58 protein-coding genes and 4 tRNA genes (2 of these 62 running past the window's edge) are annotated in these 55,311 nt (G+C 67.5%); 51 read left to right on the top strand and 11 right to left on the bottom strand.

What is annotated here, in order from left to right:
- From AC0L6G_RS05095 to AC0L6G_RS05040, 12 genes are all read left to right on the top strand, one after another.
- Positions 1 to 98: the final stretch of a DUF2948 family protein gene (locus tag AC0L6G_RS05095; protein ID WP_473252943.1), read on the top strand. 388 nt of this gene lie to the left of the window's left edge; 98 of the gene's 486 nt are visible here — the last part of the coding sequence; its start codon lies beyond the left edge, outside the window; it ends in the stop codon at positions 96 to 98.
- Positions 95 to 562, top strand: coding sequence for a UPF0262 family protein (locus tag AC0L6G_RS05090; protein ID WP_291539137.1), 468 nt, complete (start codon positions 95 to 97; stop codon positions 560 to 562). Before AC0L6G_RS05095 ends, AC0L6G_RS05090 begins: the two co-directional genes overlap by 4 nt.
- Positions 563 to 665: 103 nt before the next feature.
- Positions 666 to 884 carry a translation initiation factor IF-1 gene (gene infA, locus AC0L6G_RS05085; protein ID WP_008261544.1) on the top strand — a complete coding sequence of 73 codons (219 nt, stop codon included), beginning with the start codon at positions 666 to 668 and terminating at the stop codon, positions 882 to 884.
- Positions 885 to 1,466, top strand: a complete 582-nt coding sequence (locus AC0L6G_RS05080) for a Maf family protein (protein ID WP_293826449.1) — start codon at positions 885 to 887, stop codon at positions 1,464 to 1,466.
- Positions 1,463 to 2,494, top strand: coding sequence for a ribonuclease E/G (locus AC0L6G_RS05075; protein WP_293826452.1), 1,032 nt, complete (start codon positions 1,463 to 1,465; stop codon positions 2,492 to 2,494). The genes AC0L6G_RS05080 and AC0L6G_RS05075 overlap by 4 nt, the downstream gene beginning before the upstream one ends.
- Before the next feature lie 3 nt (positions 2,495 to 2,497).
- Positions 2,498 to 2,698 (top strand): DNA gyrase inhibitor YacG, encoded by a 201-nt coding sequence (locus tag AC0L6G_RS05070; protein WP_293826455.1) that lies wholly within the window; start codon positions 2,498 to 2,500, stop codon positions 2,696 to 2,698.
- Positions 2,699 to 2,725: 27 nt separating this feature from the next.
- A tRNA-Phe gene (locus tag AC0L6G_RS05065) sits at positions 2,726 to 2,801 on the top strand.
- 535 nt (positions 2,802 to 3,336) lie between these two features.
- On the top strand, positions 3,337 to 4,209 hold the full coding sequence (locus AC0L6G_RS05060) for a MotA/TolQ/ExbB proton channel family protein (protein WP_291539100.1): 873 nt from the start codon (positions 3,337 to 3,339) through the stop codon (positions 4,207 to 4,209).
- 5 nt (positions 4,210 to 4,214) lie between these two features.
- Entirely contained in the window at positions 4,215 to 4,649 is a 435-nt protein-coding gene (locus AC0L6G_RS05055; protein WP_291539096.1) for an ExbD/TolR family protein, read from the top strand.
- An 11-nt stretch (positions 4,650 to 4,660) separates the two neighbouring features.
- On the top strand, positions 4,661 to 5,380 hold the full coding sequence (locus tag AC0L6G_RS05050) for an energy transducer TonB (protein ID WP_473252942.1): 720 nt from the start codon (positions 4,661 to 4,663) through the stop codon (positions 5,378 to 5,380).
- Between the two features lie 152 nt (positions 5,381 to 5,532).
- Positions 5,533 to 5,609, top strand: a tRNA-His gene (locus AC0L6G_RS05045).
- Positions 5,610 to 5,706: 97 nt separating this feature from the next.
- Positions 5,707 to 6,693 (top strand): aldo/keto reductase, encoded by a 987-nt coding sequence (locus tag AC0L6G_RS05040; protein ID WP_473252941.1) that lies wholly within the window; start codon positions 5,707 to 5,709, stop codon positions 6,691 to 6,693.
- Positions 6,694 to 6,766: 73 nt separating this feature from the next.
- Here AC0L6G_RS05040 and AC0L6G_RS05035 read toward each other — a convergent pair whose 3' ends face one another.
- Complete coding sequence (locus AC0L6G_RS05035) at positions 6,767 to 7,189, bottom strand: DUF2147 domain-containing protein (protein WP_293826461.1); 423 nt, start codon at positions 7,187 to 7,189, stop codon at positions 6,767 to 6,769.
- Between the two features lie 250 nt (positions 7,190 to 7,439).
- Here AC0L6G_RS05035 and AC0L6G_RS05030 point away from each other — a divergent pair, with 250 nt between their 5' ends.
- A complete protein-coding gene (locus AC0L6G_RS05030; protein WP_473252939.1) occupies positions 7,440 to 8,801 on the top strand; it encodes a serine hydrolase in 1,362 nt (453 codons plus the stop codon).
- Positions 8,802 to 8,804: 3 nt separating this feature from the next.
- Here the strand turns inward: AC0L6G_RS05030 and ligA are convergent, their stop codons facing one another.
- Positions 8,805 to 11,150, bottom strand: a complete 2,346-nt coding sequence (ligA, locus tag AC0L6G_RS05025; RefSeq protein WP_473252938.1) for an NAD-dependent DNA ligase LigA — start codon at positions 11,148 to 11,150, stop codon at positions 8,805 to 8,807.
- A gap of 93 nt (positions 11,151 to 11,243) precedes the next feature.
- Here ligA and AC0L6G_RS05020 point away from each other — a divergent pair, with 93 nt between their 5' ends.
- Positions 11,244 to 12,200, top strand: a complete 957-nt coding sequence (locus AC0L6G_RS05020; RefSeq protein WP_293826467.1) for a M28 family peptidase — start codon at positions 11,244 to 11,246, stop codon at positions 12,198 to 12,200.
- A complete protein-coding gene (locus AC0L6G_RS05015) occupies positions 12,197 to 12,697 on the top strand; it encodes a hypothetical protein (RefSeq protein WP_293826469.1) in 501 nt (166 codons plus the stop codon). The genes AC0L6G_RS05020 and AC0L6G_RS05015 overlap by 4 nt, the downstream gene beginning before the upstream one ends.
- On the opposite strand, the gene AC0L6G_RS05010 is transcribed toward AC0L6G_RS05015, so the two are convergent.
- Positions 12,698 to 12,841: a hypothetical protein gene (locus tag AC0L6G_RS05010; RefSeq protein WP_293826471.1), complete on the bottom strand. Its 144-nt coding sequence runs from the start codon at positions 12,839 to 12,841 to the stop codon at positions 12,698 to 12,700.
- 145 nt (positions 12,842 to 12,986) lie between these two features.
- On the opposite strand from AC0L6G_RS05010, the gene AC0L6G_RS05005 reads away from it, so the two are divergent.
- Positions 12,987 to 13,649, top strand: coding sequence for a sugar transferase (locus AC0L6G_RS05005; RefSeq protein WP_473252937.1), 663 nt, complete (start codon positions 12,987 to 12,989; stop codon positions 13,647 to 13,649).
- Here the strand turns inward: AC0L6G_RS05005 and rpiA are convergent.
- Positions 13,646 to 14,329, bottom strand: coding sequence for a ribose-5-phosphate isomerase RpiA (gene rpiA / locus AC0L6G_RS05000; protein ID WP_293826476.1), 684 nt, complete (start codon positions 14,327 to 14,329; stop codon positions 13,646 to 13,648). The genes AC0L6G_RS05005 and rpiA overlap by 4 nt on opposite strands.
- On the bottom strand, positions 14,326 to 15,690 hold the full coding sequence (glmU, locus tag AC0L6G_RS04995; protein ID WP_293826478.1) for a bifunctional UDP-N-acetylglucosamine diphosphorylase/glucosamine-1-phosphate N-acetyltransferase GlmU: 1,365 nt from the start codon (positions 15,688 to 15,690) through the stop codon (positions 14,326 to 14,328). Before glmU ends, rpiA begins: the two co-directional genes overlap by 4 nt.
- 58 nt (positions 15,691 to 15,748) lie before the next feature.
- On the opposite strand from glmU, the gene AC0L6G_RS04990 reads away from it, so the two are divergent.
- From AC0L6G_RS04990 to AC0L6G_RS04955, 8 genes are all read left to right on the top strand, one after another.
- Positions 15,749 to 16,468 (top strand): HAD-IA family hydrolase, encoded by a 720-nt coding sequence (locus AC0L6G_RS04990; protein WP_293826480.1) that lies wholly within the window; start codon positions 15,749 to 15,751, stop codon positions 16,466 to 16,468.
- Positions 16,469 to 16,567: 99 nt separating this feature from the next.
- Positions 16,568 to 17,857 carry a dicarboxylate/amino acid:cation symporter gene (locus AC0L6G_RS04985; RefSeq protein ID WP_293826483.1) on the top strand — a complete coding sequence of 430 codons (1,290 nt, stop codon included), beginning with the start codon at positions 16,568 to 16,570 and terminating at the stop codon, positions 17,855 to 17,857.
- Between the two features lie 56 nt (positions 17,858 to 17,913).
- A tRNA-Val gene (locus AC0L6G_RS04980) sits at positions 17,914 to 17,988 on the top strand.
- A gap of 87 nt (positions 17,989 to 18,075) precedes the next feature.
- The gene (locus AC0L6G_RS04975; protein ID WP_291539060.1) at positions 18,076 to 18,231 is read left to right on the top strand and encodes a hypothetical protein; all 156 of its coding nucleotides are present in this window, start codon (positions 18,076 to 18,078) and stop codon (positions 18,229 to 18,231) included.
- A gap of 260 nt (positions 18,232 to 18,491) precedes the next feature.
- Positions 18,492 to 18,632 (top strand): hypothetical protein, encoded by a 141-nt coding sequence (locus tag AC0L6G_RS04970; protein ID WP_291539057.1) that lies wholly within the window; start codon positions 18,492 to 18,494, stop codon positions 18,630 to 18,632.
- 65 nt (positions 18,633 to 18,697) lie between these two features.
- A complete protein-coding gene (locus AC0L6G_RS04965) occupies positions 18,698 to 20,068 on the top strand; it encodes a class II 3-deoxy-7-phosphoheptulonate synthase (RefSeq protein ID WP_291539054.1) in 1,371 nt (456 codons plus the stop codon).
- Positions 20,069 to 20,238: 170 nt separating this feature from the next.
- Entirely contained in the window at positions 20,239 to 20,814 is a 576-nt protein-coding gene (locus AC0L6G_RS04960; RefSeq protein ID WP_293826485.1) for a prephenate dehydratase domain-containing protein, read from the top strand.
- Between the two features lie 282 nt (positions 20,815 to 21,096).
- Entirely contained in the window at positions 21,097 to 21,855 is a 759-nt protein-coding gene (locus tag AC0L6G_RS04955) for a chorismate mutase (RefSeq protein ID WP_293826487.1), read from the top strand.
- 48 nt (positions 21,856 to 21,903) lie between these two features.
- On the opposite strand, the gene panC is transcribed toward AC0L6G_RS04955, so the two are convergent.
- The gene (gene panC / locus AC0L6G_RS04950) at positions 21,904 to 22,776 is read right to left on the bottom strand and encodes a pantoate--beta-alanine ligase (protein ID WP_293826490.1); all 873 of its coding nucleotides are present in this window, start codon (positions 22,774 to 22,776) and stop codon (positions 21,904 to 21,906) included.
- A gap of 75 nt (positions 22,777 to 22,851) precedes the next feature.
- Between panC and AC0L6G_RS04945 the strand changes: the two genes are divergently transcribed.
- The 12 genes from AC0L6G_RS04945 to AC0L6G_RS04890 all read left to right on the top strand — a co-directional run bounded on the left by AC0L6G_RS04945 (position 22,852) and on the right by AC0L6G_RS04890 (position 33,793).
- Complete coding sequence (locus AC0L6G_RS04945) at positions 22,852 to 23,520, top strand: SPOR domain-containing protein (RefSeq protein ID WP_293826492.1); 669 nt, start codon at positions 22,852 to 22,854, stop codon at positions 23,518 to 23,520.
- Positions 23,521 to 23,646: 126 nt separating this feature from the next.
- The gene (locus tag AC0L6G_RS04940) at positions 23,647 to 24,483 is read left to right on the top strand and encodes a division plane positioning ATPase MipZ (protein WP_291539037.1); all 837 of its coding nucleotides are present in this window, start codon (positions 23,647 to 23,649) and stop codon (positions 24,481 to 24,483) included.
- Between the two features lie 7 nt (positions 24,484 to 24,490).
- On the top strand, positions 24,491 to 24,919 hold the full coding sequence (locus AC0L6G_RS04935) for a J domain-containing protein (protein WP_293826495.1): 429 nt from the start codon (positions 24,491 to 24,493) through the stop codon (positions 24,917 to 24,919).
- Between the two features lie 781 nt (positions 24,920 to 25,700).
- Positions 25,701 to 27,209: a serine--tRNA ligase gene (gene serS / locus AC0L6G_RS04930; protein ID WP_293826497.1), complete on the top strand. Its 1,509-nt coding sequence runs from the start codon at positions 25,701 to 25,703 to the stop codon at positions 27,207 to 27,209.
- A 138-nt stretch (positions 27,210 to 27,347) separates the two neighbouring features.
- A complete protein-coding gene (gene surE, locus AC0L6G_RS04925; RefSeq protein WP_293826499.1) occupies positions 27,348 to 28,139 on the top strand; it encodes a 5'/3'-nucleotidase SurE in 792 nt (263 codons plus the stop codon).
- Positions 28,136 to 28,780 carry a protein-L-isoaspartate(D-aspartate) O-methyltransferase gene (locus AC0L6G_RS04920; protein WP_293826501.1) on the top strand — a complete coding sequence of 215 codons (645 nt, stop codon included), beginning with the start codon at positions 28,136 to 28,138 and terminating at the stop codon, positions 28,778 to 28,780. The genes surE and AC0L6G_RS04920 overlap by 4 nt, the downstream gene beginning before the upstream one ends.
- Positions 28,781 to 28,818: 38 nt before the next feature.
- Positions 28,819 to 29,217, top strand: coding sequence for an OmpA family protein (locus tag AC0L6G_RS04915; RefSeq protein ID WP_293826503.1), 399 nt, complete (start codon positions 28,819 to 28,821; stop codon positions 29,215 to 29,217).
- A 111-nt stretch (positions 29,218 to 29,328) separates the two neighbouring features.
- Positions 29,329 to 30,390, top strand: a complete 1,062-nt coding sequence (locus AC0L6G_RS04910) for a peptidoglycan DD-metalloendopeptidase family protein (protein WP_293826505.1) — start codon at positions 29,329 to 29,331, stop codon at positions 30,388 to 30,390.
- A gap of 104 nt (positions 30,391 to 30,494) precedes the next feature.
- A complete protein-coding gene (gene yajC / locus AC0L6G_RS04905; protein ID WP_291540320.1) occupies positions 30,495 to 30,812 on the top strand; it encodes a preprotein translocase subunit YajC in 318 nt (105 codons plus the stop codon).
- Between the two features lie 36 nt (positions 30,813 to 30,848).
- Entirely contained in the window at positions 30,849 to 32,441 is a 1,593-nt protein-coding gene (gene secD, locus AC0L6G_RS04900) for a protein translocase subunit SecD (RefSeq protein WP_293826507.1), read from the top strand.
- Entirely contained in the window at positions 32,441 to 33,430 is a 990-nt protein-coding gene (gene secF / locus AC0L6G_RS04895) for a protein translocase subunit SecF (protein WP_293826509.1), read from the top strand. Before secD ends, secF begins: the two co-directional genes overlap by 1 nt.
- Positions 33,431 to 33,517: 87 nt before the next feature.
- Positions 33,518 to 33,793, top strand: coding sequence for a hypothetical protein (locus tag AC0L6G_RS04890; RefSeq protein ID WP_293826511.1), 276 nt, complete (start codon positions 33,518 to 33,520; stop codon positions 33,791 to 33,793).
- 7 nt (positions 33,794 to 33,800) lie between these two features.
- Here AC0L6G_RS04890 and AC0L6G_RS04885 read toward each other — a convergent pair whose 3' ends face one another.
- The gene (locus AC0L6G_RS04885; protein WP_473252936.1) at positions 33,801 to 34,802 is read right to left on the bottom strand and encodes an alpha/beta fold hydrolase; all 1,002 of its coding nucleotides are present in this window, start codon (positions 34,800 to 34,802) and stop codon (positions 33,801 to 33,803) included.
- A gap of 198 nt (positions 34,803 to 35,000) precedes the next feature.
- Complete coding sequence (locus tag AC0L6G_RS04880) at positions 35,001 to 36,206, bottom strand: pyridoxal phosphate-dependent aminotransferase (RefSeq protein WP_293826515.1); 1,206 nt, start codon at positions 36,204 to 36,206, stop codon at positions 35,001 to 35,003.
- A gap of 122 nt (positions 36,207 to 36,328) precedes the next feature.
- Here AC0L6G_RS04880 and AC0L6G_RS04875 point away from each other — a divergent pair, with 122 nt between their 5' ends.
- From AC0L6G_RS04875 to AC0L6G_RS04840, 8 genes are all read left to right on the top strand, one after another.
- The gene (locus AC0L6G_RS04875; protein ID WP_293826517.1) at positions 36,329 to 37,042 is read left to right on the top strand and encodes a TVP38/TMEM64 family protein; all 714 of its coding nucleotides are present in this window, start codon (positions 36,329 to 36,331) and stop codon (positions 37,040 to 37,042) included.
- A 278-nt stretch (positions 37,043 to 37,320) separates the two neighbouring features.
- Complete coding sequence (locus AC0L6G_RS04870; protein ID WP_017504801.1) at positions 37,321 to 38,361, top strand: rod shape-determining protein; 1,041 nt, start codon at positions 37,321 to 37,323, stop codon at positions 38,359 to 38,361.
- 160 nt (positions 38,362 to 38,521) lie between these two features.
- Positions 38,522 to 39,691: a rod shape-determining protein MreC gene (gene mreC, locus AC0L6G_RS04865; protein ID WP_293826524.1), complete on the top strand. Its 1,170-nt coding sequence runs from the start codon at positions 38,522 to 38,524 to the stop codon at positions 39,689 to 39,691.
- The gene (locus AC0L6G_RS04860; RefSeq protein WP_293826527.1) at positions 39,688 to 40,206 is read left to right on the top strand and encodes a hypothetical protein; all 519 of its coding nucleotides are present in this window, start codon (positions 39,688 to 39,690) and stop codon (positions 40,204 to 40,206) included. Before mreC ends, AC0L6G_RS04860 begins: the two co-directional genes overlap by 4 nt.
- Complete coding sequence (gene mrdA / locus AC0L6G_RS04855) at positions 40,203 to 42,233, top strand: penicillin-binding protein 2 (protein ID WP_473252935.1); 2,031 nt, start codon at positions 40,203 to 40,205, stop codon at positions 42,231 to 42,233. The genes AC0L6G_RS04860 and mrdA overlap by 4 nt, the downstream gene beginning before the upstream one ends.
- Positions 42,230 to 43,384: a rod shape-determining protein RodA gene (gene rodA / locus AC0L6G_RS04850; protein ID WP_291539359.1), complete on the top strand. Its 1,155-nt coding sequence runs from the start codon at positions 42,230 to 42,232 to the stop codon at positions 43,382 to 43,384. Before mrdA ends, rodA begins: the two co-directional genes overlap by 4 nt.
- A gap of 149 nt (positions 43,385 to 43,533) precedes the next feature.
- A complete protein-coding gene (locus AC0L6G_RS04845; protein ID WP_473252934.1) occupies positions 43,534 to 44,715 on the top strand; it encodes an acyl-CoA dehydrogenase family protein in 1,182 nt (393 codons plus the stop codon).
- Positions 44,716 to 44,719: 4 nt separating this feature from the next.
- Positions 44,720 to 45,838, top strand: coding sequence for an acyl-CoA dehydrogenase family protein (locus AC0L6G_RS04840; RefSeq protein ID WP_293827097.1), 1,119 nt, complete (start codon positions 44,720 to 44,722; stop codon positions 45,836 to 45,838).
- Between the two features lie 8 nt (positions 45,839 to 45,846).
- Here AC0L6G_RS04840 and AC0L6G_RS04835 read toward each other — a convergent pair whose 3' ends face one another.
- Positions 45,847 to 47,166, bottom strand: coding sequence for an Hsp70 family protein (locus AC0L6G_RS04835; protein WP_473252933.1), 1,320 nt, complete (start codon positions 47,164 to 47,166; stop codon positions 45,847 to 45,849).
- 145 nt (positions 47,167 to 47,311) lie between these two features.
- Here AC0L6G_RS04835 and AC0L6G_RS04830 point away from each other — a divergent pair, with 145 nt between their 5' ends.
- Entirely contained in the window at positions 47,312 to 47,860 is a 549-nt protein-coding gene (locus AC0L6G_RS04830) for a VOC family protein (protein WP_291539369.1), read from the top strand.
- Between the two features lie 18 nt (positions 47,861 to 47,878).
- On the opposite strand, the gene AC0L6G_RS04825 is transcribed toward AC0L6G_RS04830, so the two are convergent.
- Positions 47,879 to 47,965: transfer RNA gene (locus AC0L6G_RS04825), tRNA-Ser, on the bottom strand.
- Between the two features lie 61 nt (positions 47,966 to 48,026).
- Between AC0L6G_RS04825 and AC0L6G_RS04820 the strand changes: the two genes are divergently transcribed.
- The 6 genes from AC0L6G_RS04820 (at position 48,027) to AC0L6G_RS04795 (ending at position 54,066) form a co-directional block, all read left to right on the top strand.
- Complete coding sequence (locus tag AC0L6G_RS04820) at positions 48,027 to 49,001, top strand: septal ring lytic transglycosylase RlpA family protein (protein WP_473252932.1); 975 nt, start codon at positions 48,027 to 48,029, stop codon at positions 48,999 to 49,001.
- A 38-nt stretch (positions 49,002 to 49,039) separates the two neighbouring features.
- A complete protein-coding gene (tmk, locus tag AC0L6G_RS04815; RefSeq protein ID WP_293827101.1) occupies positions 49,040 to 49,672 on the top strand; it encodes a dTMP kinase in 633 nt (210 codons plus the stop codon).
- A complete protein-coding gene (locus tag AC0L6G_RS04810) occupies positions 49,669 to 50,655 on the top strand; it encodes a DNA polymerase III subunit delta' (RefSeq protein ID WP_293827103.1) in 987 nt (328 codons plus the stop codon). The genes tmk and AC0L6G_RS04810 overlap by 4 nt, the downstream gene beginning before the upstream one ends.
- A complete protein-coding gene (locus AC0L6G_RS04805) occupies positions 50,655 to 51,437 on the top strand; it encodes a TatD family hydrolase (RefSeq protein ID WP_293827105.1) in 783 nt (260 codons plus the stop codon). Before AC0L6G_RS04810 ends, AC0L6G_RS04805 begins: the two co-directional genes overlap by 1 nt.
- Complete coding sequence (locus AC0L6G_RS04800; protein WP_293827107.1) at positions 51,434 to 52,228, top strand: MBL fold metallo-hydrolase; 795 nt, start codon at positions 51,434 to 51,436, stop codon at positions 52,226 to 52,228. Before AC0L6G_RS04805 ends, AC0L6G_RS04800 begins: the two co-directional genes overlap by 4 nt.
- Positions 52,229 to 52,545: 317 nt before the next feature.
- The gene (locus AC0L6G_RS04795) at positions 52,546 to 54,066 is read left to right on the top strand and encodes an integrase arm-type DNA-binding domain-containing protein (protein ID WP_291539384.1); all 1,521 of its coding nucleotides are present in this window, start codon (positions 52,546 to 52,548) and stop codon (positions 54,064 to 54,066) included.
- Positions 54,067 to 54,081: 15 nt separating this feature from the next.
- Here the strand turns inward: AC0L6G_RS04795 and AC0L6G_RS04790 are convergent, their stop codons facing one another.
- Positions 54,082 to 55,311, bottom strand: partial view of an ATP-dependent nuclease gene (locus AC0L6G_RS04790; RefSeq protein WP_291539386.1) — the 3' portion only. Its footprint extends 588 nt past the window's final position; 1,230 of the gene's 1,818 nt are visible here — the last part of the coding sequence; the start codon falls outside the window, past its right edge; it ends in the stop codon at positions 54,082 to 54,084.

Genomic DNA, 55,311 nt, shown 5'->3' with positions numbered 1-55,311 from the left:
TGGATGCGGTGGTCACGGACATCTCCGAGCGCTGGCCCGCGCGCACGGAGCCGACCCATCTGGACGAGCCCGAACTGGACGAAGGAAATGCGGCATGAGCGGTCCGCACAGGCTGGCCTCCGTTGAACTGGACGCCGCGACCCTGCCTGCGGCGACGGCCGAAATCGAGCACGAGCGGCGCGTCGCCATCTTCGATCTGGTGGAGAAGAACAGTTTCGAGCCTTTGGGCGCGCCTGGCGGGCCCTACAGGCTGAAGCTGTCGCTTCAGGACAATCGGTTGGTGTTCGACATCGACGGCCAGGGCTTCACCCGCACCTACGCCATCAGCCTGACGCCGCTGAAGGGCGTGCTGAAAGACTATCTGCTGATCTGCGACAGCTATTACGAGGCGCTTCGCGGCTCTTCGCCCAGTCAGATCGAATCGGTCGACATGGGCCGGCGCGGCCTGCACAACGAAGGGGCCGAGCAGCTGGAATCTCGGCTGGAAGGCAAGATCGCGGTCGATCACGAAACCGCGCGGCGGCTGTTTACGCTGCTGTGCGCCCTCTACCGGCGCGGCTGACCTCGACTATCTCTGCGTTTTCGGGCATTAGGCCCGTCCATTCCGCCCCTCGCGCCCGCCCGGCGTGGGGTCGAACGCATATTCAACGGGCGTGAGAGGCCGCATGGCTAAGGAAGAACTGCTCGAGTTTCCCGGCACCGTCAGCGAACTGCTGCCGAACGCCACCTTCCGCGTGACGCTTGAGAACGACCACGAGATCATCGCCCACACCGCCGGCAAGATGCGCAAGAACCGCATCCGCGTGCTGGCCGGCGACAAGGTGCTGGTCGAAATGACCCCCTACGACCTGACCAAGGGTCGCATCACCTACCGCTTCAAGTAAGTGACGACAGGCAGGCCCGAACTGGCGCTGGCCTCGGCCAGCCCGCGCCGCATCGAACTGTTGGCGCAGGTCGGGATCGCGCCTGACCACATCGACCCCGCCGACATCGACGAGACCCCGCTGAAGGGCGAGACCCCGCCGCGCCTCGCCGAACGTCTGGCGACGTCCAAGGCCCGCGTGGTCGCCGACCGGCGGCCCGAGGCCGTGGTCATCGCCGCCGACACCGTCGTCGCCGTCGGAAGGCGCTTTCTGGAGAAGGCGGCCGACGAAGCGGAGGCGATCCGCTTCCTGAAACTGTTGTCCGGCCGCAATCACCGGGTCTTCACCGGCGTCGCCGTGGTGCGCGACGGCAGGCTGTCGTCGCGGGTGAACGAAACCCGCGTCACCTTCAAGCCGCTGTCGGACCATGAGATCGCAACCTATGTCTCTACCGGCGACTGGCGCGGCAAGGCTGGGGGATATGGCATCCAGGGACCGGCCGGCGCCTTCGTCCAGCGCATCATCGGCAGTCATCCCTCGGTGATGGGCCTGCCGCTCTATGAAACCGTCCAACTGCTGCACGGCGTCGGTTGGCGGCCGTGAGCGGCGCGGTCGAGGTCTTCCTCGACGAAACGCCGGGCGAGACGCGCGGCGCGATCCTGCGCGACGGGCGATACACGCATCTTTTGATTCAGCGCGACGACGACCCGGCCCAGGCGCGGCTGGGCGCGCGCTCGATCGGCCGGATCGCCGAGGTCAATCCGGGCCTGCGCGGCGCCTTCGTCGATCTGGGCGACGCGCCGGCCTTCCTGCCCTTCAATCGAAACGATCGACTGAGCCAGGGTCAGAGGCTCGAGGTCGTCGTAACGGCGGAGCCGCGCGCCGCAAAGTGCGCCGTCGTCCGCCGTCTGGGACCAGGGGAGGGGGCGCCGCGTCTGCTGGAAGCCGCGCCGACCGTCGCGGAGCAGTTGCGCATGCTCGCGCCCGACGCGGAATTGATCACGGGCTTGGCCGCCGTCGATGCGGTGATGGAGGCCGAGGAAGAGGCGCTGGCCGGGACCCACGTCTTTTCCGCGCACGGCGTCGATCTGTCGCTGGAGCGCACGCGCGCCTTGGTCGCCGTCGACATCGACCATGCGCCCAGGCCGGGGCGGGATGCGAAACAGGGGCGGGCGGCGGCGAATCGCGAGGGGCTGAAACAGGCCGCGCGGCTGATCGGCCTTCGCCGGTGGGGCGGGCTTGTCGTGGTCGATCTGGCGGGGGACGGTCAGGACGCCGAAGCGCAGGCCAAGGCCGCCCGGGCCGCCTTTGCGCACGAACGCCAGGCCGTCTTCGGCTCCGTCAGCCGGTTCGGACTGCTGGAACTGTCCCTGCCCTGGCGCCGAACGCCGCTGGAGGAGGTGTTGCTGGACGCCGATGGCCGGCCTACGCTTCAGACGCGCACCCTGTCCTTGGTCCGCCGGTTGAGACGGCATATGATGTCGGACACCGCGACGCCGCGCATCGTCGTACGTTGCGCGCCGGATGAGGCGGCCCTTGTCGCCCCCCTGGCGTCCCGCCTGGGACCGCGCGCCCTGGTTCTGGCCGATGTCGCCGCGCCCGCCGGACGCGGTCGCATCGAAGAGAGTTGAGCTATGGCGACCTGCCCCATCTGCCACAAGGCCGAGGCCGATCCGAAATACCGACCCTTCTGCTCGCGCCGGTGTTCGGAGGTGGATCTCCAGCGTTGGTTCAGCGGCGCCTACGCCATTCCCGCCGCCCTGGACGACAGCGCGGACGAGGATGTCGAAAACGATGGATTGGGCGCTGGACAGGCGCAAAAGCCTCCCCTATAGACCCGCCTCTCGCGACGCCGCGTCGGCGCCTGGATAGCTCAGTTGGTAGAGCAGCGGATTGAAAATCCGCGTGTCGGTGGTTCGAATCCGCCTCCAGGCACCATCTTTTATTTTCGACATCTATGACCGTTTCGCTTGCACGGTTGCGGCTTTCGCAACCGCTTGCACGCGTTCATTGGCGCATGCCGAGGGGCGATCTGTCACGATATAGGCGTTTCTCGAAAGAAACCGGCGTCAAATCGTGTTTTCGAACAAGTTTGCTCCATCCGACGCGCAATCTTCATCAAAATGTCGCGCGGCAACGCTTCAATCGCGGCGTCGGGCGAAACTTTTCTCCCTGGCGCTAGTCGGGTGAAAAGCCGTCCTTGTCCCTTGACGCTCCGGTAAGGGTTCGTCAAAGGGGTTGAGACGCCTTCGCACGAAGGCGTTAATGCGGATCGTGAAAGAGGCTCTCTTTCTCAGTCCGTTTATCGGAGGCGGCGCGGGCGACCGCATCGGCCTCCACCGAAGATTTCAGCGGACTTCGATCCCGATGGGACGGGGTGCGCTGAAGGAAACATTTTCAGGTTGGGGGGCGGTCGCTGACTATGGCCGCACCTTTGGTTCCACGAGTCAGACCAAGCAGGAACTGGCGAACTATGCTGAACAGCAAAAAGACGAACATCCTTCTCGCTATGGCCGGCGCAGCCGCGCTGATGGCGAGCTCGCCGGTTCTGGCCCAGGCTCCGGCCGAGCCGACCCCGGCCGCCGCTTCGGCCGCCGCCCCGGCGACCCCCGAAACCGACCCGGCTTCCGTCAATGAAGCCGTCGGCGGCGGACACGGCGGCGGCATCACCCCCATCTCCATGTTCATGGAAGCCACGGTCGTCGTTAAGGTCGTCATGGCCGGCCTGCTGCTGGCCTCGATCTTCTCGTGGACCCTGCTGCTCATCAAGCTGTTCGAGTTCGGTTCGCTGAACCGCAAGACGGACAACTTCCTCGAAACCTTCCGCGGCGCCCGCACCGTCGCCGACATGCGCGCCGTCGCCACCTCGGAAGAGTTCGACGGCAACCCGCTGGCCGACATGGCCGCCGCCGCCACCGAGGAAATCGAACTGTCGCGCCAAGCCGGCCTGTCCGTCACTGGCGATCACCGCGACTCGGCCCTGGGCCGCGCCCAGGCCGCCGTTTCGGCTGTCCAAGCCGGTCTGGCCAAGCGCCTGTCGGGCGGCCAGCAGTTCCTGGCCTCGGTCGGTTCCACCGGCCCGTTCGTCGGTCTGTTCGGCACCGTCTACGGGATCATGAACTCCTTCATCGGCATCGCGGAATCCAACACGACCAACCTGGCCGTCGTCGCTCCGGGCATCGCCGAAGCCCTGCTGGCCACCGGCATCGGTCTGTTCGCGGCCATCCCGGCGGTTATCTTCTACAACTACTTCAACACCCGCATCTCGGCCTACGGCACCCGCGCGGACGGCTTCAACGCTGAACTGATCAACGGCATCTCGCGTCAACTCGACAAGGGAGCGTAAGACGGATGGCCGCCAAGCTTTCATCAGGCGGCGGTGGAAAGTACCACATCGAGGCCAACAGCGATATCAACGTCACGCCTTTCGTTGATATCATGCTGGTCCTGCTGATCATCTTCATGGTGGCCGCGCCTCTGGCCTCCGTGTCGGTGCCGGTGGAACTTCCTACTGCAGTCGCCAAGCCGGCGCCCAATCCGCCCAAGCCGGTTTATATTTCGATCCAGAACGACGGCGACGTCTTCGTCGGGGACTTCCGCTCCAGCACCGCTACGCTGGGCGAAGACCTGAAGGAGCAGATCGGAAGCCGCAATCCGGCCGACGAGCGCATCTTCATTCGTGGCGACCAAAACACCCGCTATGGCGATTTCATGCAGGTCATGAACGCCTTGCAGGATAACGGTTTCTACAGCGTCGCCCTGGTCGGCGAAGACCAGTCGCAGTAGGGCGAGGTGCAATGACAGACGTCACTTATCACCGCAGTCGGTATGACGCGCCGAAGAAGAAGGGCTTCATGGGGGTTCCGACCCCTGTGCTGCTGGTCTGCCTTCTGGTCGTCACCATTCTGTTCGCCCTGCTGATCTTTTTCCTGCAGCAGTCCAAGTTCAAGCTGAAGGAATTCAACTACGTCGACGAGTCCGTCGAGGTCGAGTTGGTCGAGCCGGTTCCGCCGCCTCCGCCGCCTCCGCCTCCGCCACCGCCGCCGACGGATCAGCCGCCGCCGCCGAAGCTTCAGGTGCGCGTGCCGGCGCCGGTTCCCAACGTCGTCCCGCCTCCGCCGGTGAACATCACGCCGACGAAGAAGGAAGACCGGGTGGAATACACGGGTCCGCCCGTGAACATTCCCGGACCGCCGCCGCCGCCCGCGCCGCCGGCTCCGCCGCGTCCGTCGACGATCACCAACGTTCAGTGGTCGCGCCCCCCGCGCACTACAGCGGATGATTTTCCGGCTCGCGCGATTGAGCGGGAAATTAGTGGATATGCGATCGTCGAGTGCACAGCGCGCTCGAATGGTGCTCCGGCGAATTGTCGGATAATCGAAGAGTCACCGGCCGGTATGGGCTTTGGCCGAGCTGCGCAAAGGGTAGTCCAGCGTGGTCAGCTGTCCCCGCGGACTGTCGATGGAGCTGCTCAGGATGCGACCTTCCGAGTTCGCATTCCGTTCAACCTCGGTTGACCCGGTAGACATCAATACAAAGCACCCCGGAGAGCAATCTCCGGGGTGCTTTTGTTTGTGTAGCCCTTCGATGAAATCTCTTGGTGAAAAATCATGAACTCGCTTGATCGCTTCCCACAGGCCCGGTAGAGAACGCGCCTCGCGATGCGCGGGCCGCCTTAGCTCAGTTGGTTAGAGCGCCGGTTTGTGGAACCGGAGGTCCTCAGTTCAAGCCTGAGAGGCGGTACCATCGCAAAGCGGGGCCAGGCTTGAAGCCGGCCGCCGCCGCGACCATCTCCTGATCGTCGGCGCCTTCGCCGATCCCCCATATCGACAGGAGAGCGCAGATGAAGATGCGCAAGCTGGGTCCGAACGGGCCCGAGGTGTCGGCCATAGGCCTGGGCTGCATGGGCATGAGCGCCTTCTACGGCGGCGCCGACGAGGCCCAGTCCATATCGGTCATTCACCGCGCGCTGGATCTGGGCGTCACCCTGTTCGACACGGCCGAAATGTATGGCCCGCACACCAACGAGGCGCTGGTCGGAAAGGCCCTGAAGGATCGCAGGGATCAGGCCTTCATCGCCACCAAGTTCGGCATCAACTACAACGCCGACCGCTCCCGTCTGTCGACCGACGGCAGCCCCGCAAATGTGCGCCGCGCCATCGAGGGCAGCCTGAAGCGCCTGGGGGTGGATCACGTCGACCTCTACTATCTCCATCGCGTCGATCCCGACACGCCGATCGAAGACACGGTCGGCGCCATGGCCGAACTGGTCAAGGAGGGCAAGGTGCGCTTCCTGGGCCTGTCCGAGGCCGCGCCGCAGACGCTGCGCAAGGCCCATGCGACCCATCCGATCACCGCGCTGCAGACCGAGTATTCGCTGTGGAGCCGCGAGCCGGAGGATGAATTGTTCGCCGTGACCCGCGAACTGGGCGTGGGTTTCGTGCCCTACAGCCCGCTCGGGCGCGGCTTCCTGTCAGGCGAAATCAAGTCCGTGGACGACCTGGACGCCGACGACTTCCGGCGCAGCAATCCCCGCTTCATGGGCGAGAACTTCCAGAAGAACCTGGACCTGGTCGAGGCGGTGAAGGCGATCGCCGCCGACAAGGGCGTCACCGCCGCCCAACTGGCCCTGGCGTGGGTGCTGGCCCAGGGCGACGACCTGATCCCCATTCCCGGCACGCGCCGGATCGCGACGTTGGAGCAGAATGTCGCCGCGACCGATCTGGTCCTGTCATCGGAAGATCTGGCCCGCATCGACGCCGTCTTCCCCAAGGGGGCGGCCAGCGGTCATCGCTATGCCGAGGCGGCCCGCGCGGCCCTCAATCGCTGAGGCGCAGCGTCCAAATGAAACAGGCCCGGTCGGATCGCTCCGGCCGGGCCTTCCTGTGTCTGGGAAACGAGAACTACTGGATGCGGGTCCAGGTCTGGGTCTTGCACAGCGGGGCGACGATGCAGCCGCGCAGGCGAAGCGTGTTGTCGTTCGTCATGGTGATGGTCCCACGATAAGTGCCGCCGTCGGCCGGATTATAGACCGAGCCGTTGCGCCATTCCGTCGGGCCGCCCGTGAAGCCGGTCAGCATAGGCAGGTTGCGCAGGGTGCGGTTCCGTTGCGCGGCGTCGCGGTTGTGCTGATCCCGGGCATTGGGGTCCGCGCGGATGTGATCCGACGTAACCAGTGTTCCGCACAGGGCCTGACCGCAGCGCGCGATGCGCACCTGGCCGCCGTTGGTGGGGGTCTGCCACAGGCCGGTCGGGTCGCCGGCCAAGGCGGGCGTGGCGAGCGCTCCGACCAGAGCGGCGGCGGACAGCAAAATCTTGATCTTCATGGTCGTTTCCTTCTTTCGGCCCTGTCTCGGTCGGTCGATGCCGATCCGTTGAGCAACAGGGTGGTCCCGCTTTCGGTTGAAAACAAGGCTGAATGAGCAGGGATCGCCAATGAAAACCAGACCTTAGGTCAAGTTCGATCCGCCAGGCTCGGTCATTACGGAAATCTAATCCGCCGCGACGCATCCGCCGCCGCCGTCGTCCGCCTCTTTGTCATCGACGTGGTCGTCACGTCCGACAGGGGAAATCGACGTGCATCTGAAAACACTGACCGACGGCGGTCGCGCCGTCGTCCTGGCGCTGACCGCCTTGACCGCCGGCGGGGGCGTCGCCGTGGCTCAGGATACGGGCCGGATGGAGCAGGTGATCCGCGCCTCGGTGGACGAGGGGGCGTTCACCGGCGCTGTCCTGGTCGCCCGTGGGGACGAGGTTCTGCTGGATCGCGGCTATGGTCTGGCCAACCGCGAATGGAATGCGGCGAACGACGGCGACACCAAGTTTCGTCTGGCGTCGGTCAGCAAACAGTTCACCGCCGTCGCCCTGTTGCTATTGAACGAGCGGGGCCTGGTCGATCTGGATGCGCCGGTGAAGGCCTATCTGGCCGATGCGCCAGCAACGTGGGATCAGGTCACGGTGCGACGCCTTCTGACGCACACGGCGGGCCTGCCGGACTTCACCCGCGCCCCCGAATACGAGACCCTGAAGCGACAGCCCACGACGGCCGCCGCCCTGATGAAGGGGTTCCGCGACCGGCCGCTGGATTTCCAGCCCGGCCAGGGCTGGGCCTATTCCAACGCCAACTATGTGGTGGCGACGGCGGTGATCGAGGCGGTCAGCGGCGCGTCCTACGCCGCCTTCGTCGCAGACAACTTGTTCGCGCCTCTGGGCATGGCCGATAGCGGCTATGACAGTCACGACGCCATCCTGCCGCGCCGGGCCTCGGGGTATTCGCCCGCCGACGAGGGGGTGCGCAACGCCGACTATGTGGACATGAGCGCGCCGCAGGGGGCGGGCGGCCTGTATTCGACAGCGCGCGATCTGCTGAAGTGGGAGCAGGGGTTGTTCGGAGGCCGCCTGTTGAACCCGGCGTCGCTGCGCGTCCTGACGACGCCCGAGCGGAACGGCTACGCCATGGGGTTGGCGGTCAAGACCGAAGGCGGCGACGTGATCGTCAGCCATTCGGGCGGGATCGAGGGCTTCAACACCTTCATGGCGCGCGATTTGGACGACCGGCTGACGGTGGTCGTGCTGGGGAATCTGAACGGCGCCGCGCCGGAGAAGATCGGGGTCTCGCTGATGACGCTGGCGCGCGGCGGGTCGGTCGTGCTGCCTGGAGAGCATGTGGCGATTTCCGTCGCGCCCGATGTGCTGGCGACCTATGCCGGCGCCTATCGACTGGCGCCCGGCGCGACACTGACGGTCAGCGTCGTCGATGGGCGGTTGATGGGGCAGGCGACGGGTCAGCAGGCGTTCGAACTGTTCGCCGAGGCGCCCGACGCCTTCTTCCTGAAGGCGTTCGACGCCCAGATCACCTTCACGCGCGGCCTTGGCGGCGCCGTCGAGGGACTGGTGCTGCATCAGGGCGGGCGCGAAACACCCGCCAAGCGGCTGTAGGACTCAGCCGATCAGGGCCAGCCATTCGTCTTCCGTCAGCACCTGGACTCCGTGTTTCTCGGCGTCTTTCAGCTTCGACCCCGCGCCGGGACCGACGACCAGATAGTCGGTCTTTCTGGACACCGAGCCCGAGACCTTGGCCCCCAGGCTCTCGGCGCGGGCCTTGGCCTCGTCTCGGGTGAAGCGTTCCAGGGCGCCGGTGAAGACCACCGTCTTGCCGGCGACGGGGGTGTCGGTCTTGGGTCGCTCGGCGTCGACGATTTCGGTCAACTCGGCCTCGAGCGCGGCGACGACGTCCAGATTGTGCGGCTCGTGGAAGAAGTGGGCCAGGGCCTCGGCGGCGACGGGGCCGACGCCGGTGACGCCGGCGATCTGGTTCAGCATCTCGGACGGGCCTTCCTGGCGCGCAACGCGGGCCAGTTCGACCAGGCCGGACCAGTCGTCGGCCATCGTCGCCAACGACCGCCGGGCCGGCGCGGCCAGGCCGGGGAAGGCCTGGGCGATCTTCATGTCCAGCGTGGCGTCGGGCCAGGGATCGGCGGCCGGCGGCGACGCCTCTGCCATCAGGGCCAGCACGCGCGGCGAAACGGCATGGGCCCCGGCCAGGGCGCGCCAGGCCGCGGACGGAACGCCCGCTGCGGCCTGCACGCAGGCGGCCTTCAGCGCCGCCCAGCTTTGGAAAGCGCGGGCCAGGACAATGGAGGTCTGTTCGCCGATGTCGCGCACGCCCAGGCCGAACAGGAACCGATCCAGCGAAATGACGCGCCGGGCGTCTATGCCGGCGACCAGATTGCGGATGCTGGTCTCGCCATAGCCGTCCTCGGTCGCCAACTTGGCCAACTTGGCCTGATCGCGCGCCAGGCGGAAAATGTCGGCCGGCTCCTTGATCCAGCCGCGCGCATGAAATGCGACCAGTTGTTTCTCGCCCAGGCCTTCGATGTCGAAGGCGCGTCGGCCGACGAAATGTTTCAGCCGCTCCACGATCTGGGCGTCGCAGATCAGGCCGCCGGTGCAGCGACGCTTGACCTCGTCGCCCTCGCGCACGGCTTCCGAGCCGCAGACCGGGCAATAGTCGGGAAAGACGTAGGGAACGGCGTCGGCGGGTCGCAGATCGGCCACCACGCCCAGGATTTGCGGGATCACGTCGCCGGCGCGTTGCAGCCGCACGGTGTCGCCGATGCGGACGTCGAGGCGCTGGATTTCGTCCTCGTTGTGCAGGGTGGCGTTGCGAACCACGACCCCGCCCACCGTCACCGGATGGAGCCGGGCCACGGGGGTCAGGGAGCCGGTGCGACCGACTTGGATGTCGATGCCTTCCAGCACCGTTGTCGCCTGCTGGGCGGGGAATTTGTGGGCGATGGCCCAGCGCGGACTGCGGGCGACGAAGCCTAGACGGCGCTGCCAGTCGATACGGTCGACCTTGTACACCACGCCGTCGATGTCATAGCCCAGGGTCGCGCGGTCGCGTTCCAATTCGCGATAGACTTCGATCAGCCCCTCGGCGCCCTGGACCCGGCGCGAGCGGTCGTTGACGGGAAAGCCCCAGGCTTTCAGCTTCTGCAACGCCTCCCACTGGGTCTCGGCGAAGTCGCTGGAGTGCTCGCCCCAGGCATAGGCGAAGAAGTTTAGGGGGCGTTTGGCCGTGATCCTGGCGTCCTTCTGGCGCAGGGAGCCGGCGGCGAAGTTTCGGGGATTGGCGTAGGTGCGGCGACCCTCGACTTGCGCCGCCGCATTGAAGGCGTCGAACGCGGCGTTCGGCGCATAGACTTCGCCGCGCACCTCGATTCTTTTCGGCCAGTCGTCGCCGGCCAGGGTCTGGCGCACGGCCTCTATGGTCCTGAGATTGGCGGTGACATCCTCGCCCGTGCGGCCGTCGCCGCGCGTGGCGCCGATGGTCAGCCTGCCGTCGATATAGAGCAGATTGGCGGACAGGCCGTCGATCTTGGGTTCCGCGACGAAGACGATGGGTTCGTCGGCCGGCAATTTCAGGAAGCGGGCGATCCGGGCCACGAAGTCCCGCACCTCGCCCTCGTCGAAGGCGTTGTCCAGCGACAACATGGGCACGCCGTGCCGCACCTCCGCGAACTGGCTGGAGGCGGCGGCGCCGACCTTTTTCGACGGCGAATCCGCGCGGACGAGGTCGGGAAAGGCGGCTTCCATGGCGGCGTTGCGCGCGCGCAGGGCGTCATAGTCCGCGTCCGAAATCTCAGGCGCGGCCTCGGCGTAGAGGGCGTCGTGACGGGCTATTTCCCCGGCCAGCCAGGCCAGTTCCTGGGCCGCCGCCTCGGGCGTCAGATCTTCGGGGGGAGGGGGAAGGGATTCGTCGGCGCCATCCCCCTGCCTTACCACCAGTTGGACCCGGCGCGCATCGGCAAGACCGCGAACGGACGGCTGACGCCGCGCCGCGCGGGCGCTAGGGTCCGGGCGCTATCTGGAGTTCGCATGATCCGTCCGACCGTATGCTCAATCCCGCTGGCCGCCGCCATGCTGATCGGCTGCACGCCGATTTCGCCTGCGCCGCCCGCCCTTGCGCCTGCCGCGCCGACGGTCGTCGCCAGTCCTCTGCTGGACGATGTGCGCATTCTGTCGGGCGACGACATGCAGGGCCGCGACACCGGGTCGGAAGGGGGAGAGCGCGCCCGGGCCTATATCGTGTCGCGACTGGAGGCGATGGGCGTTCAGCCCGCCCCCTTCGGCCGTCTGCAGCCGTTCCAGGCGCCCGGCCGCACGCGCGAGGGAGTGAAACGGTTCAACGGCGTCAATATCGTCGGCTTGATTCCCGGCGCGCGGGTCGCGGACCGCTATATCGTCGTGACGGCCCATTACGACCACGTCGGCGCGAATGACGGCCAAATCTATCACGGGGCGGACGACAACGCCTCGGGCGTGGCGACGATGCTGGAGCTGGCGCGGCGGCTGAAGGCGAACCCGCCCGAGCACAGCGTGCTGATCGTCGCCCTGGACGGGGAGGAGCGAGGGCTTCTCGGCGCGCGGGAGTTCGTCAAGGCGCCGCCCGTGCCGCTGTCGGCCGTCAGCCTGAACCTGAACTTCGACATGACGGCGCGCGCCGAGACCGACGGCCATCTGTGGGTCACGGGAACCTACCAGCATCCCGACCTTCGGCCCATTCTGGAGCCGGTGACGGCGCAGGGCGCCGTGTCCTTCGCCTTCGGAAAGGACACGCCTCGGGACACCGGGGAGAACAACTGGGTCGACGCCTCCGATCACGCCGCCTTTCATGCGGCGGGCGTGCCGTTCCTCTATATGGGCGTGGACTATCACCCCGATTATCATCGCCCCAGCGACACCTTCGAGCGGATCGACCCGACCGTCTTCACCCAGGCGACGGAACTGGCCATCGCCGGCTTTTACGCCCTGGACCGGGCGCTGGACCGATGAGATTCCGTCTCGGCGCCGCGCTGGCGTTCGCCCTGCTCGCCGTCGGCGCCTGCGAGCGCAGGGACGACCGATCCCCGCGCCGGATCGGCGCGGAAACCGAGGCCTTCCGACATGAACTCAGCGACGATGTCTCGGGCGAATATCGGCCGGTTGCGGACGGCGGCCCCGTGAAGTCTCTGTTCATCGGCCAGACCTCGGCGTTCGAGGCTTGGGAGGCGGGGAACCGCGCCGCATCGCCCCTGATCCTGATCCTGACCCTGACAGGGCGAAATGGCGAAATGCGGGTCGCGCCGAGGACCTATCTCGTTACCGATGACGGCGTTCGGATGACGGGCGCCACGCCGGACGGGGATGTGACGCTTCGCGCGCGCATCGACCAAGACGCGCTGGCGACCGCACGCCGGAACCTTGGCGACCACGCCGTCGTCATCTCGGGAACGCTTCAGGTGGGCGACGAACGCGAGCCCATCGCGCTGATCGCCTGGGACGGCGACTGACTAAAGCAGGATGCGAACCAGCAGATAGGCTCCGCCTGCGATCAGCGTCCACAAAAAGATGCTGATCCCGGTCAGAACGCCGACCGTGAGAGAACCGGGCCACCGCTGTTCCTTCGACGGTTCGCTATCGGCGCGCTTCGTCACGTCCCTGACCGTAGCGGCGTCGTTCGATGGCGGCGTCATGAGCAACCTATGGTGGCATGTCGCCGAGCGGTCAAGCGTCGGTGCGGGGAGTATTTGGAGTTGTTGAAAAATCAACTAAGGGAATATTCGCTGACGGGGGCAATTCATGTCGATCATCGAAGCGACAACGGCTGGGCTCAAGGACGAGCGCAGTCGCGCGCGGGTGCGCCTGTGGAAAGACGCCGCGCTGATCCGGCTGTTCGACATCGTCTTGGCGGGCCTTGGGCTGTTATTCTTCCTGCCCCTCATGATGCTCGCGGCGGGCGCGGTCTGTATCGAGACGCGTGGACCCGTGCTGTTTCGCCAGCAGCGGATAGGCCGGGCCGGGCGGGCTTTCGACTGCCTGAAGCTTCGCACCATGACCGCCGACGCCGAGGCGCGCCTGACCGGGCTGGCGAATGCCGAATGGCGGATGTCGCGAAAGTTCCGGCAGGATTCGCGGGTGACGCGGCTGGGCGGCCCGTTGCGGCGATCCAGCGTGGACGAACTGCCCCAACTGCTGAATGTGCTGAAGGGCGAGATGTCGCTGGTCGGCCCGCGACCGATCGTCTTCGACGAGGCGGCTCTCTATGGGCGGCAATTGGTTCACTACTGCGCAGTGCGGCCGGGACTGACCGGCCTGTGGCAGGTGTCGGGTCGGAACGACGTGGCCTATCCGCGGCGGGTCGCGATGGATGTCTGGCTGGTCAGGAACCAGAGTCTTGGCGTCTATTTCGGCATCCTGGCTCGCACGATCCCGGCGGTTCTCAGCCGGCGCGGCGTCTATTAGGGCAGGCGTTCCTCGAAGCCCGCATCCGTGCCGATGATGGCCAGGTCGGCCAGGTCCAGGAACAGGCCGTGTTCGACGACGCCGGTGATCAGTTTCAGGTCGTCGGCCAGCCGCACAGGGTCGTCGATCGCCTTGCAGGCCGCGTCATAGATCAGATTTCCGCCGTCGGTGCGGACCAGGCCGCGATCTGCCTGGCGGACCCGAGCCGGCTGGTTGATGTCATGGTCGATCAGGACGTCGGCGATGCGGTTGGCCGTGGTCTTGTGCCCGAAGGCGACCACTTCGATCGGCAAGGGGAAGGCGCCCAGGACCGGCACCACCTTGGCCGCGTCGGCGATGACGATGCAGCGGCTGGAGGCCTCCCAGACCAGTTTCTCGCGCAACAGGGCCGCGCCGCCGCCCTTGATCAGGGCCAGGCTAGGCCCGACCTCGTCGGCGCCGTCGACGGTCAGGTCGATGCGCGGCGTGTCCTCGAGCGTCGACAGGGGCAGGCCAAGCTCGCGCGCCAGATCGGCGGTCTTTTCCGAGGTCGGGACGCAGCGCAGGCCGGGCAGGTTGCGCGCGGCCAGCGCCTTGACGAACCAGGCGGCGGTCGAGCCGGTGCCCAGGCCGACGATCATGCCGGCCTCGACGTGCCGGGCGGCGGCTTCGCCGGCGTTCTTTTTCTGCAGGTCGCTCATTTCGGTTTTGCAGCCTTCGCCGCCTCCTTCTTGGCCTTGGCCGTCTTGCGAAAGGCGGCGGCCGCTCCGGGCTTGTTCGTCTGGCGGGCGCGGCCGAAGGCCAGGGCGTCGGCGGGCACGTCCTCGGTGATGACCGAGCCGGAGGCGATCAGGGCACCGTCGCCGACGATGACAGGGGCGACCAGGCTGGCGTTCGAGCCGACGAAAGCGCCGGCCCCGACCTGAGTCCGAGCCTTGTTGAAGCCGTCATAGTTGCAGAAGATGGTGCCGGCGCCGACGTTGGCACCCGCGCCCACGGCCCCGTCGCCCAGATAGGACAGGTGATTGGCCTTGGCGCCCTTGGCCATGGCCACGTTCTTCACTTCGACGAAGTTGCCGATCTTGACCCCCTCGGCCAGGTCCGCCCCGGGGCGCAGACGGGCATAGGGACCGACCTCGGCGCCGGAGGCGACGCGGGCGCCCTCGACATGGCTGAAACTACGGATGTGGGCTCCGCCGTCGATCACGGCGCCGGCGCCGAAGACGACGAAGGGTTCGATCACGGTTCCGCCCCCGACCTGAGTGTCCCAGGCGAAATGGACGGTGTCGGGCGCGCTCATGGTCACGCCGGCGGCCAGGAAGGTCTCGCGCTGGACCTTCTGAAACAGGGCCTCGGCCTGGGCCAGTTCGGCCTGGGAATTCACGCCCATCACCGCATCCTCGGCGGCGAAGACGGCGCGGGTCGGATGGCCGCCTTTGCGGGCCAATTCGACGACATCGGTGAGATAGTATTCGCCCTTGGCGTTGTCGTTCTTCACATCCGCCAACAGCGAGAAGAGCAGGGCGGCCGGAGCGGACATGACGCCGGAGTTGCAGGCGGTGATGGCCAGAACCTCAGGCGAAGCCTCCTTGGCTTCGGTGATGGCGGTCAGGGCGTCGCCGTCCAGGATCAGCCGTCCATAGGCGCCGGGATCGCGGGCCTCGAAGCCGATCACCGTCACCCCGTCCGCGTTGAAGACGGGTTCGATGTCTGTGGCCTTCAGCAGGGGCACGTCGCCATAGGTGACGACCACCTCGCCATCGAAGCCGCCCAGGGCCTGCTCTGCGGCGCGCACGGCGTGGCCGGTGCCCAGCGGCGGGTCCTGAACCGCGACGGCGGCCTCGCCCAGGCGGGCGACCACATGGGCGCGGACCTCGGGCGAATGGCTTCCGACCACCACGACGATCCGCTCGCAGCCCAGCCCCTCGGCGGCGTCGATGGCGTGATCCAGCATGGCGCGGTGCGCGACCGGGTGCAGCACCTTGGGCAGGGGCGACTTCATCCGCGTGCCCTGGCCGGCGGCGAGAATGATGGCGGCGCGGGCGCGCGTCTGGCTGGTCATGAATTGTCCCGAAGGCTAGTCGTCTCGCGATCTAGCCCATTCGATGGGCCAGCGGGAGATGTGGATGACCGATCGCGACCTGGAAGGCTGGACCATCGCCTTCGACCTTGACGGCACGCTGGTCGATTCCGCGCCGGACCTGATCGGGACGCTGAACCGTCTGCTGGTCGAAGAGGGGCTGCCGCCCGTGCCGATGGCCTCGGCGTCGGCCCTGATCGGTTCGGGGGCGCGGGCGCTGCTGGTCCACGGTTTCGAGGCGGCGGGGGCGTCGGTCGAACGGGCGCAGTCGGAGGCGCTGTTCGAGCGTTTCCTGGTGGACTACGCCGGCCATATCGCCGACGGTTCGCAACCGTTCGAGGGCGTGGTCGAGACGCTGGAGCGGCTCAAGGATCGGGGCGCCGTCCTGGTGGTCGCGACCAACAAGCGGTCCGACCTGTCCGAACTGCTGCTGGAAAAGCTGGACCTCGCCCGGCATTTCGCGGCCATCGCCGGTCCCGACCGCGTCAGCGCGCGCAAGCCCTCGGGCGCGCATCTGAAGGAGGCCGTGTCTCTGGCCGGCGGCGATCCGGCGCGGGCCGTCATGGTCGGCGATGCGGCGCCGGACGCCGAGGCGGCCAGGGATGCGGCCATGCCCTGCATCCTCGTCACCTTCGGCTTCACGCCGGTTCCGGTCGAAACCCTGGGCGCGGACGTGCTGGTCGACGCCTTCGAGGACGTGGAAGAGGCGATCGACGGGCTGCTGTCGGACTTCTACGTCTCCCGGGCGCTGAAATTCTAAGCACGGGCGACAGGAAATCTTTCGGCGCAATGATCGCCGATACGGTTGCGGATCGCTTCGGCGATGGACAGATTGGCGCACCCCGTCGAAAGTGCCCTCATGTTCGCCCGCCTCCTGAAAATCCCGCTCTGGCAGCGCACCGCCGCCGGCTTCGCCCTGGGCATCCTGGCCGGGCTGATCCTGCGCGAACGGGCCGAGACCTGGCTGCAGCCGATCGGCGACGTCTACCTGAACCTGATCCGCATGGTGGTGGCGCCCCTGGTGCTGTTCACCATCGCCAGCTCCATCGCCAAGCTGGGCGAGGGGGCGGGGGCCGTGCGGCTGGGCGTGCGGACCATCGTCTGGTTCGCCATCACCTCCCTGCTGGCCGTGCTGGTCGGTTTCGCCTTCGGCCATATTATCAATCCCGGCGTCGGCCTGGCCAATCTGCCCTTGGGCGAGGTCAAGGAACGCGTGATCCCGACGCCGCTGGAGGTCCTGATCGGCGTGGTGCCGACCAACCCCTTCGCCGCCCTGGCCGAAGGCAAGGTGCTGCAGATCATCTTCTTCTCGGCCTTGGTGGGCATGGCCCTGGTGGCGCTGGGCGACCGGGCCCAGGGCGTACGGCGGCTGGTGGACGAAGGCGCGGCCGTCGTCTTCCGCATCACCCGCTGGGTGATCCAGCTGACGCCCATAGGCGTGTTCGGCCTGATCGGGTCGGTGGTGGGCGGCTATGGCTGGGAGGCGCTGCTGCCGCTGCTGAAATTCATCGCCGCCATCTACGCCGCCTGCCTGTTCCACATCCTGGTCGTCTATTCGGGACTGCTGAAACTGCATGGGCTGAAGGCGAGCAGCTTCTTCCGCGGCGCCTTCGCGGCCCAGCAGACGGCCTTCGCCACCTCCTCGTCGCTGGGCACCCTGCCGATCACCCTGCGCCAGACGGTCGAGCGTCTGGGCGTGCCCCAGGCCTACGCCGCCTTCGCCGTGCCGCTGGGGGCCAATGTGAAGATGGACGGCTGCGGGGCCATCTATCCCGCCATCGCCTCGATCTTCATCGCCCAGTATTTCAAGATAGACCTGACCCTGACGCAATATGTGCTGATCGGCCTGACGGCGGTGCTGGGTTCGCTGGGCACGGCGGGGGTGCCCGGCACCTCCATCGTCATGCTGACCCTGACGCTGTCGACCGCCGGCCTGCCGCTGGAAGGGATCGGCTATATCGTCGCCATCGACCGGGTCATCGACATGATGCGTACGGCGACGAACGTGACCGGCCAGATGCTGGTCCCCGTGCTGGTAGCCAGGGAGGAAGGCATCCTGAACCAGGATATCTATGACGGTCATGTCGCCTGGCTGCCTGGCGATCCGGAGGCGGAGACGCCGGAAGCGGTTCGCGCCGCCGGAATCTGAAACGGACGCTTGCGCGGGCTCGGCGACCGGGCTATGTCGCCGCCTCCGCAAGAGACGGACGCGTAGCTCAGCGGGAGAGCACCTCGTTCACACCGAGGGGGTCACAGGTTCAATCCCTGTCGCGTCCACCATCCTTCCCGCCGTTATCCGAACAGCAGAGGCTCCGTCGTCGACGGCTGCGGGCTTGAACTTCGCGCTTCGCGATGCGTTCTACGCACATGAACCTGATCATTCTGTTTGTCGGCGCGGTTGTTCTGGCCGGGGCTCTGTTCGCGCTGTCCGGCGTGTTCGAAGGTCGGAAGCCGGCGCACTTCGTCGACAAGGACGCCGATGGAGAGCCCGACGAACCGAATGGTCCCGCCAAGGATTTGTGATCGGCATGGCGCTCAATCGGTCGGGCGGCGCGGCGGCTGCGGCCAAGGTTCGCAACGGCGAACACCTTTCGCCGTCGTGCGTTGTCCAGGCATGACGTTTCTCGCTCGCCTTTTCATCGCACTGGATCGCGTGACAAAGTTCGTCACCCGCCAGGAACGCCTGCTTTGAGGGCGATCTGACGTGGAATGGATATGGCGCATTGCGTCCGACCCGCCCTGCCGCCACCTTGCGGCGACGAGTTTTGACGAGAGGACGTCCGATGGCCCGCAAACCCAACTATAGTTTCGAGCGTCAGGAGCGTGAGCGCGCGGCGGCGGCGAAGGCGGCCGAAAAGGCGGCGGCCAAGGCCGAGCGCAAGACCGAGGCTGCTACCCAGAAGGCGCAGTCGGACAAAGACTGAGCCGAGGCGCGGCAGCCGCCCGTCTTTTCATTGTTCGACAGGGCCGAAAGCCCTATTCTGGCGCAATGACACGCTGGACCCCCGAAAGCTGGAGAACCAAGACCGCCCTGCACATGCCGGCGGACTATCCCGATCCCAAGGCCCTGGCCGTAGTCGAGGACGAGCTGCGTGCCCTGCCGCCGCTCGTCTTCGCGGGCGAGGCGCGTCGTCTGACGTCGAAACTGGCGCAGGTGGAGCAGGGCGAGGCCTTCCTGCTCCAGGGCGGCGATTGCGCCGAAAGCTTCAAGGAGTTTTCGACCGACAATATCCGCGACACCTTCCGACTGATCCTGCAGATGGCGGTGGTCCTGACCTTCGCGGGCAGGAAGCCGGTGGTGAAGGTCGGTCGGATCGCCGGCCAGTTCGCCAAGCCGCGCTCGTCGCCGCTGGAGGAGATCGACGGGGTCGAACTGCCCAGCTATCGCGGCGACATCATCAACGGCATGGGGTTCACGCCCGAGGAGCGCGCGCCCGATCCGCAGCGCCTGATCCGCGCCTATAACCAGTCCGCTTCGACCCTGAACCTGCTTCGCGCCTTCGCGGGCGGCGGATACGCCGACCTGTACAACATCCATCGGTGGACACTGGGGTTCGCGGGCGACAATGCGGCGGGGGCCCAATATCGCGAACTGGCCGACAAGATCACGGAGGCCCTGGCCTTCATGGAGGCGGTCGGCGTCACGCCCGAGACCCATCCCGACCTGAGCCGGGTCGAGGTCTTCACCAGCCACGAGGCGCTGCTGCTGAACGTGGAGAGCGCGCTGACGCGGCTGGACGGCGGCTCTGGCGAATGGTTCGACACCTCGGCCCACATGCTGTGGATCGGCGAGCGCACGCGCCAGCTGGACGGCGCCCACGTCGAGTTCATGAAGGGGATCAAGAACCCCATCGGCGTGAAGTGCGGGCCGACGATGACGGCCGACGACCTGCTGCCGCTGATCGACGCGCTGAACCCGGACAATGTTTCGGGCCGTCTGACGCTGATCGGCCGGTTCGGCCACGACAAGGTCGGCGAGCGCCTGCCTAAGCTGATGCGCGAGGTGAAGGCCTCGGGCCGCAAGGTGATCTGGTCCATCGACCCGATGCACGGCAACACCTTGAAGGCCGGCAACGGCTACAAGACCCGTCCCTTCGACCGCATCCTGGGCGAGGTGCGGACCTTCATCGACGTGGCGGAAGCGGAAGGCGTCCACCCCGGCGGCGTCCATCTGGAGATGACCGGCCAGAACGTCACCGAATGTCTGGGCGGCGCCCAGGCGGTGACGGAGGACGACCTGTCCAACCGTTATCACACCCATTGCGATCCGCGCCTGAACGCCGACCAGGCGCTGGAACTGGCCTTTCTGGTCGCCGAACGGCTGAAGTCCGGTCGCGTCGGCCGGTCGAAAGCCGCCTGATCGCGCAAACGGCGGGCTGGCCGTTCGGCGGCCGCCTTCGGCTTCGCCCGGTCCGCAGCCGCCGCCGCAGATACGACCGGATGCGGTCACGGCGCGGACAAGGACGCGCCGTCTGATCGGCCGCCAACGACGAAAAGGGCTTTCGGGGCGGTCCCTCGGAAGTGACGGACATGGATACGCCTGCGCAACAAGACGAAAAGCCCGGCCGGGTCGCCTATCAGGGCGCGCCAGGAGCGTTCAGCCACGAGGCCTGTCTGGCGCTGCGGCCGTGGGACGAGGCGGTGGCGTTCGAAACCTTTGAAGGCGCGTTGGAGGCGCTGAAATCCGGCGACTGCGGCTGCGCCCTGATTCCGGTCGAGAACTCGACCATCGGCGTGGTCGAGCCCGCTGCGACCTTGGTGCAGGCGATGGACCTCGAACCCGTCGCCGAGGTGTGGCGGCCGATCCGTCACGCGCTGATGGGGGTGCCGGGCGCGCGCCTGTCCGACATCCGAACGGTGGAAAGCCACCCCATCGCCCTGGCCCAGTGCGAACGGACGTTGAAGTCCCTGCATCTGAAGACTGTCGAGCATTTCGACACCGCCGGGGCCGCGCGCGATGTAGCCCTGGCCGGCGATCCCACCCGCGCCGCCATCGCCGCGGCGGGGGCTGCCGAGGCCTACGGCCTGTCGATCCTGCGCAACGATTTGCAGGATTCGAGCGATAATCGCACGCGCTTCGTCCTGTTGAGCGCTTCTTTGGGTTGACGGCGCACGGTCTTTGCGTGTCTTAGATGGCGCACGGATCGTACGACGATCCGCATAACCGGATACGGACCATGTCCCGCCAGCGCGCCCTCTCTGTTTCCTTCGACCGTTCGCGCGCGGTGTCCGGCCTCTATTTCGGCTGCGGCTTTTACGGCTTTCGATACGCCGGCTGAGGCGTCGGGCGCACTTCGTCCCTGACTGCTTCGCCGGCGACCGCTCTGGTCCAGAGCGGCGGTTCGCCCATGCACCTATTGAAATTCAGAATGCCGAAAGCCCTATTCCATGTCCGTTTCCAATCTTCAGCGAATCTGGCCTGACGTGGCCGACCTGACCCCAGAACAGCAGGCGCTGGCCGCTCTGCGCGCCGAGATCGACGGGATCGACGATCAGATCCTGGCCCTGTTCGAAAAGCGGCTGGCGGTCGCCGCCACTGTCGGCCGCGCCAAGGACGCGCCGACGGGGCCGCACACCAAGCTGCGTCCCGACCGCGAACAGGCGGTGCTGGCGCGTATGCTGTCCAAATGCCAGCCCGAGAACGCCGAGACGGTCGAACATCTGTGGCGCGAGATCGTCGGTTGGGGCCTGGCGCGCCAGGGGCGGCTGCAGGTCCAGGTCTGGGCCCCCATCGAGCCGACGCGGGCCTTCGACGGGGCGCGCCTGCGGTTTGGCGCGGCGGCGGACATCAGGATGGTGCGCGATCCCCAGAAGGCCTTGGCTTTCGCGGCCGAGGGCCACGGGATCGCCGTCCTGGCCATAAACACCGAGAACGCCTGGTGGATGGGCCTGCGTCGCGAATGGTCGATGCTCAGCGTGTTCGACGGTTACGGCGGCGAGACGCCGACCTCGCTGGCGGTGGGCAAGATCGACCCGCCGGCCTTGCCCAAAGGCCGCCGGGTGGTCGTGACGGCCGGCGGCGACGCGGGGGACGGGGGCGGGGCGCGCCGCTGGGGCCTGAACACCCACCACGGCTGGACCATCGCCCTGACCGACGCCGACCTGGCGCCGGGCGAGGCCGAGGGCTGCGTCGGCGCGATCGGTTGAAGTTTCGGAGCGGGTCACATCTGATGACGGATGCGGCGCGCCGCCTGTTCAGATCGCCATATTGTCGATCAACCGGGTCGTGCCGAGCCAGGCGGCGGCCAGGATGCGCGCCGGGGCGTCCACGAGGTCGTTGCGGAAGACTCCAAGATCCTCGGCGCGGCGGATGGCGACATAGTCCACTCGCTCGAACCCGGTCTTCAGCAGGGCGGTGCAGGCTTCGCGCTCTACGTCCGGCAGGAGGCGGCCCGATGCGGCCTCGGCGCCGGCCTGGGCCAGAATTCCGTTCAACTGGCGCGCGGACGCCAGTTCGGTCTCGGACAGATAGGCGTTGCGCGAGGACAGGGCCAGGCCGTGGGCGTCGCGTTCGGTCGGGGCGCCGACGATCTCGATCGGCAGGTCCAGATCCCGCACGAAACGGCGGATGACCATCAGCTGCTGGTAGTCCTTTTCGCCGAAGACGGCGATGTCGGGCTGGACCTGGTTGAACAGCTTGGTCACGACCAGCGCCACCCCGCCGAACATCTGAGGCCGGAAATCGCCTTCCAGGCCCAGGGCCGGGCCGCCCACGGCGATGCTTGTGGCGAAGCCTTCCGGGTACATCTCCTGCGCCGACGGGGCGAACATCAGGTGACACCCCGCGCCGGCCAGAAGGCGGGCGTCCTGCCCTTGCTGGCGGGGATATTTGTCCAGATCCTCATGGGCGGCGAACTGGGTCGGGTTGACGAAGTTGGAGGCCACGACGCGGTCGGCGCGGCGGGCCGCCTCGCGCACCAGGGTCAGGTGCCCCTCGTGCAGGGCGCCCATGGTCGGAACCATGCCTACGCTGAGGCCTTGTCGTTTCCAGTCCCGCACGGTCGCGCGCAGGTCGGCGACGGTGCGGACGACGGCGAGAGGAGAAGGCGAGGGGGCGGCGTTCGTCATGATGAAGCGATTAACCTTTTCGCTTAAGCCTGTTGATGCACCAGACCTCAAAGTCTGGGCGCTAGGGTCGTGCTTATGACGCCCGCAGAAGCGACCCGTCCAGTTCCGATCGTCCCGGCCCTGATCGGGGCCTTGGCCATCGCCGCCGCCCTGTCGGGATGCGGGGGCGCGAATGGCGATCCGCATCGGTTCAAAGCCATGGCCGACCAGGTGGCGGCCATCGAGGTTCCGCTGACGCCCGAAGCGACGGATCGGGGCCATTCTTCCCCCGCTGAGGCGAGCGGCCTTCGTCCCGCCAGGTTCAGCGCCATGAAGGTCGCCGTGATGGATCCCCACGCCATGTGGGACGCGCGCGACGATCAGGCGGGCGTGCGCCGGGTCGCAGACGACGCCGGATTGCGCGACGCGGTGATCCGCACGGCCCAGCCGGCGGTTCGGGCCGCCGCGCCCGTCCTGGCCCGCGAAACGCTCGCGCCGGCGCCGCCCGATGTCGGTCTTCGTCACCCGCAATCGGGCCGCACGATCCAGCTGGGCGCCTATTCCAGCGCGGAGGCGGCGCGCCAGGCCTGGGGCCGGCTGAAGGCGTCCGCCGACCTGGTTGCTCTGACGCCGGTTTACGAGTCGGTCCAGGTCCAGGGGCGGACCCTGACGCGGCTGAAGGCCGGGCCCGTCTCGTCCGAGGCCGCCGCCGCCCTGTGCCGCGCGGCGTCCGTCGCCGAGGACTGGTGCGCCCGCAACGGCTGATCGCGCCCCCGCCGGCCGTCCACAGATCTGCGTTAAGGTTCCGTTGACGTTTGGCGCGGGGCGTCCGACTCTGGCCCTACTGGACCGCGCCTGAGTCGCGCCGGTCGGCACAGAGGATTCCCTCGAATGACGCAGCCGCATGTGATCGTTCTCGGCAACGAAAAGGGCGGGGCGGGCAAGTCCACCCTGGCCATCCACATCGTCACCGGCCTGCTGCACGCGGGCCGGTCGGTGGCGATCATCGACCTGGACCTGCGCCAGCGGTCGATGCAGCGTTTCTTCCAGAACCGCGCCGCCTGGCTGGCTGCGAACGGGCAAGTCCTGCCCCAGCCCTTCACGCCCGACATGGGCGACGGCAAGGCCCTGGCCAAGGCGGACGTCGCCGAACAGATCGCGACCTTCGAACGCGCCTTCGACGAGGCGGTCGCCGCCGGCGTCGACGCGATCCTGATCGACACGCCCGGCGGCGATACGGCGGTGTCCAGCGCCGCCCACGCCCGCGCCGACCAGATCGTCACGCCGATGAACGACAGCTTCGTCGATTTCGACCTGCTGGGCGAAGTCGATCCCGTGTCGCTGGAACTGCTGAAGCCCTCCATCTATTCCGAAAGCGTGTGGGAGGCGCGCAAGCAGCGGGCCATCGCCCAGGGCCGTCACGCCACGATCGACTGGCTGGTCGTGACCAACCGCCTGGCCGTGGCCGAGGCGCGCAACCGCAAGCGCCTGGAGGAGCGGATGACCAAACTGGCCAAGCGCGTCGGCTTCCGCGTCGGGCCGGGGCTGCGCGACCGGGTCATCTATCGCGAACTGTTCCCGTTCGGCCTGACGGTGGCGGACCTGTCCAACGAGGTGCGGCCGGTGGCGGTGTCCCTGGCCCATGTCGCGGCGCGCCAGGAGATGCGCAATCTGATGATGGCCATGGGGCTGGAGCAGGTGTTGAGCCCTTTGGACGTGGCGGCCTGACGCCTTCATGAGCCTGATCTGGCTGGCCCTGGCGGCGATCGCCGTCTGGGCCTTGGTGCGCCTGGGGCGCCAGACCGAGCGCCGCGGGCGGGCCCATTGGCGGGTCAGCGCGACCCTGCTGGGGTCGGTGCTGCTGGCCGGCGGGGCGCTGGCGGCGTTTCGCGGGGCGTGGCTGGCGGCGGCGGGTCTGGCCGGCGCCGGCCTCTATCTGGCCTGGGCGTCGCGAAGTCGGGCCGTGATCCGGTCCGAACCGATCAGCGAGGCCGACGCGCGCGCCGTTCTGGGCGTCCGACCGGGCGCCGACGAAGCCGAGGTCCGCGCAGCGTGGAAACGCGCGATGGCGCGCGCCCACCCCGACCAGGGCGGCACCGAAGGCCTGGCGCGTCGCGTCAACGCGGCGCGGGATCGGCTGTTGAGAAAGACCGGACACGGCTGATCGGCCTCGCGCTTTCGCTGCGAAGTTGGAGGGCTGGGCGGAGCGCCGGGCCTTCGCCCGGAGTGTGAGTTTGTAAGTACCGTTTCGACGAAGGGTATGACGCTCCGCGCGGTTGGTTGGCCTGCAAGCTTGGGGCGTCGAGCGGTGGCGGTCTTATCGCCTAACCCCATAAGCCTGCGACGGGTCGGCGGGGTCTGCGAAACCCCGTCCCGAGTGCGGCCGAGTATCCCCCTCGACCCTCCGACGGCGCACCGTGTGTCGCCGCCGGCGCGGGCCGTTGCAGACCCGCTCCCGTTCCATCCGCTCCCGCCGCCGCAAGGTCGCAGGCCTTACGAGCCCTCCGATGCGACGAGACGGGGCAAGAATACGCGCGTTTCGGAGGGGGGATGGATGATGGGGAAGATAATTCGATAGGTCGTTGAATTGGTTAGTGATGGACCAGCCGCATTGTGATGGCTGGTGGCAATCGCGCCTCTCAATCCGTCATCCTCGGCCTTGTGCCGAGGATCCATAATCCCGGTGTCCGCCGCCGGTCCCCGACCTTTGAGACCGGGCGTATGGGTCCTCGGCACAAGGCCGAGGATGACGAGGTGGTGAGCGAAAGTGACGACGTTAGAGAAGAACGCTCGGCGACCGTGCGGTTTCGACAGCCCCTCCACCGCTGCACGGTCCCCCTCCCCACGAGTGGGGAGGAGACGATGCCGCGCGCTTCCCGCGTTGCCCGTGACGGCGCGGGCGGGTAGAGCGTTCGGCTTCTCCCGCCTGACCGAAGTTTCAGACCATGCACGACATCAGAGCCATTCGCGAGAACCCCCAGGTTTACGTGGCGGGCTGGTCGTCGCGCGGCGTGGAGGACGCCGACGGGCTGGTGGCGGACATCCTGCGGCTGGACGGCGAACTGCGCCGCGCCCAGACGACGGGGCAGGACGCCCTGGCCAAGCGCAATGCGGCGTCCAAGCTGATCGGCGCCGCCATGGGGAAGAAGGACATGGCCGAGGCCGACCGCCTGAAGGCCGAAGTCGAGGCGCTGAAGGGCGACATCGCGGCGGCGGCCGAGGTCGAGGCGCGGGTCGGCAAGGAACTGCGCGACCTGCTGGCCGCGCAGAAGAACCTGGCGGCCGAGGACGTGCCGGACGGCGAGGACGAGGCGGGCAACGTCGAGGTCGGGGCGTGGGGCGAGCCGCGCCGGATGGGTCCGGCCAAGGATCACGCCGACCTGGGCGAGGCCCTGGGGATGCTGGACTTCGAGGCGGCGGCGAAGATGTCGGGCGCGCGGTTCGCGGTGTTGAAGGGGCAGTTGGCGCGGCTGGAACGGGCCGTGGGTCAGTTCATGCTGGACATGCAGACGGACCAGCACGGGTATCTGGAAGTGAATCCGCCCTATCTGGTGCGCGACGAGGCGATGTTCGGGACGGGGCAGTTGCCGAAGTTTGCGGACGATTTGTTTGGCGCCCAAGCGGGCAGTAGCTCTGCCATGCTGAAGACGGCTACTCTTAATGGTGTTCGAGAAGCCTTTCAGGAATGGAAGCGGAGTGGGTGGCTTGTTACGCCGAACCAAGATGATCCAGAGGGTCTCGGCGTCGCCGCATACGACATTGAAGAATTTTTTGAGTACTTAGAAATTTCACCTCGTCTTCCCGATCCGATTTTCGATGAAGTACTTCTCGATAAGCCGCAGCGTTGGCTCATCCCCACCGCCGAAGTCTCCCTGACCAATCTCGTGCGCGAGAGCATCCTGTCCGAGGACGACCTCGCGACGCCGATGCGGATGACGGCGCTGACGCCGTGCTTCCGGGCCGAGGCCGGGTCGGCGGGGCGGGATACGCGCGGGCTGATCCGCCAGCACCAGTTCTCCAAGGTCGAGATGGTGTCGATCGCGCGGCCGGAGGATAGCGACGCCGAGCATGAGCGGATGACGGCGTGCGCCGAGGCTGTGCTGAAGGCGCTGGAGCTGCCGTTCCGGCGGATGCTGCTGTGCAAGGGCGACATGGGCTTTTCGGCGCAGAAGACGTTCGACCTGGAGGTCTGGCTGCCCAGCCAGGGGACCTATCGCGAGATCAGCAGCTGCTCGAACTGCGGCGACTTCCAGGCGCGGCGCATGGACGCCCGGTTCAAGCGCGCCGGCGAGAAGAAGACCGAGTTCGTGCATACGCTGAACGGGTCCGGGCTGGCGGTCGGGCGGACGCTGGTGGCGATCATGGAGAACTATCAGCAGGACGACGGCCGGATCGCGGTGCCGGCGGCGTTGCAGCCGTATATGGGCGGGCTCCAATTCGTGGGCGGGCAATGAATTTTCCGCTCATCCCCGCGAAGGCGGGGACCCAGTGCTTTGGGCGAAAGGCGGATGATGCTTGCGCGCCCTTGATCCAACGCACTGCCGAGCGACAGAACTGGGTCCCCGCCTTCGCGGGGATGAGCGGAGTTTGAAGTGCGTATTCTCCTGACCAACGACGACGGGATCGAGGCGGAAGGCCTTGAATGCCTTGAGCGGATCGCGCGGACGATCAGCGACGACGTGTGGGTGTGCGCGCCCGCCGTCGAACAGTCGGGCAAGGGGCGGGGGATCACCCTGACCGAGCCGTTGCGGGTGGCGAAGCTGGGCGACAAGCGGTTCGCGGTGACGGGCACGCCGACCGACTGCGTCGTGCTGGCGGTCAACGACCTGATGCCGGAAAAGCCGGACCTGGTGCTGTCGGGCGTCAATCGCGGGCACAATATCGGCGAGGACGTCAGCTATTCCGGCACGGTGGCGGGCGCCTTGCAGGGCATGGCCTTCGGCATCCGCTCCATCGCCCTGAGCCAGAGCCTGGAGCGGTTCCACGACGCGGTGGTCGCCCACTGGGAGACGGCCGAGGCCTTCGCCCCCGCCATCATCAGTCGGCTGCTGGCGCAGAAATGGGCGCCGGGCGTGGTGATGAACCTGAACTTTCCCAACCGCCGGCCCGAAGAGGTCGAACAGGTCGAGGTGACGACGCAAGGATTCCGCGACGTGGGCGAGATGCACGCCGTTCGGCGCACCGACCTGCGGGGACGCGACTATTACTGGATGAGCTTCCGCGGCGAAAAGCAGGAGCACCCGGAGGGCACGGATCTGCGCGCCATCGACGAGGGGCGGATTTCGGTCACGCCGCTGCATATCGACCTGACGCACATGGCCAGCGTGAACGACCTGAAGAAGGTTCTGGGCGGGGCGCCGCCAAGGGCGGTCGTCGCCGCATGAACCTGCACGACGACCGCGCCGGCCGTCTGATCCTGTCGCTGAGGCAACAGGGGATCACGGACCCGCGCGTGCTGAAGGCGATGGAGAGCATCGACCGCGCGGTCTTCGTGCACGAGAAGTTTTTGGACCAGGCCTGGGAGGATCAGGCCCTGCCCATCGACTGCGCCCAGACGATCAGCCAGCCCTATATCGTCGGCCTGATGACCCAGGCGCTGGAGGTCCAGGCCCGGCACCGGGTGCTGGAGATCGGCACCGGCAGCGGATACCAGTGCGCGGTGCTGAGCCGGCTGGCGCGCTATGTCTATTCGGTGGAGCGGTATCGCAGCCTGCTGGTGGAGGCCGAGGGCCGTCTGCGGACGTTGCAGATCGAGAACGTCATCACCAAACACGGAGACGGCGGTCTGGGCTGGGCCGAACAGGCGCCGTTCGACCGGATCATGGTCACGGCCGCGTCGCCGACCGAACCGACCGAGCTGCTGAAACAGCTGAAGCCGAACGGGGTTCTGGTCGCGCCGGTGGGACGGACCTCGGTGCAGATGCTGCACCGCTACGTCGGCCAGGGCGACGGCGCCTTCCGCCGCGAAAGCCTGACGGAGGTGCGGTTCGTGCCGCTGGTCGAGGGGACGGCGAAGGAGGGCTAAAGCTTGCCAAGCGTGCCGCCCTGCCGCAGCATCGCAAAATGAAATGGCCGCTTCTTCTCATCGCGAGTTCAACTCTGGCCGTGTCGTCGCCAGCGATGGCTCATGAGTTTTCGGACTATTTCGCCTATGGGACCGTCGAGCTTTCGCCCAGGGGCTATGTGACGGCCAGACAAGTCGCAGCCTATGCGGAACGGTCCGGGTCTGATCGTTACAGGGTGCTGATCTCCGCCCACATGGATACCGCTGAGGGCCGGGAGTTCAGCGATGAACTCTCTGCAAGACGCGCCCAATCGATGGCCACCGAGTTGGTGAGGCTTGGGGTGGACCCTTCCAGAATTGAAATGCGAGCCAACGGCGACCGCCATCTGGCCAGGCCGACCGACCGCGACGTGCGCGAGCCGTTGAACCGGCGTGTCACCGTCGATGTGACCTTGTAGAATCGCCCGCGTTAACCTTCGCGCCCCAATTCCGCGACGATTGCGGGGTTGGCTTATGGGGCGCGAGCGGGCACACCGGGCGGGCGAGTTTAACCATGCGAGGAGCGGCGGGTGGCGGTGATTTCGGGCGGGACGAGAGCGGTGCTGATCGCGGCGGCGTCGCTGAGCGCGGCGGCCTGTATGAGCTATCCTTCCGAGCCGAGGTACTCCACCCATGCGGCGCCCGCGCCGGCGCCGGACCGCGGGGCCTATCCGCCCGCAGGCGGTCAGCAGTCGACCTATCCCGGCGGGGCGCAGACCCAGCCCGGCCGTCCCGCACCCTATGAATCGCCGCCGCCGGCGACGGCGCCTATCGGCCAGGTGGACGGCGGGGCCCTGCCGCCCCCGGTCAGCGTGACGCCGAGCCAGCCGGCCTATCAGCCGCCCGCCTATCAGCCGCCTGCGTCGTCCGCCCCGGTCCGTCCGGGCGCGGCCTATGTGATCCAGCCGGGCGACACCATCTCGGGCGTGGGGCGCCGGTTCCAGACGCCGGTGCAGACGCTGATCGACCTGAACGGCCTGGGGCCGCGCGGCGCCATCACCAGCGGACAAAGAATCATCCTGCCCGAGGCGGCGGTGGATACGGGGCGCGACCCCTACGCCACCGGCGCTTCGCCCGTCGGGGTGCTGGTGCCGGACGACGGCGCGGTTCCGCCGCCGCCGCCGCCGCCGTCGGGCAATGCGGCCCTGCCGGTTCAGACCCGCCCGACGCCCGTCGCCCAGGCCGGGACCGACGCGACCGGCCAGCCGAACCTGCTGTGGCCCGTCCGCGGCGACATCGTGCGGCGTTTCGGCCCGGTCGGGATGGGCGAGCGCAACAACGGGATCAACATCGGGGCGTCCGCCGGCGCCGCGGTCGGCGCCTCGGCCCCCGGCCGCGTGGCCTATGTCGGCAGCGATCTGGTCGGGCAGGGGCTGACGGTCCTGATCGTCCACGCCAACGGCTGGCGCACCGTCTACGGCCATCTGGGCTCGGCGACGGTGAAGGACGGCGACGACGTGCGCGCGGGCCAGCAGATCGGCACCGTGGGTCTGACCGCCGGCGACGGCCGCCCGTCGATCCACTTCGAGACGCGCCAGATGCGCGGCGACGACCCCGTCGCGGTCGATCCGCTGACCGTATTGCCGCGATAGCGATTTCGCCGCGTTGCATTCTTTAGGGGCCGGCCCTAGGTTCCGCGCCTCGTTTCAATGGGGGCGCCGACGAGGGCCGCCCTGTTCGTGTTCGGAGACTACCCATGGGCGGAGCGGCTGACGGCGGCTTGACGGCGCAACTGATCGGCTTCGCGCCCATCATCGGCATTTTCATCCTGTTCTACTTCCTGCTGATCCGCCCGCAGCAGAAGCGCGCCAAGGAACACGCCGCCGCCATCGGCGCGGTCAAGCGCGGCGACACCGTCGTTTTGGGCAGCGGCATGATCGGCAAGGTCACGCGCGTCGAGGACGCCGAGGTGAACGTCGAGATCGCGCCCAGCGTCAATGTGCGCGTGGTCAAGTCGATGATCGCCGAGGTGCGCAACCGCACCGCCATCGCCGCCAACGATTCCAAGGCCTGATACGCTCGCGTATCCGCCGATACCTGGACCGCCCACATGATTCAGCTGTCGCGCTGGAAAGTCATTCTCGTCGTCGCCTCGGCGATCATCGGCTGCCTGCTGGCCTATCCCAACCTGCTGACCCCCGCCCAGCGCGAGGCGCTGCCGGGTTGGCTGCCGAAGAATGCGCTGAACCTAGGGCTCGATCTTCAGGGCGGGTCGTACCTGCTGCTGGAGGTCGATGTGCCGGCGATGCGCGAAAAGCGCGTCACCAACCTGATCGAGGACGTCCGCGTCACCCTGAACGGCGCGGGCATCGCCACCAACGCTTTGCAGCGTGAAGCCGGGGGCGTGGTCGTGACCCTGGCCAATCCCGCCCAGAGCGACGCGGCGTTCAAGGCGCTGCAACAGCTTGGCGGGCAGGCGGGGGCGGGCGGTCAGGTCGAACGCGCGGCGACGCGCCTGGGCGACAATCGCATCCGCTTCGCCTACACCGACGCCGCGCTGAACGGCATGGGGGCGACCGCCGTGGATCAGTCGATCGAGGTGGTGCGCCGCCGGATCGACAGCCTGGGCACGCGCGAACCCTCCATCACCCGCCAGGGCGCCGACCGCATCGTGGTGCAGGCGCCGGGCGAGAGCGATCCGTCCAAGCTGGAAGAGGTCATCGGCCAGACGGCCCAGCTGACCTTCCAGATGGTGGATGTCGAAAACTCGGTGAACGACGCTTTGGCCGGCCGCGTGCCGCCCGATTCCGAACTGCTGCAGGGCGAGGACGGCACCCCCTATCTGGTCAAGAAGCGCGTGCTGGTGTCGGGCGAGAACCTGACCCGCGCGGGCGTCGGTTCGGACCAGAGCGGCCGCCCGGCCATCGACTTCCGCTTCGACGGCGCCGGCGCGCGCCGGTTCGGCGAGGCGACGGCGGCGAACCTGCAAAAACCCTTCGCCATCATTCTGGACGGAAAGGTCATCTCGGCCCCCACGATCCAGAGCGCGATCACCTCGGGTTCGGGCCAGATCACCGGCAACTTCTCGATCCAGGAAGCCTCGACCCTGGTGAACCTGCTGAACGGGGGCGCCCTGCCGGCGCCGCTGAACGTGGAGGAGCGCCGCACGGTCACGGCGGAGCTGGGCGCGGACGCGGTCGCCGCCGGGGCCCTGTCGACCGCCGTCGGCTTCGCCATCATCGTGCTGTTCATGATCCTGGCCTACGGCTTGCTGTTCGGGGGCGTGTCGGTGGTCGGGCTGGTGCTGAACGGCGTGCTGATCGTGGCCGCCATGTCCCTGACGCAGGCGACGCTGACGCTGCCCGGCATCGCCGGTCTGATCCTGACCTTTGCGGTGGCGGTGGACGCCAACGTGCTGATCTACGAGCGGATGCGCGACGAGGCGCGAGCGGGACGCAGCGTCATCGCCTCGATGGACGCCGGCTTCAACAAGGCCATGGGCACCATCATCGACGCCAACCTGACCACCCTGGTCGCGGCGGGCATCATGTTCGCCTTCGGCCAGGGGCCGGTGCGCGGCTTCGCCTGGACGCTGACCATCGGGGTGTTCACCTCGGTCTTCTCCTCGGTCCTGGTCGCCCAGGTCCTGCTCGGGTACTGGCTCAAGACCGCCAAACCCAAGAAACTGCCGATCGCGGAGTGATGGCGATGCGTGGATGGCCTCTAATCAAGCTGCTGCCGCAGAAGACGAACCTTCATTTCGTCAAATATTCCCGCGCCGCCGGCGTCCTGTCGGTGATCCTGTGCGTCGCCTCCATCGTGGCCTGCTTCTATCCCGGCCTGAACATGGGCATCGACTTCCGGGGCGGCGCCTCGATGGAGGTGTCCAAGCCGGCCGGCCAGGAGATCCAACTGGACCGGGTGCGCGAAGCGGTGAACGGACTGAACCTCGGCGATGTCCAGGTGCAGGGCATCGCGCGTCGCGACAGCAATGTCGATGACGGCTCCACCGCCATCCTGCGCTTCCAGGTGCCGGAAGGCCGCGACCAGACCCAGGTGGTGCGACAGGTCGAAAACGCCATCAGCGGCGCGGTCGGCCAGGTGAACTATTCCGGCGTCAGCGTCGTCGGTTCCAAGGTGTCGGGCGAGCTGTTCACCTCGGGGCTTCTGGCGCTGGCCGTCGCGATCGGCCTGATGTTCCTCTACATCTGGTTCCGGTTCGAGCCGCAGTTCGGTTTCGGCGCGGTCGTCGGCCTGCTGCACGACGTGATCCTGACCTTCGGCCTGATCGTGCTGTTCAAGCTGGAGTTCAGTCTGAACATGGTCGCCGCCGTGCTGACCGTGATCGGCTATTCGATGAACGACACCGTCGTCGTGTTCGACCGTCTTCGCGAGAACCTGCGGAAATACAAGACCATGCCGTTGCGCGAGGTGATCGACCTGTCGCTGAACGAAACGCTGTCGCGGACCATCATCACCGGCGTCACCGCCGTCATGGTGCTGGCGGCCCTGGCCATCTTCGGCGGCGAGGCCCTGTTCGGCTTCTCCATCGCCCTGATGTTCGGCATCATCATCGGCACCTATTCGTCGATCTATGTCGGCGCGCCGATCATCCTGCTGTGGGGCGTCAAGCGCGGCGCGGTGGCGGACGATGCCAAGCCGGTGAAGCTGGGCATGGCCAGTCGGCCGTAGAGGCAGGCGGCGTCGCTGAAGATCAGGCCGCTCCAGCATCGCTGGGGCGGCCTTTTCCTTGGGCGTCGTCCGTGCAAGGCTAGGCTTATGAAAGTTCTGACGACTGCCGCAACCGCGCTCGCCCTCATCGGCGCCCTGTCCGCCTGCACCGACAGCCGACGCGCCCGCAACGACGCCACATGGGGCGACAAGCCGGCGGACATCACCTGCTGGACCTATGGGGTCGAGAACTTCAAGGGCCGGTCGACGGGCAAGGTCGAGTACAACGACGGCGGACGGATCGCCTTCGTCGACGCGGCGAACAATCGCTACACGACCATCGATGGCGACTGCCGCGTCGTTTACACCCAGCCGGGGAAATGAGGGAAAGTTAGCGGCAGGCCGCTTCGGCTTCCTCAGCGATCTGATCAGCGATAGCTTCATCGATCGGACCCAATAGGACCTCGGAACCTAGACTGTGCCCTCGGCCGTCATGCGAGACGAAGCGGACGCGGTCCGGGGCTAAAACACCGGATGCAGCCCGGCGTTGGTGATCTTCTCGAACCTGAGAATCCAGGCTGCCGTAATGCAGCGTCATGGGTGCACCCCACGCAGCGAACATTGGAGCGATGGGCCTTTCGTCCGTGAACCAGGACTTCCACCAGCCATAGCTGAATGCCGGTGTCTGAGCGTTGGGGTAGGGAGCGTTGTCGGCCTGGGCCAGGGCGGCGGTTCTAGCTTGTTCGTACAGTGTCGTCTGAACCGTCCGCACGGAGGCGATTTCCTCGGCGCTCCAGGCGCCGTCGGGCTGAAGGAACGGCTCCAGCCGGCCGAAGACGCCGGAGGGCGTGGTCTGCCAGTTCCTGCGGACCTCATCGTTGGTGACGACGCCGTCGCCGTCTTCGTCCATCATCAAAAGCGAATCCGCATCCCGACCCGTCGATTGCCATTTGACGGCGGAGACCTTGCTCTCCAGGGGTGCGCCCATGCCAATGATCAGGTCGGGCGCAGGTTGATGGCCGCGATCCGCGATGCCGGCGACGTGAACCGCGCCCTCGGAATGGGCGAAGATAACCACGCATCTGGCGTTCAGCCCGGCCGAAGATCGGGCCCACGCCAGGACCGCTTCGGCGTCCAGGCTCAGGTTATCAGCCGTGACGCCCGGGATGGCTTGGGCGTCTACAGCCGAGGCAGGCGGAGCGCCGTAAATCACGCCGCGACGATCATAGCGGATGGCGGTGAGGCCGCGCGTGGCGAACCTTTGGCCCATATCCTTGAAGACGGCGTCCCTCGACGTTCCCGAACGGCCGAACTTCATGTCACGATCAAAGGTCCCGGTGCCGGCAACCAGTATGACGGCCCCGACCGGATCACCTGTCGGCGTGTCGGTCACGCCGTTCAGCACATAGCCGTCGGCCGAGTTGACCGAGAAGGGCTCGGGGGCGGTGTCTGCCGCGGTGATGGCGGCCAGTGCAGTCCAGAGTGCAAGCATGACGTTCCCCCGTTCAGACGGTCATCTGAACGGACGCGCGGTCTTCATGCAAGCCTGGAGTGTGTGGGGGCGGAGATCGAAACCTCCGCCCATCCTCGATCAGCGCAGCGAAGCGGCGAATCGCTGGATGCGGGCGCAGGCCTCTTCCAGCACGGCGTCCGAGGTGGCGTAGCTGATGCGGAAATAGGGGCTGAGGCCGAAGGCCTCGCCCTGGACCACGGCCACGCCCTCGGCGTTCAGCAGTTCGGCGGCGAAGGTGGAGTCGCCGTCGATGACCACGCCGCCCTCCGTCGTCTTGCCGATCAGGCCGGCGATGGACGGATAGACGTAGAAGGCGCCCTCAGGCGTCGCGCAGGCGATCCCGGTCGCCTGATTCAGCATCGAGACGACCAGGTCGCGGCGTTTCTCGAAGGCCGCCTTGCGCTCCGGGATGAAGTCCTGGGTTCCGTTCAGCGCCTCGACCGCCGCCCACTGGCTGATGCTGGTCGGGTTGGAGGTGGTCTGGCTGGCCACCTTGCGCATCAGGTCGATCAGCGGCTTGGGCCCGCCCGCATAGCCGATGCGCCAGCCGGTCATGGCGTAGGCCTTGGACACGCCGTTGACCGTCAGGGTGCGGTCGATCAGGTCCGGCGCCACCTGGGCGATGGTGGCGTACTCGAAGTCGCCGTAGACGAGGTGTTCGTACATGTCGTCGGTCAGCACCCAGACGTGCGGATGGCGACGCAACACCTCGGCCAACGCCTCCAGTTCGGCGCGGGCATAGGCGGCGCCGGTGGGGTTGGACGGACTGTTCAGGATCAGCCACCGGGTGCGCGGCGTGATCGCCGCCTCGAGCGTGGCGGGCAGAAGCTTGAAGCCGTCCTTCTCCTCGCCGATCACCGTCACCGGCTCGCCGCCGGCCAGCAGCACCATGTCGGGATAGCTGACCCAATAGGGCGCGGGCACGATGACCTCGTCGCCGGGGTTCAGGGTGGCGACCAGGGCGTTGAAGATGACCGGCTTGCCGCCCGGCGCGACGTGGATGTTCGCGGGCGTGTAGTCTAGGTCGTTCTCGCGCTTGAACTTGGCGACGATGGCGGCCTTCAGCTCGGGCATGCCGTCGGCGTCGGTGTATTTGGTCTCGCCGCGATGGATCGCGTCGATGGCGGCCTGTTTGATGTTGTCGGGGGTGTCGAAGTCCGGCTCGCCGGCGCCCAGGCCGATCACGTCGCGACCCTCGGCCTTGAGCTTCCGGGCCTGCGCGGTGACGGCGATGGTGGCCGAAGGCTTGACGCGGGCGAGGGCGGAAGATTGCAGGCTGGACATCGTAATCCCGTCGATTTGAAAGATTCATGCCGGGGAGGCGGGGTTGTTTACGCGCCGGCGCCGCGCGGGACAATGCGCTGACGCTCGCTAATGAAGACGGCGGGTGATAAGCGGCCGGTCTGATGCGCTGGATCGTCGATTTCCTGTCGAACATGGAGGCGCGTCGCTGGCGGGCGGTGCTGGCGACGGCCCTGCTGCTGGGCGCGATGATCGCCCTGTTCGCCGTCGGGAAAAGCCAGCTGGGCCTGGGCGCCGAAGAGCGGCTGGAGGCCTGGCTGACGGGATTTCGGCATGGGCCGTGGGGCCTGGTCGCCGCCATCGTGGTTTTCACGGTCTCGGCCTTTTTCGGCGCGCCTCAGTTCATTCTGATCGCGGCCTGCGTCGTGGCGTTCGGGCCGTGGTTCGGCTTTCTCTACAGCTGGATCGCGACCGTGGCGTCGGCCGGCGTGACCTATTGGCTGGGGCGGGGGCCGACGGCGCGGCTGCTGGAGCGGCATGGCGGCGAGACCATCGGACGGCTGACGCGGTTCGTGGGCAAGAACGCCTTCTACGCCAGCTTCATGATCCGCAACGTGCCGTCGGCGCCCTTCATCGTCGTGAACATGGCGTTCGGCGCGGCGCGGGCGTCTTTTCCGGGTTTTCTGACGGGTTGCGCCCTTGGCGTGTTGCCCAAGACGGCGCTGGTGGCCTTCTTCGGCGGCTCGTTCATGACGGCGGTCAGCGGCGACGGAATCTGGACCTCGGCCATTCTGGCCGGCGTGGCCCTGGCCTGGCTGGGCCTGATGCTGATCGTGCGGGAACGGGTGAAGCGGCGCGAGATTGCGCGCGGCGAGTGACCGGCGCATCGTCCGCATTCAGACGATCTGACGCATCGGGACGATGGGGCGTTCGGCCGCCGTCCACAGGCCCGCTACGGGGCTGTGTCATTCCGATATGACGAGACCGTCATCGGGGCTTGTATTCCCGGTTTCATACAGGCAAACCCGCCGTCGGTAGGCGTGGCGAAGGCGATCAGGAACTGTCCGGCGTGGGGATGTCGGGGCAGTTGGGGCGTCGTCAGGTCGACTACGGAAACTGAAGACGCCCTGGCCAGCTAACAACGGTATCGATTCCCATGAGTTTTTCCCTTTTCGGCGCGATCTCGAACGACATCGCGATGGACCTGGGCACCGCCAACACCCTGATCTACATGAAGGGCAAGGGCATCGTGCTGAACGAGCCGTCGGTCGTGGCGCTGAGAAACGTCGGCGGACGCAAGGTGGTCCACGCCGTGGGCATCGAGGCCAAGCAGATGCTGGGCCGCACGCCGGGCCACATGGAGGCCATCCGCCCCATGCGCGACGGGGTCATCGCCGATTTCGAAGTCGCCGAGGAGATGATCAAGCACTTCATCCGCAAGGTGCATAACCGCAAGGGCTTCGTGAACCCCAAGATCATCGTCTGCGTGCCGTCGGGCGCCACGGCGGTCGAGCGTCGCGCGATCAACGACAGCTGCCTGAACGCCTCGGCGCGCCGCGTGGGCCTGATCGACGAGCCGATGGCCGCCGCGATCGGCGCCGGCCTGCCGATCCACGAGCCGACCGGCTCGATGGTCGTCGACATCGGCGGCGGCACGACCGAGGTCGCCGTCCTGTCGCTGTCGGGCATCGTCTATTCGCGTTCGGTCCGCGTCGGCGGCGACAAGATGGACGACAGCATCATCAGCTACATGCGCCGCAACCATAATCTGCTGATCGGCGAGACGACCGCCGAACGCATCAAGAAGGACATCGGCACCGCCCGCATCCCGGCCGACGGCGAAGGCCTGTCGATCGAGGTCAAGGGCCGCGACCTGATGCAGGGCGTGCCGCGCGAGGTCCGCATCTCGGAACGCCAGGCGGCCGAAGCCCTGGCCGAGCCGGTGACGCAGATCATCGAGGCCGTGAAGGTCGCGCTGGAGGCCACCCCGCCGGAACTGGCCGCCGACATCGCCGACAAGGGCATTATGCTGACGGGCGGCGGCGCCCTGTTGCGCGGCCTGGACGTGGAGATCCGCGACCACACCGGCCTGCCGGTCTCCGTCGCCGACGATCCGCTGTCGTGCGTGGCCATCGGCTGCGGCCGCGTGCTGGAGCATCCGCGCTGGATGAAGGGCGTGCTCGACTCCGCGCTCTGACCGCGACGGACGAAACACGGCGGCCGGGCGGAAGCTTGGCCGCGAATCCTTCGCCCGCCGGCACGATCGAGGTTCCATTCCGGCCTTGATTTTGCGATAGGCAGGGCGTGCGGCGGGAGGCGTCCCGCCGATTCCAATCCTTTTGAGTGAAAGGTCGCCCGTGGCGTTTCGCGACGGACCTTTTGAGAACATCAAGGTGCCGCTGGCCTGGACCGCCGCGGTGGTCGCCGTCGTGGCCATCGTCGCCGCCGTGGTGCTGCTGCTGGGCGACCGGACGACCGCCGAAGGCGGCTCCAGCGTCGCCGGGATGCGCGGCGGGTTCGAAACGGCGGTCGCGCCGGCGGGCGGCGTCCTGGCCGCGCCGGTGCGCTGGGCGGGCGGCGTGCGCGACTATGTCGGCGGCTATTTCTTCGCCGTCGGCGAGAATAGGCGGCTGCGGGCCGAGAACGCCGAGCTGCGGGAGTGGCGCGACCAGGCCATCGCCTTGAAGAACGTCAACAGCCGGTATGAAGCGATGCTGGGCCTGCGGGTCGAACCGCCCGTGCCCATGGCGACGGCGCGTGCGATTTCGGATGCGCGCGGGCCCTTCAATCGCGCCAAGCTGCTGGACGTCGGCTCGGCCCGGGGCGTGCGTGTGGGCAATCCGGTCGTCAGCGAACACGGTCTGGTCGGGCGGATCACCGGCGTCACCCCGGGCGTCAGCCGGATGGTGCTGCTGACCGACGTGGCGTCGCGCACCCCGGTCATGATCGAGCGGACCGACGCGCGCGCCATGCTGACCGGCGACGGCGGCGACAGCCCGCGCCTGGAGTTCGTTCGCGGCGCCGGGGCGGTGCAGGCGGGCGACCGCATCCTGAGTTCGGGCGACGGCGGCGGCCTGCCGCGCGGCCTGCCGGTCGGGGTGGCGGCCAAGGGCGTGGACGGCGCCTGGCGGGTCAAGCTGTTCAGCGACCACGGCGCGGTGGACTATGTGCGGGTGCTGCTGTTCCAGAGCTTCGGCCAGCTGGTCAATCCCGATGCGTTGAATGCGCCGCCGCTGGCGGGCCTGACCACGGCGCCCGAGCCGAACGCCGCCGAACTGGGCGCCATTCGCGATGCGACGGCGCGTCGTCAGGCGGCCCAGCAGGCCCAGGCTCAGCAACAGGCCGAGCGGGCCGCCGCGGCCGCCGCGACGCCAGCTGCGGCTCCGGTCGCCAATACCGCCCCGTCGCGCCCAGCCGGGTCGACGCCGAGGCCAGCCCCGCGCGCGACGCAGACGCCCGCGCCCCAAACGCCCGCGCCCAGCCAGCCGGCGCCCGCCGCCGAGCCCGCGCCGGAGGGCGCGCTGTGAGACGGCCTGTCGCGGTTCGCGTCGTCGGGCCTCTGCAATGGATCGTCTATCCGGCCCTGGCCGCCCTGGCCGTCACGGTCCTTCTGGCCACGCCGATCCAGATGTTCGGCCTTCATTTGCCCGAGCCTGTGATCCCGATGGTTCTGGCGTTCGCCTGGCCGCTGATCCGGCCGTCGATGACGGCGCCGGCGGTGCTTTTCGCCCTGGGCCTGTTTCTGGACCTGTTCTGGAACGCGCCGCTTGGTCTGTGGGCCCTGTGCCTGATGGCGGTCTATTTCACGGTGCTGATGTCGCGCAATCTGATGGCCGGGCACGAGGGGCTGATCCGGTTCGGCGCCTACGCCGCCTGCACGCTCGGCGCCTTCGCCCTGGCCTATATGATCGTGGCGGTGCGGGCGGCCAATGCGCCGGCCGTCCTGCCGCTGATCGCGCAGGTCGCGCCGACGTTGCTGCTGTATCCGGCGGTCAACTGGATGCTGGAGCGGTTCGACGACGGAGATATCCGGTTCCGATGAGCGGCGAACCCTCCATCTTCTTTGAAGACGTCAACGAGCGGCAGGGATCGTTCCTGCGCCGCACCTTCGTGCTGGGCGGGGCGACCGCGCTGGGGATCACGGCCCTGATCGGACGGCTGGGCCAGCTGCAGGTCGTGCAGGCCCAGGAATATGCGACCCTGTCGTCCCAGAACCAGTTCAACTTTCGTATGGTCCCCCCGCCGCGCGGCTTGATCAAGGACCGCAACGGCGTGGTCATCGCCGGCAACCGCCCCAGCTTCCGCGTGCTGGTCGTGCGTGACGAGACCAAGGACCTGGACCAGACGCTGGACCTGCTCGGCCGGCTGTTGCCCGATACGCTGGAGCGCCGCCGGGCCATCATCCGCGACGTCAATGCGGCGTCCAAGTTCAATCCCGTACCGGTCAAGAGCGACCTGACCTGGGAAGAGTTCGCCAAGGTCAATCAGTACGCCAACGAACTGCCCGGCGTGATGGTCGATATGAACGAGGCCCGCTACTACCCGTTCGGCGGGGCCTTCGCCCATGTCGTCGGCTATGTGGCCAAGGTGTCGGACCGGGACGTCAAGGCGATCCGCGACAAGGGCGAGCAGCCGCCGCCCCTGCTGTTCAATCCCAGTTTCCGCATCGGCCGCCAGGGCGTGGAGAAGGCGCTGGATCTGTCGCTGCGCGGCGAGCCGGGCGGCAATCGGGTCGAGGTCGACGCGCGCGGGCGTGTGGTGGCCGAGGACATCGGCGGCTCCAGGCCCGCAGTTCCCGGCAAGGAGGTGATCCTGACGCTGGACGCCGACGTGCAGAACCGAGCGCTGGAAGTGTTCGGCGACGAGTCCGGGGCCTGCGTCGTGATGGACGTCCGCAACGGCGACATCCTGTGCATGGTGTCGGCGCCGTCGTTCGACCCGAACCTGTTCGTCGCGGGGGTGCCGACCAAGACCTATCGCGCCCTGGCCGATTACGAGCGCAAGCCGCTGTTGGACAAGACGATCAACGGCACATTCCCGCCGGGCTCGACCTTCAAGCCGACGACGGCCCTGGCCCTGCTGGAAGCCGGGGTGGACCCCAATCTGACCGTGGTGTGCACAGGCGCCTATCGCACGGGCAACCGGGTTCAACGCTGCTGGGGGCAGCATGGCGTGCAGAACATGCACAACGCCATCAAGAACTCCTGCGACGTCTATTTCTACGCCATGTGCAACCGCGCGGGCGTGGACAACATCCGCAAGGCCGGGCTGGCGGTCGGGTTCGAACATACGTTCGACATCGGCGTGGACAACCAGAAGAAGGGGCTGCTGCCCTCGACCGAATGGAAGGCGCGCACCTTCCCGCGCGATCCGGTCTGGCATCCCGGCGAGACGACGTCCGTGGCGATCGGGCAGGGGGCGATCACGGTCAACGCCCTGCAACTGGCGGTGATGACCGCGCGTCTGGCCAACGGCAAGAAGGCGCTGCAGCCGCGTCTGATCAAGTCCATCGGCGGCGTCGAACAGCCCAGCGGCGCCGAGGCGCCCGACCTGCCGTTCAAGCCCGAACACATCGAATATGTTCGCCAGGGCATGATCGCCGTGGCCAACGACCGGTCCGGCACCGCCTATCGCCAGAGCCAGCTGGGTCTGGGCGACATCCAGATGGCCGGCAAGACCGGAACGGCGCAGGTGCGCAACTATGGCACCGGCTCGCGCAAAAGCGACATCTGGGCGCTGAAGGACCACAACCTGTTCGTCGCCTTCGCCCCGGTGGACGCCCCGCGCTATGCGGTGGCCGTCATCGTCGAGCATGGCGGCAAGGGCGGGGCCACGGCGGGCGCCCCGCGGGCGCGCGAGGTGATGCGCACCGTCCTGCTGAAGGACCCGGACATGCGCGCGCGGATCGAGCGGCCCCTGCCGCCGGAACCGACGGGCGACGCCATCGTCGAGGACGGGGTGGTCGGCGCCGCGCCCGGACCGGACGTGGTCGCCGCGCCGCAACCGGCGCGCACGGCCCCGACCACGACAAGCGGGCCGCGTCCCTATCTGTCCGAGCCCGGCCGATGACCGCATCCGCCCTGTCGCGTCCGGGCGAGCGCGAGCGTCTTTCGACCAAGCTGGGCCAGATCGACTGGCGGCTGACGGCCCTGCTGTGCGTGGTCGCCGGCACCGGCGCCCTGATGCTGTATTCGGTGGCGGGCGGGTCCTGGTCGCCCTGGGCGGCCAAACACCTGATCCGGTTCGGCATGTGTCTGGCGCTGATGCTGGCGCTGTCGCTGATCAGCATCCGCTACTGGTTCGCCCTGGCCTATCCGATCTATGGGTTGGCGCTGTTCCTGCTGGCGCTGGTCGAGACGCCGCTGGGCTATCACGCCCTGGGGGCGACGCGCTGGCTGGACCTGGGCTTCACCCGCATCCAGCCGTCCGAGATCATGAAGATCGGCGTCGTGCTGGCCTTGGCGCGCTGGTATCACGGGGCCTCGGCCAAGGAGGCGAGCTTTCACTGGAAACTGATTTTCCCGGTCGGGATCATCGGCCTGCCGTTCCTGCTGGTGGCGCACCAGCCGGATCTGGGATCGGCCATGCTGATCGGCCTGACCGGGGCGGCGATAATGTTCGTCGCGGGCCTGAGCTGGCGCATCATCCTGCCGCTGATCGTGGCGGCGGCCGTGCTGGTCCCCCCCTATGTGATGTTCGGCATGCACGACTACCAACGCCACCGCGTTCTGACCTTCCTGAGCCCGGAGGCCGACATGTCGGACAAGGGCTATCAGATCGTGCAGTCCAAGATCGCCATGGGATCGGGCGGGCCGCTGGGGCGGGGGTTCGGCCTGGGCAGCCAGAGCCAGCTTGAGTTTCTGCCCGAGCGCCAGACCGACTTCATCTTCGCCGCCTTCGCCGAGGAGTTCGGCTTTGTGGGCACCTTCACCCTGCTGGCCTGCTATGCGGCCATCATCCTGATCTCGCTCAGGATCGCGTCGCTGTCGCACAGTCATTTCGGACGATTGGCGGCGTCGGGCGTGACGGCGACCTTTGCGCTCTATGTGTTGATCAACGGGGCGATGGTGATGGGATTGGCGCCCGTCGTGGGGGTGCCGATGCCGCTGCTGTCCTATGGCGGCACGGTCATGCTGACGGTGATGATCGGTTTCGGCCTGGTGATGGCCACCCGAGTCCACCGCTACGCCGAACTGCCCAAGGGGCATGGGCTGATCTGACGTTGCGTCAGCCAGAGCGAAATCAGGCTCTAGGTGATCGCCATTCAGGTTTCGCTTCCTAAGGCGGAGATTTCGAAGATAAGGTCGCTTCCAACGATCCGGTCGCGGCGGTTTCGGCCCTTAGCGACGGACGCCATGGGAGACGACGCATGAGCGACCTGGAGCAATTCCGCGCCGAGACGCGCGCCTGGCTGGAGGCGAACTGTCCGGCCGAATGTCGCGGGCCGATGGCCGACGACGAGATGATCTGGGGCGGCAGGAACCCCAACTTCAAGACCCCCGCGCACAAGCAATGGCTGGAGCGGATGGGCGCGCGCGGCTGGACGGCGCCGGAATGGCCCAGGGAATACGGCGGCGGGGGGCTGAGCCGCGAGGAGGCCAAGGTGCTGGCGTCAGAGCTGCGCCGCATCAAGGCGCAGCCCGCCCTGGCCAGCTTCGGCGTCTGGATGTTGGGGCCGGCGCTGCTCGCCTTTGGGACCGAGGAACAGAAGCAGCGGTTCCTGCCCGAGATCGTGCGCGGCGAAATCCGCTGGTGCCAGGGCTATTCCGAGCCGGGGGCGGGCTCCGATCTGGCCTCGATCCAGACCAGGGCGGAGGATCGTGGCGACCACTGGATCGTCAACGGCCAGAAGATCTGGACCTCCTACGCCGACAAGGCCGACTGGATCTTCTGCCTGGTGCGGACGGACCCGGAGGCGCCCAAGCATCTGGGCATCAGCTTCGTCCTGTTCGACATGAAGACGCCGGGCGTGACGACGCGGCCGATCACCCTGATCAGCGGCAAGTCGCCGTTCTGCGAGACCTTCTTCGACGATGTGCGGGTGGAGAAGGAAAATCTGGTCGGCACGCTGAACCGCGGCTGGGACGTGGCCAAATATCTGCTGGCGCACGAACGGACCATGATCGGCACCATGGGCGAGGTCGGGGGCGGACGGCCGGTGGGGCAGGTGGCGCTGGACGCCATCGGCGCCGACGCGGCCGGGCGTCTGGACGAGCCGATGCTGCGCGCCCGGATTGCGGACCTGGAGATCGACGCCGCTGCCTTCCGCCTGGCGATGGAGCGGGTGGGCGATCAGGTGAAGGCCAAACAGGCGCATCCCGCCATCGCGTCCATGCTGAAATACTATGGCTCCGAGCTGAACAAGCGGCGGCACGAGCTGCTGATGGCGGCGGGCGGGGCGGACGCGCTGGAATGGGAGGGCGAGCGGTCGAACGACGGCAAGGCGGCGCGCGACTGGCTGCGGACCAAGGCCAACTCCATCGAAGGCGGCACCAGCGAGGTTCAGCTGAACATCATCGCCAAACACCTGCTGCAACTCCCGGGGGCGTAAGATCATGCCGCTGATCCTGACCGAAGAGCAGACGATGCTGCGGGACGCCGCCGACGGCTTCCTGAACGAACAGGCGCCGATCGCGCATTTGCGGAAACTGAGGGACGACCGCGACGCCGACGGCCTGTCGCGCGACCTGTGGCGCGCGTTCGGCGAGATGGGTTTCGCCGGCGTCGTCATTCCCGAGGCGATGGGCGGCATGGGGCTGGGCGCCGTCGAGGCCGGGGTGATCGCCGAGAGCCTGGGCCGCACCCTGACGCCGTCGCCCTATCTGGGATCGTCGATCCTGTCGGCCAGGTTGCTGATCGACGGCGGCTCGGCGGCGCAGCAGGGCTGGCTGCCGAAGATCGCGGCGGGCGAGGCGATCCTGGCCCTGGCTGTGGACGAGGGCGCCAAACACGCGCCGTCGCGCATCGCGACGCGGGCCGAGCGGGCGGGCAACGGGTTCAGGCTGAACGGCGCCAAGGCCTTCGTGCTGGACGGTCATGTGGCGGACGCCCTGATCGTGGTCGCCAGGGCCGAGGAGGGCGTGACCCTGTTCCTGGTCGATCCAGCGACGGCGGGGGTCGAGATCGAGCGCACGGCGATGGTGGACGCCCACAATGCGGCCCGCATCACCCTGAGCGACGTCGAGGTCGACGCCGACGCGGTGATCGGCGATGTCGGGCGGGGCGAGGCGCTGCTGGACGGCGCCCTGACCCTGGGCCGGGCTTGCGCGGCTTCGACCCTGGCGGGGGCGGGCGACCAGGCGTTCAAGATCACCCTGGAGTATCTGCGCACCCGCAAGCAGTTCGGAAGGCTGATCGGAGAATTCCAGGCGCTGCAGCACCGGGCGGCGCATCTGTTTTCCGAGCTGGAGCTGGCGCGGGCGGCGACAATGGGCGCGCAACTGGCCATCGACGAAGGGCGGGGGGATGCGTCCCTGGCCGCCTCCATCGCCAAGGCGAAGGCCGGCCGCGTCGCCGAACTGGCGGTGCAGGAGGCGGTGCAGATGCACGGCGGCGTCGGCATGACCGACGAGTTCGACGTCGGCCTGTTCATGAAGCGGGTGCGCGTGCTGAACGAACTGCTGGGCGACGCGGGCTTCCACGCCGAACGGGTGGCGCGGGCGCAAGGGTTCTAGGCTCGGTTCTAGCCGACCTTTTCGCTCCACAGGTCCAGGTCGGGTTCGCGCCCGATCAGGGCCAGGCCGGCGGCGATGGATTCGAACTCGCCGCCCGTCTCGATGCGGTCCTGGCCGAAACGATCCTGGAAGATGGCGCGCACCGCCGGCACGAAGGAGGTGCCGCCGGTCAGGAAGACCCGGTCGATCCCGTCGGGCGTCAGGCCGCTGAGCGCCATCGCCTGATCGACCGCGCCCTCGATGGCGGCAAGCTCGGGGGCGATCCAGCCTTCGAAATCGGCGCGGGCGACCGGCTTTTCGATGTGCACGTCGCCGGCGTGGAAGGCGAAGGTCGCCGTGTCGCTGGCCGACAGGGCCATCTTCAGCGTCGAGACGGCGCGGTAGAGGTCGTGGCCGTGATTGTCGTCCAGCACCTCGATCAGCCGTTCGATCTTTTCCGGCTCCAGCGCCGTGCGGGCCAGCGCGCGGATGTCGCGCATGTCCCGCGACGCCCGCAACAGGGCCAACTGGTCCCAGCGCGCGAAGGCGGAATAGTAGCGTTGCGGGATGGGCAACTGTTTGCCGACCGAGCGATAGAGACCGCCCTTGCCCAGTTCGGGCGAGACCAGCTGGTCGATGATCCGATAGTCGAAGGCGTCGCCCGCCACGCCGACGCCCGACCGGGCCAGAGGCGTCGAACGCAGGCCCCCTTCCGTGCGCTCGAACCGGACGATGGAGAAGTCGCTGGTGCCGCCGCCGAAGTCGGCGACCAGGACCGTGGCGTCCTGGGTCAGATTGCGCGCGAAATAGAAGGCGGCGCCCACCGGCTCGTGCGCATAGCGGATGTCGGTGAAGCCCAGACGCCGAAAGGCCGCCTGATAGCGGGCCAAGGCCAGGGCCTCGTCGGGATTGCCGCCGGCGAAGGTGACGGGCCGCCCCACCACCACGGCGGGCGGCATGTCGCTCAGGGCGTCGCCCGCGTGATGACGCAGCCGCAGCAGAAAGGCGGCCAGCAAATCCTCGAACGCATAGCGCCGATTGTCGATGCGGGTTTCGGTGAAGGCGGCGCTGGCTGCGAAGGTCTTGAACGACTGGATGAAGCGGGTTTCCAGCGGGTCTTCGACATAGGCGGCGATGGCCCAGGGGCCGGCTTCGACCACCCGCTCGGGCGGCTGGCCGTCGACGCCCGGATGACTCTGGAAACCGAGCGCCGAGCGGAAGGTGGCGGTCGGCCCGTCGGGCGCCTCGAAAACCGCCAGATGCGCCGCGCCGTCCGCATCGCTCAGCGCCACCACCGTATTGGTCGTGCCGAAGTCGATGCCGATGGTCATCGGTCCTGTCGCCGTCATGGCCGCGCTCCTGCAAGGGGAGCCGGTTCCTAACGTCCGGAGCCGCAGACGCAAGAGGCGGACGACATTTGAACGCCAGGTCGCCGACGACGTTCAGACAGACTGGCCGCGCAATGGCCTGGCGCAACCCAATCAGGACGATCCCATGGACCATGACGAATACGGGCCCCTGCCGCGCGGCGTGAATCATATCGGCTTGACGGTGGACGACCTGGACCAGGCCAGCGCCTTCCTCGCCAAGGGGCTGGGCGCCCAATGGTGTTACGACGGTCTGACGACGGACGACGCCCCGCGACAGGGACCGGAGGTCGAGCGCCAGCTGGGCCTGTCAAAGGGCGACAGGATCGTTCGACAGCGGCTGATGCGGATCGGCAATGGCCCGAACGTCGAAATCTTCGAGATCGAGACCGCCGACGCATCGCCGCCGCTGCGCCTGCAGGACCGAGGCTGGAACCACATATCCGTCTACTGCGACGACATCGAAGGGGCGTTGAGACGGCTGATCGCCGCCGGCGCGACGGCCTTGTCCGAGGTGCACGGGAATTCACGCCACGAGGACACGCCCGGCAACGGCAGCGTCTATGTCCGCCCGCCCTGGGGCGGCCTGATCGAACTGCAGTCCATCCCTGGCGGCTATTACTACCCCGACGACAGCGAGGCCCCGACCTGGACGCCAGAGGCGCGACAGGACTGACGACGGTCTGGGGGGCGGCGGAAGCGGTGGGATTCGAACCCACGGACGGCTCGCACCGTCGCTGGTTTTCAAGACCAGTGCCTTAAACCACTCGGCCACACTTCCTCGCCGCATCGAGCGGAGGCGGACGCCATAGCAGGCGAACGGGGCGTTAACCAAAGCGGAAATGTCTTCCTCCATCCTGTTTTCCAGAGATGGAGACGAAGGCGAGGCGATGACGGCTGGACGATGGATGCGCGGCGCCGCGCTGCTGGGCCTGTTCTCGCTGCTGGCGGCCTGTTCCAGCCTGGGCGGCGGGCGCGGGGCGGGCGGGCTTCCGGTGGTCAAGGATCCGGCGCCCATCATCTCGGGGACCATGCGCCCCTATCAGGTGCGCGGTCGCTGGTACACGCCCAAGGATCAGCCGAACTATGACGAGGTCGGAATGGCCTCCTGGTACGGCGACGCCTTCAACGGGCGGCCGACCTCGACCGGCGAGCGGTTCGACATGAACGCCTTGACGGCGGCGCACAAGACCCTGCCGTTGCCCGGCTTGGTGGAAGTGACCAATCTGTCGAACGGGCGCCGGATCGTGGCCCGGGTCAACGACCGGGGGCCGTTCGTGGACGGCCGGATCATCGACCTGTCGCGCGAGGCGGCCGATGAACTGGATATGCGGCGCGAGGGCGTGGCGCGGGTCCGGGTGCGCTATCTGGGACAGGCGCCGCGCCTGGGCGGGGGGACGGTGCTGCGGGCCGAGGCGCCCAGGCCGGCGGCGGCGAGGCCCGTTCAGGTCGCCGCCGTCCCGCCCGCCGCGATGCAGACGACGCCCCAGCCCTATTATGCGCCTTCGCCGCTGCCGACCTATGCGCCTTCGCCCCAGGTCGCATCTCAGGCCGCATCCCAGATCGCATCCCAGGCCGCGCCGCCGTCGCCAGCGCCGATCGGCGGATCCTATTGGGTGCAGGCCGGCGCCTTCCGCGATCCGGGGGCGGCGCAGCGAATCGCCGAACGACTGGGCGCGCGGGCCAAGGTGGACCAGACGGGCGGCGGATACCGCGTCCTGGTCGGACCGTGGATCGATCAGGCGGCCGCCGAGAGCGCGCGTCAGGCGGTGGTGGCGCGCGGATATGCCGAAGCCCTGTTGATATCCGGCGGCTAAGGCTTGCCACCCGCGTTGCGGACGCCATTAGTGCGCCCGTGACCCGTGGACGTTTCATCACCTTCGAGGGCGGCGAAGGCGCCGGCAAGTCGACCCAGGTCGGGCGCCTGGTCGAGCGGCTCCAGCCCGTGCTGGGCGACCGCCGGGTGGTGCGCACGCGCGAGCCCGGCGGATCCAAGGGCGCCGAGGTGATCCGCCAACTGGTCGTGGCCAACGAAGCCGAGCCGTGGTCGGCCATGACCGAGACCCTGTTGATGTACGCCGCCCGGTCCGACCATCTGGAACACACGGTGCGGCCCGCGCTGGCGGAGGGCGACTGGGTCGTGTGCGATCGGTTCGCCGATTCCAGCCGCGCCTATCAGGGGGCGGGAGGCGGGGTGGCCCCGGCCTTCATCGAACAGATCGACGCCGGCGTGGTGGGTGCGGACCAGCCGGACCTGACCCTGGTGTTCGACCTGCCGGTCGAGGCGGGGCTGGAGCGGGCCTTCGGCCGGGGCCTGTTCGAGACGCGATTCGAATCCAAGGGGCCGGCCTTTCACCAGCGGTTGCGCGAGGGGTTTCTGAGGATCGTCGAGGCCCATCCCGAGCGATGCGTGCTGATCGACGCCGTGGGGTCGCTGGAAGAGGTCGAGGCGCGGGTCTGGAACGCCGTGCGGGACCGGCTGTTGTGAGCGAGGACCATCCCCGCGACCGTTTCGATCTGGTCCCCGACGCGGCGGCCGAGACGGCGTTTCTGGACGCCTGGGCGCGCGGGCGGCTGCACCACGCCTGGCTGCTGTGCGGGGTGGAGGGCGTGGGCAAGGCGACCTTCGCCTATCGCGCGGCGCGACGTTTGCTGGGGGCGGCCGCCGATCCGGCGCGCGGGCCGCTGGGGGCGCGACGCGACGATCCGGCCAGCCGGCTGATCTCGGCCCAGGCCCACCCCGATCTTCTGGTGCTGGAACGGCTGGTGGACGGGGGCAAGACCAAGAAGTCGATCTCGGTCGACCAGTCGCGCGAACTGCCGGAGTTCTTTTCCAAGAGCCCCTCGCAGGCCCGGCATCGGGTGGCGATCATCGATGCGGCCGACGATCTGAACGTCAACGCCGCCAACGCCTTGCTGAAGGTTCTAGAGGAACCGCCCGAGCGGGGCGTGCTGTTTCTGGTCAGCCATGCGCCGGGGCGGCTGTTGGCGACGATCCGTTCGCGTTGCCGGCGGCTGAGCTTTCCGATCTGGACGCCGGATCGGCTGGAGACCCTGGTGCGCGATCGGACGGGCGCGGAGGCCGAGGACGCGGCCCATGCGGCCGTCATGGCCGGGGGATCGCCCGGCGCGGCCCTGGCCCTGGCCTCGGGTTCGACTTTCGAGATGGATCAGCTGGCGCGTCGCTGGGTCGGCGGCGACATCGACCGGGCCGAGGCCCTGGCCGTCGCCGACCGTTTCCGGGGCGCAGAGGGGCAGGAGCGGTTCGAGGCGCTGATGGAGCGGCTGATCGCGGCGGTGAAGATGCGGGCGCTGGAGGGGGCGGGCGGCCATCGCTGGGCCGATCTGTGGGAGCGTTTGCAGCCGCTGCCGGAACGGGCGGCCGGACTGAATCTGGATCGCGGCGATGTCCTGGCGGGCGCCCTGGCCGACATCCGGCGGGTCCAGGCCCAGCATCAGAGGATGGGCTGATGCTGATCGACAGCCACGTGAACCTGCACGCGCCCCAGTTCGACGAGGACAGAGACGCGGTGATCGACCGCGCGCGGGCGGCGGGGGTCGGTCTGATGGTCGAGATCTCCGATCGGCTGACGACGTTCGAGGCCACGCACGGGCTGGCCATGGCCCATGACGACATCTGGTGCACGGCGGGGGTCCATCCGCACGAGGCCAAGGATGCGGCCGATCTGACGGCGGCGACGCTGGCGGAACTGGCGCAGCGGCCCAAGGTGGTCGGCATCGGCGAATGCGGACTGGACTTTCACTATGACCTCAGCCCGCGCGAGGTTCAGGCGGCCGTGTTCCGCCAGCATGTCCGGGCGGCGCGTGAGACGGGCCTGCCGCTGGTGATCCACACCCGCGAAGCCGACGCGGCGATGGCGGACATCCTGCGCGCGGAATACGCCGCCGGGCCGTTCAAGATGTTGATGCACTGCTACACCAGCGGGGCGGAACTGGCGAAGACCGCTGCGGAAATGGGCGCCTGGTTCTCGGTGTCCGGCATCGCCACCTTCAAGGCCGCCGAGGACGTGCGGGCGGTGATCCGCGACATGCCGGGCGACCGGATCATAGTGGAGACCGACTGCCCCTATCTGGCGCCGATCCCGCATCGGGGACGGCGCAACGAGCCGGCCTATGTCGGGCTGGTCCTGGACAAGCTGGCCGAAATCCGGGGCTGGAGCGCCGAAGAGGCGGAGCGGATCACGACCGAGGCCTTTTTCGGCCTGTTTGATCGGATACCGAAACCGGCATGAGCATCGAGGTCGTCATTCTGGGCAGCGGATCGTCGGGCGGGGTGCCGCGCGGCGATGGCGACTGGGGCGCCTGCGATCCGGCCGAGCCGCGCAATCGGCGCACCCGCTGTTCGATGCTGGCGCGCCAGTCCGGGCCGGACGGCGCGACCCATGTGCTGATCGACACCTCGCCGGACCTGCGCGAACAGATGCTGGCCAGCGGGACGACGCATGTCGATGCGGTGCTCTACACCCACGACCATGCCGACCAGACCCACGGGATCGACGATCTGCGCACCTTCGCCGCGCGGGCGAGAAGGCGGATTCCGGCCTGGATGGATGCGGCGACGCGGGCGTCGCTGACGCATCGGTTCGACTATATCTTCGAGATGAAGCTGGGCTATCCGCCGCTGCTGGAAGCGCGGACCATCCCGCCGCATGGGACGGCCTGGTCGGTCGAGGGCGCGGGCGGGGCGATCCCGGTCACGACCTTCGACCAGGCGCACGGGCCGATCCGCTCGGTCGGCTACCGGCTGGGCGACATGGCCTATTCCAGCGACGTGTCGGACCTGGACGAGGCGGCGCTGAGGGCCGTGGCCGGTTGCCAGGTCTGGATCGTCGACGCCCTGCGCTACACGCCCCACCCGACCCACGCCCACCTGGATCGGGCGCTGGAGTGGATCGCCGCCGCCGACGTGGAGCGGGCGGTGCTGACGAACCTGCATATAGACATGGATTACAACCAGCTGTCGGCGCTGGTTCCCGACAACGTCGAAGTCGGCTTCGACGGCTGGCGCCGCATGATCGGCTAGGCCGCGTCCGGCCTGTCGGATGGGCGAGGGCCGGCGCCGCTCGTCAAAATCTGGGGAAGGACGATGGTGGGTGATCACAGGTTCGAACTGTGGACCCGCTGATTAAGAGAACCCGTTCTTCGGTTTTCCGGACCCCGCCGATTGCACGCTAGGGCACGATCAAGCAATTGAAATAATTGACACTTTATACCCTCTAGAGCAGATTTGGCGTGTTCTTCGCATTTCGAGAAACAGACTCTCGAGCCGGAGTTCACCGTCCTAATCACCGTCCTAATGGGGGATTTCGGCACCGTCCTAACGCCGAAAACGTCAGCAAAATGCCCGATCAGCGCCTCGCTCTAACGGACAAAATTCTCATCGGCATGCCCTTCGCCAGAAGCGGGCAGATCGTGGTCCGCGACACCGAACAACCCGGCTTCGCGGTGCGGATCGGCGCCGCGACCAAGACCTTCATCATCCAGGCGGACTTGCGACGGGAGGACGGCGGTCGATCCACCATCAAGATGAAGGTGTGCGAGGTCGGCGAGCTCAACACGCGCGACGCCAGAACCAAGGCGAGGGGCCTGCTGCTTCTGATCGCCTCTGGAGAGGACCCGCGTCCCAAGAAGAAGGTTGAGATCCTGGCCGAGGCCAGAGCGGCAGAGCAGGCTGCGGATGAGGCGGCGCGTGTCGCGCCTCTCGGCATCCCGACCCTGCGAGAGGCTTGGTCGCGATTCAGGGTCTCCCACCTGGAGCGAAAGAAGCGAAGCCCCGCCACCATCCGGGGGTACGCAGACCATATGGAGCGTCTGTTCGCGGATTGGCTCGATCGTCCGTTGTCCGAGCTCGGCGACGAACCTCGACTTCTCGCGGATCGCCACGACCTGATCAGTGAGAACAACGGGCCGGCGATCGCCAACGGCGCGATGCGCAGCTTCCGGGCCATCTACAACCACGCGCGGAAGACATGCCGCGCCCTGCCGCCGGAGAACCCAGCGGCCGCAGTCGACTGGAATCCCGAACAGCGCAAGGACACCGCCATGGGCGTGACCGACCTGCCGGGCTGGTTCGAGCAACTTGCCCGGATCGCCAATCCGATCCGGCGCGAGTTCCACCTGATGACCCTGCTGTCGGGCTCGCGCCCGGAGGTGCTGAAGAATGTCCGTGTCACCGATCTCGACCTGAAGAACCGGGTCATGCACATGTCCAAGCCCAAGGGCGGGGAGGTGAAGGCCTTCGATATCCCGCTGTCGCGCGCGATGATGGAGTCGATCTTCCGGCTTCGGCGGATCGGGCCGATCATCTACCCGCAGAGCGGACGCGAGTGGCTGTTCCCGAGCGACGCGCCCTGCGGCCATATCACCGAGCACAAGGAAGACCGGGCTGTCTTGAGCCACTGGGGCAATGACCTACGCCAGACCTATCGGACGCTGGCGCAGGCGGCCGAGGTCTCCGAGGTCGATATGCATCTGCTGATGAACCACGCCCTGCCGGGCGTGAACTCCGGCTACATCACCCGATCGAAGCTGATGCGCGATCACCTGCGGGCTCAGCAGGAGCGGCTGTCCGCCTTCTTCATTGGCGCGGCCGTCAAGCGCGGTCGTGTGTCCAGCGATGAACTCAGCCGTTGGCTCAACAGCACCAGCCGGGCCGTGCTCGACGACCTCATGGCTGAGGATCCCGACGCCGTCCGCCTAAAGGCGGGGCCACGTGCCGCGCTGCGCAAGCTGGAAGTCCAGGCCGCGCGTATTTCGGTCCATGCCCTGCCGACGGTCCTTATCGATCCGCCGTCTCGCAGAAGCCGGCGGCCGGTCAAACTCGCGGTGGGAGACGCGCCTCCAGGCCGCACGATCGGTTGATCTGCGGGGGCCGTGTCATTCCGACGCTGTGAGGAATGTCCAAGCCGCAGCGGCGACGCTGTCGATCTGTTCTAGTGGCAAAGACTTCTCCGCCCGAGCCGCGAAGCGCGCTTTGAAATCGTCCGGCACGCCTCGGGAGAAGAACCAGTCAACCGAACCGGGCTCAGCAGCACGCAGGGGAGCGGCTGCCGACTGCGACAACGCCTTGTGATAGTTTTCATGGATGCTGGCGCGAGACGCCTCGGCTTCGTCGGCGCCGATAACATCCAGGCAAAGCTCCGCCGCGAGCGTCGCTGGGTAGAGGAACTCGGACGTGAAGAAGAGTTGGTCGAGACGGATGCCATATGTTTCGGCGAACGCCCGGCTCTCTGAAGACTGCGGCAGCAGCCAGACCCCCAGCTTCTTGGAGACGACGCAGATATCGGCAGGCGGTGCGACGCCACAGATATTTCGATGCGCTCGACGACCGGCGCCGTCGTTGTCGAACAGGAACAACACCGGAGCTTCCTGATGAAGGGCGCCAGCCAGAAGCAGTTTGGGAAGCAGCTCTGTGGTGGTCGCTGGCGTTCCATCGAGAATCCGAACGTTGATGGCCGCCTTGCTATGCCCGGCGCGAGCGAACGCGCTTTCCAGCAAAGCCTTGTCGTGGCGCCCCTCCACGAAGACAGTCGGCACCGTCAGAGCTTCGAGCTTGGCACGCAGTGAAGTGCTTTCGCGCTCAAGCTCGTCGCGTTCCTTCTTCAGTTCTCCCCAATGTCGGATCAGGTACGGGAGCTGGAGGAGGCTGGCCTCCTTCATTCGCGCCTCAGCGTCCTCCAGATTATCAATCACGCTGATGGCGTTCTTCGGCGTTACGGGATCAGCGCCTTCGCCATTGGCGCGCTGCTTCGAAACAAAGACGCGACGAATGTCCGTCTTCGTCTGTTCGGAGTTCGACAGATAGAAGGCGGGGGAGTGACTCGTGATGAACACCTGTGTGTCAGAGCGGGCCGCGATCACCGCAAAGCGTTCCGCCTCCGCGTCAGCAGCGCCGAGATCCAACGAGTTCTCGGGCTCCTCGAAGCCCCAGATGAAGAACTTCTTCCCAGATTCATTGTCGTTGATGTAGCGCAGCAGCTCCGGCAAATGGCGGGCTTTCACCCCGTCGCCCTTTTGACGCAAGAGCGAGTGCCCGTCTTCGCCATGAGCAAAGTCCAGGGAGCGGAACAGCAGTCCCATATCCGTCGGTGCGGCCAGCCGAGTCGT

Source organism: Brevundimonas sp. D3-1P (assembly GCF_055809335.1).
Note: the sequence above shows the minus strand (reverse complement) of the source record. Positions and strands in the feature narration are given on the sequence as shown.

Coding starts and splice junctions, on each gene's coding strand:
- AC0L6G_RS05090 (WP_291539137.1), top strand. CDS start 95: ATGAGCGGTCCGCACAGGCTGGCCTCCGTTGAACTGGACGCCGCGACC.
- infA (WP_008261544.1), top strand. CDS start 666: ATGGCTAAGGAAGAACTGCTCGAGTTTCCCGGCACCGTCAGCGAACTG.
- AC0L6G_RS05070 (WP_293826455.1), top strand. CDS start 2,498: ATGGCGACCTGCCCCATCTGCCACAAGGCCGAGGCCGATCCGAAATAC.
- AC0L6G_RS05060 (WP_291539100.1), top strand. CDS start 3,337: ATGCTGAACAGCAAAAAGACGAACATCCTTCTCGCTATGGCCGGCGCA.
- AC0L6G_RS05055 (WP_291539096.1), top strand. CDS start 4,215: ATGGCCGCCAAGCTTTCATCAGGCGGCGGTGGAAAGTACCACATCGAG.
- AC0L6G_RS05050 (WP_473252942.1), top strand. CDS start 4,661: ATGACAGACGTCACTTATCACCGCAGTCGGTATGACGCGCCGAAGAAG.
- AC0L6G_RS05040 (WP_473252941.1), top strand. CDS start 5,707: ATGAAGATGCGCAAGCTGGGTCCGAACGGGCCCGAGGTGTCGGCCATA.
- AC0L6G_RS05035 (WP_293826461.1), bottom strand. CDS start 7,189: ATGAAGATCAAGATTTTGCTGTCCGCCGCCGCTCTGGTCGGAGCGCTC.
- AC0L6G_RS05020 (WP_293826467.1), top strand. CDS start 11,244: ATGATCCGTCCGACCGTATGCTCAATCCCGCTGGCCGCCGCCATGCTG.
- AC0L6G_RS05015 (WP_293826469.1), top strand. CDS start 12,197: ATGAGATTCCGTCTCGGCGCCGCGCTGGCGTTCGCCCTGCTCGCCGTC.
- AC0L6G_RS05005 (WP_473252937.1), top strand. CDS start 12,987: ATGTCGATCATCGAAGCGACAACGGCTGGGCTCAAGGACGAGCGCAGT.
- rpiA (WP_293826476.1), bottom strand. CDS start 14,329: ATGAGCGACCTGCAGAAAAAGAACGCCGGCGAAGCCGCCGCCCGGCAC.
- glmU (WP_293826478.1), bottom strand. CDS start 15,690: ATGACCAGCCAGACGCGCGCCCGCGCCGCCATCATTCTCGCCGCCGGC.
- AC0L6G_RS04990 (WP_293826480.1), top strand. CDS start 15,749: ATGTGGATGACCGATCGCGACCTGGAAGGCTGGACCATCGCCTTCGAC.
- AC0L6G_RS04985 (WP_293826483.1), top strand. CDS start 16,568: ATGTTCGCCCGCCTCCTGAAAATCCCGCTCTGGCAGCGCACCGCCGCC.
- AC0L6G_RS04975 (WP_291539060.1), top strand. CDS start 18,076: ATGAACCTGATCATTCTGTTTGTCGGCGCGGTTGTTCTGGCCGGGGCT.
- AC0L6G_RS04970 (WP_291539057.1), top strand. CDS start 18,492: ATGGCCCGCAAACCCAACTATAGTTTCGAGCGTCAGGAGCGTGAGCGC.
- AC0L6G_RS04965 (WP_291539054.1), top strand. CDS start 18,698: ATGACACGCTGGACCCCCGAAAGCTGGAGAACCAAGACCGCCCTGCAC.
- AC0L6G_RS04960 (WP_293826485.1), top strand. CDS start 20,239: ATGGATACGCCTGCGCAACAAGACGAAAAGCCCGGCCGGGTCGCCTAT.
- AC0L6G_RS04955 (WP_293826487.1), top strand. CDS start 21,097: ATGTCCGTTTCCAATCTTCAGCGAATCTGGCCTGACGTGGCCGACCTG.
- panC (WP_293826490.1), bottom strand. CDS start 22,776: ATGACGAACGCCGCCCCCTCGCCTTCTCCTCTCGCCGTCGTCCGCACC.
- AC0L6G_RS04945 (WP_293826492.1), top strand. CDS start 22,852: ATGACGCCCGCAGAAGCGACCCGTCCAGTTCCGATCGTCCCGGCCCTG.
- AC0L6G_RS04940 (WP_291539037.1), top strand. CDS start 23,647: ATGACGCAGCCGCATGTGATCGTTCTCGGCAACGAAAAGGGCGGGGCG.
- AC0L6G_RS04935 (WP_293826495.1), top strand. CDS start 24,491: ATGAGCCTGATCTGGCTGGCCCTGGCGGCGATCGCCGTCTGGGCCTTG.
- serS (WP_293826497.1), top strand. CDS start 25,701: ATGCACGACATCAGAGCCATTCGCGAGAACCCCCAGGTTTACGTGGCG.
- AC0L6G_RS04920 (WP_293826501.1), top strand. CDS start 28,136: ATGAACCTGCACGACGACCGCGCCGGCCGTCTGATCCTGTCGCTGAGG.
- AC0L6G_RS04915 (WP_293826503.1), top strand. CDS start 28,819: ATGAAATGGCCGCTTCTTCTCATCGCGAGTTCAACTCTGGCCGTGTCG.
- yajC (WP_291540320.1), top strand. CDS start 30,495: ATGGGCGGAGCGGCTGACGGCGGCTTGACGGCGCAACTGATCGGCTTC.
- secD (WP_293826507.1), top strand. CDS start 30,849: ATGATTCAGCTGTCGCGCTGGAAAGTCATTCTCGTCGTCGCCTCGGCG.
- secF (WP_293826509.1), top strand. CDS start 32,441: ATGGCGATGCGTGGATGGCCTCTAATCAAGCTGCTGCCGCAGAAGACG.
- AC0L6G_RS04890 (WP_293826511.1), top strand. CDS start 33,518: ATGAAAGTTCTGACGACTGCCGCAACCGCGCTCGCCCTCATCGGCGCC.
- AC0L6G_RS04880 (WP_293826515.1), bottom strand. CDS start 36,206: ATGTCCAGCCTGCAATCTTCCGCCCTCGCCCGCGTCAAGCCTTCGGCC.
- AC0L6G_RS04875 (WP_293826517.1), top strand. CDS start 36,329: ATGCGCTGGATCGTCGATTTCCTGTCGAACATGGAGGCGCGTCGCTGG.
- AC0L6G_RS04870 (WP_017504801.1), top strand. CDS start 37,321: ATGAGTTTTTCCCTTTTCGGCGCGATCTCGAACGACATCGCGATGGAC.
- mrdA (WP_473252935.1), top strand. CDS start 40,203: ATGAGCGGCGAACCCTCCATCTTCTTTGAAGACGTCAACGAGCGGCAG.
- rodA (WP_291539359.1), top strand. CDS start 42,230: ATGACCGCATCCGCCCTGTCGCGTCCGGGCGAGCGCGAGCGTCTTTCG.
- AC0L6G_RS04845 (WP_473252934.1), top strand. CDS start 43,534: ATGAGCGACCTGGAGCAATTCCGCGCCGAGACGCGCGCCTGGCTGGAG.
- AC0L6G_RS04840 (WP_293827097.1), top strand. CDS start 44,720: ATGCCGCTGATCCTGACCGAAGAGCAGACGATGCTGCGGGACGCCGCC.
- AC0L6G_RS04835 (WP_473252933.1), bottom strand. CDS start 47,166: ATGACGGCGACAGGACCGATGACCATCGGCATCGACTTCGGCACGACC.
- AC0L6G_RS04830 (WP_291539369.1), top strand. CDS start 47,312: ATGGACCATGACGAATACGGGCCCCTGCCGCGCGGCGTGAATCATATC.
- AC0L6G_RS04820 (WP_473252932.1), top strand. CDS start 48,027: ATGTCTTCCTCCATCCTGTTTTCCAGAGATGGAGACGAAGGCGAGGCG.
- AC0L6G_RS04805 (WP_293827105.1), top strand. CDS start 50,655: ATGCTGATCGACAGCCACGTGAACCTGCACGCGCCCCAGTTCGACGAG.
- AC0L6G_RS04800 (WP_293827107.1), top strand. CDS start 51,434: ATGAGCATCGAGGTCGTCATTCTGGGCAGCGGATCGTCGGGCGGGGTG.
- AC0L6G_RS04795 (WP_291539384.1), top strand. CDS start 52,546: ATGCCCGATCAGCGCCTCGCTCTAACGGACAAAATTCTCATCGGCATG.